This window comes from Planomicrobium sp. CPCC 101079 (assembly GCF_007859275.1).
Lineage (GTDB): Bacteria > Bacillota > Bacilli > Bacillales_A > Planococcaceae > Planococcus.
Genome location: NZ_VOHC01000030.1, coordinates 1 through 57,671 on the forward strand (window position 1 = coordinate 1; position 57,671 = coordinate 57,671).

59 protein-coding genes and 1 riboswitch are annotated in these 57,671 nt (G+C 43.8%); of the genes, 19 read left to right on the forward strand and 40 right to left on the reverse strand.

The genetic code is table 11. The annotated features are described in order from the left end of the window. Positions 1 to 268: 268 nt before the first annotated feature. Entirely contained in the window at positions 269 to 472 is a 204-nt protein-coding gene (locus FQV28_RS15180) for a helix-hairpin-helix domain-containing protein (protein ID WP_146497356.1), read from the forward strand. 21 nt (positions 473 to 493) lie between these two features. Here the strand turns inward: FQV28_RS15180 and FQV28_RS15185 are convergent, their stop codons facing one another. Continuing rightward, positions 494 to 1,219: a GDSL-type esterase/lipase family protein gene (locus FQV28_RS15185; protein WP_186763909.1), complete on the reverse strand. Its 726-nt coding sequence runs from the start codon at positions 1,217 to 1,219 to the stop codon at positions 494 to 496. 252 nt (positions 1,220 to 1,471) lie between these two features. On the opposite strand from FQV28_RS15185, the gene FQV28_RS15190 reads away from it, so the two are divergent. Next, a complete protein-coding gene (locus FQV28_RS15190) occupies positions 1,472 to 2,692 on the forward strand; it encodes an EAL domain-containing protein (protein WP_146497358.1) in 1,221 nt (406 codons plus the stop codon). Between the two features lie 47 nt (positions 2,693 to 2,739). Here the strand turns inward: FQV28_RS15190 and xylF are convergent, their stop codons facing one another. From xylF to FQV28_RS15260, 15 genes are all read right to left on the reverse strand, one after another. Beyond that, the gene (gene xylF / locus FQV28_RS15195) at positions 2,740 to 3,840 is read right to left on the reverse strand and encodes a D-xylose ABC transporter substrate-binding protein (RefSeq protein ID WP_146497359.1); all 1,101 of its coding nucleotides are present in this window, start codon (positions 3,838 to 3,840) and stop codon (positions 2,740 to 2,742) included. A gap of 19 nt (positions 3,841 to 3,859) precedes the next feature. Next, positions 3,860 to 5,419, reverse strand: a complete 1,560-nt coding sequence (locus FQV28_RS15200; RefSeq protein ID WP_146497360.1) for a response regulator — start codon at positions 5,417 to 5,419, stop codon at positions 3,860 to 3,862. After that, positions 5,412 to 6,860: a sensor histidine kinase gene (locus tag FQV28_RS15205; protein WP_146497361.1), complete on the reverse strand. Its 1,449-nt coding sequence runs from the start codon at positions 6,858 to 6,860 to the stop codon at positions 5,412 to 5,414. Before FQV28_RS15205 ends, FQV28_RS15200 begins: the two co-directional genes overlap by 8 nt. Then, positions 6,857 to 7,834: a sugar ABC transporter substrate-binding protein gene (locus FQV28_RS15210; RefSeq protein ID WP_146497362.1), complete on the reverse strand. Its 978-nt coding sequence runs from the start codon at positions 7,832 to 7,834 to the stop codon at positions 6,857 to 6,859. Before FQV28_RS15210 ends, FQV28_RS15205 begins: the two co-directional genes overlap by 4 nt. Before the next feature lie 172 nt (positions 7,835 to 8,006). Then, positions 8,007 to 9,182, reverse strand: coding sequence for a sugar ABC transporter permease (locus FQV28_RS15215; RefSeq protein ID WP_146497363.1), 1,176 nt, complete (start codon positions 9,180 to 9,182; stop codon positions 8,007 to 8,009). Between the two features lie 11 nt (positions 9,183 to 9,193). Next, entirely contained in the window at positions 9,194 to 10,714 is a 1,521-nt protein-coding gene (locus FQV28_RS15220) for a sugar ABC transporter ATP-binding protein (protein ID WP_146497364.1), read from the reverse strand. 90 nt (positions 10,715 to 10,804) lie between these two features. Then, positions 10,805 to 11,938, reverse strand: coding sequence for a sugar ABC transporter substrate-binding protein (locus tag FQV28_RS15225; protein WP_146497365.1), 1,134 nt, complete (start codon positions 11,936 to 11,938; stop codon positions 10,805 to 10,807). Positions 11,939 to 12,138: 200 nt separating this feature from the next. Continuing rightward, on the reverse strand, positions 12,139 to 13,002 hold the full coding sequence (locus FQV28_RS15230) for a PPK2 family polyphosphate kinase (protein ID WP_146497366.1): 864 nt from the start codon (positions 13,000 to 13,002) through the stop codon (positions 12,139 to 12,141). Positions 13,003 to 13,318: 316 nt separating this feature from the next. Continuing rightward, positions 13,319 to 13,825, reverse strand: coding sequence for an SRPBCC domain-containing protein (locus FQV28_RS15235; protein ID WP_146497367.1), 507 nt, complete (start codon positions 13,823 to 13,825; stop codon positions 13,319 to 13,321). Between the two features lie 47 nt (positions 13,826 to 13,872). Continuing rightward, on the reverse strand, positions 13,873 to 14,205 hold the full coding sequence (locus tag FQV28_RS15240; RefSeq protein WP_146497368.1) for an ArsR/SmtB family transcription factor: 333 nt from the start codon (positions 14,203 to 14,205) through the stop codon (positions 13,873 to 13,875). A 129-nt stretch (positions 14,206 to 14,334) separates the two neighbouring features. Further along, positions 14,335 to 14,667 (reverse strand): MEDS domain-containing protein, encoded by a 333-nt coding sequence (locus FQV28_RS15245; protein WP_255472982.1) that lies wholly within the window; start codon positions 14,665 to 14,667, stop codon positions 14,335 to 14,337. A gap of 30 nt (positions 14,668 to 14,697) precedes the next feature. Next, positions 14,698 to 14,892 (reverse strand): hypothetical protein, encoded by a 195-nt coding sequence (locus FQV28_RS19585; protein WP_255472975.1) that lies wholly within the window; start codon positions 14,890 to 14,892, stop codon positions 14,698 to 14,700. A gap of 187 nt (positions 14,893 to 15,079) precedes the next feature. Next, the gene (locus FQV28_RS15250; RefSeq protein ID WP_146497369.1) at positions 15,080 to 15,655 is read right to left on the reverse strand and encodes a hypothetical protein; all 576 of its coding nucleotides are present in this window, start codon (positions 15,653 to 15,655) and stop codon (positions 15,080 to 15,082) included. A 36-nt stretch (positions 15,656 to 15,691) separates the two neighbouring features. Continuing rightward, the gene (locus tag FQV28_RS15255) at positions 15,692 to 16,171 is read right to left on the reverse strand and encodes a quercetin 2,3-dioxygenase (RefSeq protein ID WP_146497370.1); all 480 of its coding nucleotides are present in this window, start codon (positions 16,169 to 16,171) and stop codon (positions 15,692 to 15,694) included. A gap of 163 nt (positions 16,172 to 16,334) precedes the next feature. Further along, the gene (locus FQV28_RS15260) at positions 16,335 to 16,775 is read right to left on the reverse strand and encodes an Ohr family peroxiredoxin (RefSeq protein ID WP_146497371.1); all 441 of its coding nucleotides are present in this window, start codon (positions 16,773 to 16,775) and stop codon (positions 16,335 to 16,337) included. Positions 16,776 to 16,984: 209 nt separating this feature from the next. Here FQV28_RS15260 and FQV28_RS15265 point away from each other — a divergent pair, with 209 nt between their 5' ends. From FQV28_RS15265 to FQV28_RS15280, 4 genes are all read left to right on the forward strand, one after another. Further along, the gene (locus FQV28_RS15265) at positions 16,985 to 17,686 is read left to right on the forward strand and encodes a hypothetical protein (protein ID WP_146497372.1); all 702 of its coding nucleotides are present in this window, start codon (positions 16,985 to 16,987) and stop codon (positions 17,684 to 17,686) included. A gap of 289 nt (positions 17,687 to 17,975) precedes the next feature. Next, positions 17,976 to 19,118 carry a CapA family protein gene (locus FQV28_RS15270; RefSeq protein WP_146497373.1) on the forward strand — a complete coding sequence of 381 codons (1,143 nt, stop codon included), beginning with the start codon at positions 17,976 to 17,978 and terminating at the stop codon, positions 19,116 to 19,118. Positions 19,119 to 19,186: 68 nt separating this feature from the next. After that, positions 19,187 to 20,014 carry a CPBP family intramembrane glutamic endopeptidase gene (locus FQV28_RS15275; RefSeq protein WP_146497374.1) on the forward strand — a complete coding sequence of 276 codons (828 nt, stop codon included), beginning with the start codon at positions 19,187 to 19,189 and terminating at the stop codon, positions 20,012 to 20,014. A gap of 388 nt (positions 20,015 to 20,402) precedes the next feature. Next, positions 20,403 to 21,026 (forward strand): cell wall hydrolase, encoded by a 624-nt coding sequence (locus FQV28_RS15280; protein ID WP_146497375.1) that lies wholly within the window; start codon positions 20,403 to 20,405, stop codon positions 21,024 to 21,026. Positions 21,027 to 21,066: 40 nt separating this feature from the next. Here FQV28_RS15280 and FQV28_RS15285 read toward each other — a convergent pair whose 3' ends face one another. Further along, positions 21,067 to 21,516, reverse strand: a complete 450-nt coding sequence (locus FQV28_RS15285) for a DUF6376 family protein (protein WP_255472976.1) — start codon at positions 21,514 to 21,516, stop codon at positions 21,067 to 21,069. A gap of 138 nt (positions 21,517 to 21,654) precedes the next feature. Between FQV28_RS15285 and FQV28_RS15290 the strand changes: the two genes are divergently transcribed. Continuing rightward, complete coding sequence (locus FQV28_RS15290; protein WP_146497376.1) at positions 21,655 to 22,800, forward strand: YeiH family protein; 1,146 nt, start codon at positions 21,655 to 21,657, stop codon at positions 22,798 to 22,800. 17 nt (positions 22,801 to 22,817) lie between these two features. Further along, on the forward strand, positions 22,818 to 23,222 hold the full coding sequence (locus FQV28_RS15295) for a GNAT family N-acetyltransferase (RefSeq protein WP_146497377.1): 405 nt from the start codon (positions 22,818 to 22,820) through the stop codon (positions 23,220 to 23,222). Between the two features lie 59 nt (positions 23,223 to 23,281). On the opposite strand, the gene FQV28_RS15300 is transcribed toward FQV28_RS15295, so the two are convergent. The 5 genes from FQV28_RS15300 to pgeF all read right to left on the reverse strand — a co-directional run bounded on the left by FQV28_RS15300 (position 23,282) and on the right by pgeF (position 28,426). Next, positions 23,282 to 23,905 (reverse strand): LysE family translocator, encoded by a 624-nt coding sequence (locus tag FQV28_RS15300; RefSeq protein ID WP_146497378.1) that lies wholly within the window; start codon positions 23,903 to 23,905, stop codon positions 23,282 to 23,284. A 73-nt stretch (positions 23,906 to 23,978) separates the two neighbouring features. Then, entirely contained in the window at positions 23,979 to 25,082 is a 1,104-nt protein-coding gene (locus FQV28_RS15305) for an NAD(P)/FAD-dependent oxidoreductase (protein ID WP_146497379.1), read from the reverse strand. A gap of 23 nt (positions 25,083 to 25,105) precedes the next feature. Continuing rightward, complete coding sequence (metC, locus tag FQV28_RS15310; protein WP_146497380.1) at positions 25,106 to 26,281, reverse strand: cystathionine beta-lyase; 1,176 nt, start codon at positions 26,279 to 26,281, stop codon at positions 25,106 to 25,108. Next, complete coding sequence (locus FQV28_RS15315; RefSeq protein WP_146497381.1) at positions 26,278 to 27,399, reverse strand: methionine biosynthesis PLP-dependent protein; 1,122 nt, start codon at positions 27,397 to 27,399, stop codon at positions 26,278 to 26,280. Before FQV28_RS15315 ends, metC begins: the two co-directional genes overlap by 4 nt. Before the next feature lie 77 nt (positions 27,400 to 27,476). Next, positions 27,477 to 27,582: riboswitch (SAM riboswitch) on the reverse strand. Positions 27,583 to 27,667: 85 nt separating this feature from the next. Beyond that, positions 27,668 to 28,426, reverse strand: a complete 759-nt coding sequence (pgeF, locus tag FQV28_RS15320) for a peptidoglycan editing factor PgeF (RefSeq protein ID WP_146497382.1) — start codon at positions 28,424 to 28,426, stop codon at positions 27,668 to 27,670. A gap of 72 nt (positions 28,427 to 28,498) precedes the next feature. Between pgeF and FQV28_RS15325 the strand changes: the two genes are divergently transcribed. Then, complete coding sequence (locus FQV28_RS15325; protein ID WP_146497383.1) at positions 28,499 to 29,038, forward strand: DinB family protein; 540 nt, start codon at positions 28,499 to 28,501, stop codon at positions 29,036 to 29,038. A 38-nt stretch (positions 29,039 to 29,076) separates the two neighbouring features. Here FQV28_RS15325 and FQV28_RS15330 read toward each other — a convergent pair whose 3' ends face one another. The 5 genes from FQV28_RS15330 to FQV28_RS15350 form a co-directional block, all read right to left on the reverse strand. Next, positions 29,077 to 30,135, reverse strand: coding sequence for a Gfo/Idh/MocA family protein (locus FQV28_RS15330; RefSeq protein WP_146497384.1), 1,059 nt, complete (start codon positions 30,133 to 30,135; stop codon positions 29,077 to 29,079). 11 nt (positions 30,136 to 30,146) lie between these two features. After that, on the reverse strand, positions 30,147 to 31,121 hold the full coding sequence (locus FQV28_RS15335) for an ABC transporter permease (RefSeq protein ID WP_146497385.1): 975 nt from the start codon (positions 31,119 to 31,121) through the stop codon (positions 30,147 to 30,149). Further along, positions 31,114 to 32,625, reverse strand: a complete 1,512-nt coding sequence (locus FQV28_RS15340) for a sugar ABC transporter ATP-binding protein (protein ID WP_146497386.1) — start codon at positions 32,623 to 32,625, stop codon at positions 31,114 to 31,116. Before FQV28_RS15340 ends, FQV28_RS15335 begins: the two co-directional genes overlap by 8 nt. Before the next feature lie 68 nt (positions 32,626 to 32,693). Continuing rightward, the gene (locus FQV28_RS15345; RefSeq protein ID WP_146497387.1) at positions 32,694 to 33,677 is read right to left on the reverse strand and encodes a substrate-binding domain-containing protein; all 984 of its coding nucleotides are present in this window, start codon (positions 33,675 to 33,677) and stop codon (positions 32,694 to 32,696) included. Positions 33,678 to 33,797: 120 nt separating this feature from the next. After that, complete coding sequence (locus tag FQV28_RS15350; RefSeq protein ID WP_146497388.1) at positions 33,798 to 34,787, reverse strand: LacI family DNA-binding transcriptional regulator; 990 nt, start codon at positions 34,785 to 34,787, stop codon at positions 33,798 to 33,800. Between the two features lie 200 nt (positions 34,788 to 34,987). On the opposite strand from FQV28_RS15350, the gene FQV28_RS15355 reads away from it, so the two are divergent. Further along, the gene (locus FQV28_RS15355; protein ID WP_146497389.1) at positions 34,988 to 35,956 is read left to right on the forward strand and encodes a sugar phosphate isomerase/epimerase family protein; all 969 of its coding nucleotides are present in this window, start codon (positions 34,988 to 34,990) and stop codon (positions 35,954 to 35,956) included. Positions 35,957 to 36,070: 114 nt separating this feature from the next. On the opposite strand, the gene FQV28_RS15360 is transcribed toward FQV28_RS15355, so the two are convergent. Continuing rightward, entirely contained in the window at positions 36,071 to 36,541 is a 471-nt protein-coding gene (locus FQV28_RS15360; RefSeq protein ID WP_146497390.1) for a DMP19 family protein, read from the reverse strand. A gap of 230 nt (positions 36,542 to 36,771) precedes the next feature. Between FQV28_RS15360 and FQV28_RS15365 the strand changes: the two genes are divergently transcribed. Further along, complete coding sequence (locus FQV28_RS15365; protein WP_146497391.1) at positions 36,772 to 37,689, forward strand: GNAT family N-acetyltransferase; 918 nt, start codon at positions 36,772 to 36,774, stop codon at positions 37,687 to 37,689. Between the two features lie 105 nt (positions 37,690 to 37,794). On the opposite strand, the gene FQV28_RS15370 is transcribed toward FQV28_RS15365, so the two are convergent. From FQV28_RS15370 to nhaC, 7 genes are all read right to left on the reverse strand, one after another. Continuing rightward, positions 37,795 to 38,997, reverse strand: a complete 1,203-nt coding sequence (locus FQV28_RS15370; protein ID WP_146497392.1) for a M14 family zinc carboxypeptidase — start codon at positions 38,995 to 38,997, stop codon at positions 37,795 to 37,797. A 319-nt stretch (positions 38,998 to 39,316) separates the two neighbouring features. Next, complete coding sequence (locus FQV28_RS15375; RefSeq protein WP_146497393.1) at positions 39,317 to 40,117, reverse strand: SDR family NAD(P)-dependent oxidoreductase; 801 nt, start codon at positions 40,115 to 40,117, stop codon at positions 39,317 to 39,319. A 99-nt stretch (positions 40,118 to 40,216) separates the two neighbouring features. Next, entirely contained in the window at positions 40,217 to 40,780 is a 564-nt protein-coding gene (locus tag FQV28_RS15380; protein ID WP_146497394.1) for a DUF6155 family protein, read from the reverse strand. A gap of 114 nt (positions 40,781 to 40,894) precedes the next feature. Continuing rightward, entirely contained in the window at positions 40,895 to 42,100 is a 1,206-nt protein-coding gene (locus FQV28_RS15385; protein WP_146497395.1) for a MalY/PatB family protein, read from the reverse strand. 246 nt (positions 42,101 to 42,346) lie between these two features. Further along, complete coding sequence (locus FQV28_RS15390; RefSeq protein ID WP_186763911.1) at positions 42,347 to 42,814, reverse strand: cupin domain-containing protein; 468 nt, start codon at positions 42,812 to 42,814, stop codon at positions 42,347 to 42,349. 110 nt (positions 42,815 to 42,924) lie between these two features. Beyond that, positions 42,925 to 43,404: an NUDIX hydrolase gene (locus FQV28_RS15395; protein ID WP_146497397.1), complete on the reverse strand. Its 480-nt coding sequence runs from the start codon at positions 43,402 to 43,404 to the stop codon at positions 42,925 to 42,927. A 126-nt stretch (positions 43,405 to 43,530) separates the two neighbouring features. Beyond that, entirely contained in the window at positions 43,531 to 44,958 is a 1,428-nt protein-coding gene (gene nhaC, locus FQV28_RS15400; RefSeq protein ID WP_146497398.1) for a Na+/H+ antiporter NhaC, read from the reverse strand. 226 nt (positions 44,959 to 45,184) lie between these two features. Between nhaC and FQV28_RS15405 the strand changes: the two genes are divergently transcribed. After that, positions 45,185 to 46,954 (forward strand): choice-of-anchor I family protein, encoded by a 1,770-nt coding sequence (locus tag FQV28_RS15405; RefSeq protein WP_186763920.1) that lies wholly within the window; start codon positions 45,185 to 45,187, stop codon positions 46,952 to 46,954. Positions 46,955 to 47,016: 62 nt separating this feature from the next. Here the strand turns inward: FQV28_RS15405 and FQV28_RS15410 are convergent, their stop codons facing one another. Together FQV28_RS15410 and FQV28_RS15415 are read right to left on the reverse strand one after the other, a co-directional pair. Further along, entirely contained in the window at positions 47,017 to 47,649 is a 633-nt protein-coding gene (locus FQV28_RS15410; protein WP_146497399.1) for a CPBP family intramembrane glutamic endopeptidase, read from the reverse strand. Further along, a complete protein-coding gene (locus tag FQV28_RS15415) occupies positions 47,646 to 48,458 on the reverse strand; it encodes an alpha/beta fold hydrolase (RefSeq protein ID WP_146497400.1) in 813 nt (270 codons plus the stop codon). The genes FQV28_RS15410 and FQV28_RS15415 overlap by 4 nt, the downstream gene beginning before the upstream one ends. Before the next feature lie 345 nt (positions 48,459 to 48,803). Here FQV28_RS15415 and FQV28_RS15420 point away from each other — a divergent pair, with 345 nt between their 5' ends. The 3 genes from FQV28_RS15420 to msrB all read left to right on the forward strand — a co-directional run bounded on the left by FQV28_RS15420 (position 48,804) and on the right by msrB (position 51,356). Beyond that, positions 48,804 to 49,439, forward strand: coding sequence for a hypothetical protein (locus FQV28_RS15420; RefSeq protein WP_146497401.1), 636 nt, complete (start codon positions 48,804 to 48,806; stop codon positions 49,437 to 49,439). Between the two features lie 226 nt (positions 49,440 to 49,665). Further along, positions 49,666 to 50,196, forward strand: coding sequence for a TlpA family protein disulfide reductase (locus FQV28_RS15425; protein ID WP_146497402.1), 531 nt, complete (start codon positions 49,666 to 49,668; stop codon positions 50,194 to 50,196). Positions 50,197 to 50,237: 41 nt separating this feature from the next. Then, the gene (gene msrB / locus FQV28_RS15430) at positions 50,238 to 51,356 is read left to right on the forward strand and encodes a peptide-methionine (R)-S-oxide reductase MsrB (protein ID WP_146497403.1); all 1,119 of its coding nucleotides are present in this window, start codon (positions 50,238 to 50,240) and stop codon (positions 51,354 to 51,356) included. 103 nt (positions 51,357 to 51,459) lie between these two features. On the opposite strand, the gene FQV28_RS15435 is transcribed toward msrB, so the two are convergent. Together FQV28_RS15435 and FQV28_RS15440 are read right to left on the reverse strand one after the other, a co-directional pair. Beyond that, the gene (locus FQV28_RS15435; protein WP_146497404.1) at positions 51,460 to 51,891 is read right to left on the reverse strand and encodes a VOC family protein; all 432 of its coding nucleotides are present in this window, start codon (positions 51,889 to 51,891) and stop codon (positions 51,460 to 51,462) included. A 258-nt stretch (positions 51,892 to 52,149) separates the two neighbouring features. Further along, entirely contained in the window at positions 52,150 to 52,935 is a 786-nt protein-coding gene (locus FQV28_RS15440; protein ID WP_146497405.1) for a hypothetical protein, read from the reverse strand. 392 nt (positions 52,936 to 53,327) lie between these two features. Between FQV28_RS15440 and FQV28_RS15445 the strand changes: the two genes are divergently transcribed. Continuing rightward, positions 53,328 to 53,726, forward strand: coding sequence for a hypothetical protein (locus FQV28_RS15445; protein WP_146497406.1), 399 nt, complete (start codon positions 53,328 to 53,330; stop codon positions 53,724 to 53,726). A gap of 63 nt (positions 53,727 to 53,789) precedes the next feature. Here the strand turns inward: FQV28_RS15445 and FQV28_RS15450 are convergent, their stop codons facing one another. After that, positions 53,790 to 54,689, reverse strand: a complete 900-nt coding sequence (locus FQV28_RS15450; RefSeq protein ID WP_146497407.1) for a 3-hydroxyacyl-CoA dehydrogenase — start codon at positions 54,687 to 54,689, stop codon at positions 53,790 to 53,792. A gap of 249 nt (positions 54,690 to 54,938) precedes the next feature. Here FQV28_RS15450 and FQV28_RS15455 point away from each other — a divergent pair, with 249 nt between their 5' ends. The 3 genes from FQV28_RS15455 to FQV28_RS15465 all read left to right on the forward strand — a co-directional run bounded on the left by FQV28_RS15455 (position 54,939) and on the right by FQV28_RS15465 (position 57,536). Next, positions 54,939 to 55,949: an STAS domain-containing protein gene (locus FQV28_RS15455; RefSeq protein ID WP_146497408.1), complete on the forward strand. Its 1,011-nt coding sequence runs from the start codon at positions 54,939 to 54,941 to the stop codon at positions 55,947 to 55,949. A 221-nt stretch (positions 55,950 to 56,170) separates the two neighbouring features. Then, the gene (locus tag FQV28_RS15460; RefSeq protein ID WP_146497409.1) at positions 56,171 to 57,070 is read left to right on the forward strand and encodes an oxidoreductase; all 900 of its coding nucleotides are present in this window, start codon (positions 56,171 to 56,173) and stop codon (positions 57,068 to 57,070) included. 112 nt (positions 57,071 to 57,182) lie between these two features. Beyond that, on the forward strand, positions 57,183 to 57,536 hold the full coding sequence (locus tag FQV28_RS15465; protein ID WP_146497410.1) for a hypothetical protein: 354 nt from the start codon (positions 57,183 to 57,185) through the stop codon (positions 57,534 to 57,536). Positions 57,537 to 57,671 lie beyond the last annotated feature (135 nt).

Sequence of the window (57,671 nt, forward strand, 5' to 3'; positions counted from 1 at the left end):
GCTCGCCCGCGGCATTTAAAACATATGCTCCTGCGCAAGCTCGTCGCAAAGCTATTGGCCAAAATAACTTCGGCCAATAGCTTCGCAGCTGGTTGGCGAACTATCGGTTAAGGAATGCTCGCTCATATTACCGTTAACTCTCTCAACAAGCTGGAAAAAGCAGCAGGCTCCCCCTGCTGCTTTTTTCGCTTTTAATAAAGTGAACATAAAAAGGGTTGTGCAGGATATGCCGAAACTTCTTTATTTCTAAAGAGAGGAAGGGGAAATTATGACAGAAATCGATAAAACAGATTTGCCAAAAGGAATAGGCAAACCGGCTGAGCAGGCATTTTCTGCCGCTGGTTATTTTCAGCTCGAACAATTTACTCAAGTTAGTGAGAAGGACATTTTAAAGTTGCATGGAGTCGGCCCTAAAGCCGTCAAAGTCATACAGCAAGCGCTCAGAGAAAAAGGCTGGACTTTCAAAGAATAACCATGAATAAAAAAGTGCCGTTTATCGGTTCTGATACCTATTCCAAAAAGCGTCAGCCATTGCTTCATATCCTTCCCGGTTCGGATGAATATCGGCAGCATTCGGCAACTTGTCTAGGGCATTTTCTCCGAACGCTTCATCTACTGGAACAAAATCGGCTTCTTGCCCCTCAGCAGCGTCCTTCAATATTCCATTGAGCTGGTCAAGCCGGTTTGCAAGTTCATCTTTTTGATTCTCCTGTAAATGAGGAAATGGAAAATAATAGCCCATTACATATATACTGGCGTCTGGTGCTTCATCGTTCAATTTGGTTATCACGGTTTCCATGTTGCCACGGATATTATTCAGCTCTTTTTCCATCTGTGCTTCATCAAACTCCACTTCACCGCTAGTTGGATTGATGCGCACCAGGCGCAGGAGGTCATTCGCCCCGGCAGAAATCGTTATAAGGTCCGCGGCTTGCACGGTTTCTATTGCGTCTTCAGATGCCAGCTGCTTTAATATATCGTCAGTTGTATAGCCCGAAACTGCCAACTCTTTCGTATACTCCGCCAATTGCTCTTGTCTTTCAAGTTCTTCGGCGATCATGTCCGCATAGCCATCGCCGATTTCTGAATAAGGGGTTTGTCCGGCCGCTAGTGAATCACCAAGTGCTACATAGTCAACAGCAGTATCGACTTCTCCCTTTCCGCATGCCGCTGTCCCAAACAAGAGGATTGCCGCTAATACTGCGTTTTTCTTTATCACGCTTTCACCTCTTTGCATTTCTGATTTGCATAACCGTTATTAACCAGACTCTTTTAGCCAAATAACTTTGAATAATTCAGTTAATTTCGATACAATTAACTATACATACCCTAAATTCTAAGAAAATAAGCAGAAATGTTATATCACAATAGACAGTAGATTTATCTTTATTTCCATTACAGAAGTAGATATTGCTTATTCCTTTTTTTATACGGTACTCATTTGAAAAATTGCTGCGAAGGGGGATGCCTATTGGATCCATTAGAAATTCTTGAAAACTTACATAAAGTCCGCCCGGCCTTCCAACCCATCATTAGTGCAGTCAAGCATGACATTAGCGGCTATGAAGTGCTTGGCCGTTTCCAATGCGAAAATGGCCAATGGGTCAGTTTAGGTGATTTTTTTAATGATAGTGATGTTCCGGATGAATATAAAGTTGAAGTTGACCAGCATATCTTGCATTTGGCGATCACCAAAATGCTTGAGGAGAAAAACGAATGTTCGCTTTTCATCAACCGCAATGCAAAACAATTATTGATAAACAGCGGTGAAGACTTTTTACAGACCTTAAAAGTATATGAGAAAAAAGGCTTCGCGATGAACCGAATTGTGCTGGAGATTACTGAACACGATTTTGATGAAGATTTCGGCGTGTTGGAGCATTTGCTGATTTATTACAAAACTTATGGAATCCAAATTGCGGTGGATCATGTCGGCGCAAAAAGCTCCAACATTGACCGCATCCGGCAGCTTAAGCCCCATATACTAAAAATCGATACGAGTATTATCCGCCAGCACAACCAGGAAGTTTTCCAGGACATTATTTATTCTTTGTCTGTTTTAGCCCGGCGAATCGGCGCGAAATTGTCTTATGAAAATATTGAAGACAATCACCAGCTCTATTTTGCGTGGAAGCATGGCGGCCATTATTACCAAGGATTTTATTTGGCAAATCCTGATTTCGACTTTTTATCCACCAAATCGTTGGCAGTCGATGTCGGTGAAAAAGTAAAGGCATTTGTGCAACTTGAAAAATCCCGCGTTGAAGGGCGTTTGGCATTTACCTTGGCTTGTGAGGAGAAGATTAAAAAATTGCTGAATCAATGGCAAGGTCCGGAAACGGCTGACCCTTTCATAGAAGCCGTGAAAAATTCCTTCAATGAAGAAAGCTTTCGTATTTATATCTGCGACAGCAATGGCCAACAAATCTCTTCAAATTTCAGAAAACGTCTGCAATCGTGGGAAGCCGAAAAGGATCAGTACGGTTCCCATTGGGCATTCCGCCCTTATTTTTTAGAAAACACGATGCATATGAAAACATGGCATAAAGGAATTTTGTCCGATACATACTCGGATATCGAGACAGGTGAAATGGTTCGTACATTCAGTTACCCATTATCTGACCAGTATTTTTTGTTTGTTGATATCAGCTATTCCTTGCTCTTGGAAAACGATTATTTGTATTTCCAGTAAAAAGTCAAAAAGGCACAGAGGAACCAACCGGTTTCCACTGTGCCTTTTCACTTTTCTGTCATCCCATAGATGTCTTCCCGTGAGTGAAAGCCATCCGCAATGATGGTATCTTCAATATTGGCTTGGTCTACTGCAAGTGGAGCCAGTAACACTGCCGGCACTTCCACTTTTCCATTGTTGATCTTTTGTTCGGCGTCTACACTGCCGCCTTTGGCCAATTGGACAACAAGCTTAGCCGATTCTTTAGTCAGTAATTTGATCGGTTTATACACTGTCATAGTTTGGGTGCCTTGAACGATGCGCTGTATTCCGGCCAATTCTGCATCTTGCCCAGCAACCGGAATTTTTCCCGCCAGCCCTTTTGCTTCAAGTGCCTTGATAATGCCTCCAGCTGTGGCATCATTCGCCGCAATGATGGCATCAATCCGGTTGTTATTCGCTTCAAGCGCAGCTGCCATGTTGGCTTCCGCATTTGCAGGAGACCAGTCTTTTGTCCATTGGTCATACGTAACGGTAATCTTTCCGCTGTCAATCAAAGGCTGCAGCACGTTGAAAACGCCTTTTTTCAACAAATGGGCATTGTTGTCCGTGTCAGCGCCGCCAATATAGACATAGTTCCCTTCCGGAACCAGCTTAGTCAGTGCTTTCGCTTGCAATTCCCCTACTTTTTCATTGTCGAAAGAAACATACAAATCGACATCGGCATTTTTGATCAAGCGGTCATATGCGATGACTTTGATGCCCGCTTTATGGGCTTTATGGACAATGGCTGCAGTAGCTTCCGCATTATGCGGCACTACTACCAGGAGATCCACTCCTTCCCTGATCAAGGCTTCTGCTTGGGAAATTTGCAAAGCGTCGTCTCCACTCGCCGCCATTATCTCGATTTCCGCCCCTAACGCTTCCACTTCTTTCTTAAACAAATCTCTATCCTTTAACCAGCGTTCCTCCAACAATGTATCCATGGAAAAGCCAATTTTAATCTTTTCCTCTTTAACTTCAGCTTTTTCCACTTCATTAGACGGTTTAGGGGAAACTTTTTGCTGGACTACTCTTTCATCGAGCCCGTCTTTTTGGCACGCTGACACACAAAAAATCAACGCCAACAAGACCAGCGCAACCTTGAAACTGATATAAAACCGTCCCATCGGGCTCTCCCCTTTTTTGTCAGCTCTCTCCAACGGGCAAACTTTTTTTGCCTAAAAGTGTTTTACGGTACTCTTTAGGTGAAACCGCCGCTATTTTCTTGAAAACCTTGCTAAAGTAATTTGGTTCATGATAGCCGACTTCAAATGTGATTTCCTTGATGCTTTTTTCTGGATCTCCGAGCAGCTTTTTCGCTTTTTCAATCCGGCATTCTGTCAGAAAATCAATATAATTGACACCAAGTTTTTCCTTAAACATTTTGCTGATGTAAATCGGACTCAGTTTTACCCTCTGGGCTAATGCTTCCAGTGAGATGTCTTTATGGGAATGTTCCATAATGTACTGCTTGATTTGATATATGGTATCTGCTTCAAGCTCGCCATAATGGGCAAAATAATGCTGTTTCATGCGTTCCAGCAAACGGCTGGTTTCCTGCCGAAGCTGCCAATAATTTTGCGCTTGTAGAGAAAACAACGGCTTCTCAACCTCGATGCCGATTTCGTCCATGACCCTGGAAACTATCCAAAGCAGTTCCAAAACGCGCTGTTGCGTTTGCAGAAGATCCGCTCTTTCGTTTTCGTAGCATTGAATCAACTCAAGCGCATGAAGGTCAATCTGCTCCCATTCCCCAAGCCGAATCTGGTCAAACAGCTCTTTTTCACCGAGTTTCGCCAAGTGGCCGCACCGTTCAATTCCCACTGTCGGAACATCCGAATAAAAACGATATTTAACCGGAAGGCTCAGATCCATCGTAGCAATCAATGACTCCTGGTAAGATTGGCGAATTTGACCGAGTGAACCACAGACATTTCCAATGCCGATAAACCAGCCGGTCTTGCCTTCCATTTTCGCGACCGATAAAATTTCGTTTGCCAAAGAAACAGCTTGCGACCGAAACGACTTTCCTGGTTCCCTGAACACAATAATGGGAAGTTGGCGCCCATATAGGGCGCCGACCCATCCGCTTTTTGTTTGGCGCACTTTTTCTTTGATCGCCGAATAATAATTTCCGGACCCATCCGCCAACAATACACTCATAACAAACTTTTCGTTTGTCGACTGGATGTCGAGCATTTCAACCAACATGTCCAAATGCACTTCGTGAACATGGTCAAATAGCAATTGGGTGACGACATCGGTCTCAACGAGCGTCAGGGCTTTTTGCAATGCTTCCTTCTGGGATTTGCTGGCAGCCCAAACCTTCTGTTCTTCTTCGTTTTGGTTTAATACTTTACCGACAGTTGCGATGATTTCACTGGCCTTGCTCGGCTTCAATAAGTAATCTTTCACACCGAGTTTAATCGCCTGCCGCGCATAGTCAAACGTATCAAAAGCCGTCACCATGACAAACTTGATGGCTGGATGCTCGGCACTGATCTTTTCAACCGCTTCCAATCCATTCATGCCGGGCATCTTAATATCCATCAAAATCAAGTCCGGCTTGAATTTTCCAGCCTGCTCCACCGCAAGTTTACCGTTTTTAGATTGTTCAATGACGAGATTCGGGTAAGCTTTCTGCAAAATCATTTGCAGCCCTTCACGCTCGATTTGTTCGTCATCCACAATTAGGAGTTTAGTCATTTTCGTCATTTCTCCTCTTTTTCGGTATTTTCAGCATCACATTTGTGCCCTGTCCTATTGCACTTTGAATCTCAATCACATCTTCCTGGCCGTAGAAAAGACGGAGCCGCTTAACGACGTTGCTAAAACCGATTCCTGTTGATTGGCCCTCGGTTTGCTCGGAATTCCCTCTAAGAATTTGTTTGACCTTTTCTTCTGTCATCCCCTGGCCGTCATCTTCGATTTCAATTATCACTATGTTCTCGCTGTGTGAAATGCGAAACCAGATATTCCCGCCTTCCTCTGATGGTTCAATCGTGTGGATAACGGCATTTTCGATAACAGGTTGGAGCGTCAATCCCGGCATTTGCACTCCTAAAGAAGATTCGTCAATTTCCATATGCAAATGCAAGCGCTCAGTAAATCTAGCTTTTTGAATTTCCATATATTGTTTCAATACAATCACTTCTTCATGAAGTGTCACGGGTTTATCCAAACGTTTTAAGTTGTAGCGAAGCAACCCAGCCACACTCACAAGCAGATCACTTGTTTCTTCAGCACCTTCTAAATATGCTTTTTTGGACATGATGTTCAATGTGTTGAAGAGGAAATGCGGATTGATCTGATTTTGCAAGCTTTGCAACTGGCTTTCCTTTAGCAGCAGCTTGTTTTGTTGGAGTTCATGTTCAAGTTGCGCCTTTTCCTGAATTTCCATAAACAAGTTGTTAATGTTTATGCGCATTCGGTCAAATGTTTCAGCAAGAAATGAAATTTCGTCATTGGATTCAACTTTGATCGGCAAATCAAATCTTCCTTTGGCTAACTCATTGGCAGATTGCGTCAATTTTTGAACTGGTTTTGTAATGCTTTTTGAAAACCAATACGTCATTAACAGCAATAGAAACGTTATAAGCAACAACAGCCAAATGCCCAGTTTTTTTAGTTCGTTTGATCGCTCGATGATTTCCCGGTAAAGGCGTTCATATGTTTTCAATTCGGTATCAATCAAAGTCAGCGTAGTTTCAGAAATGTAATTGGAGATGCGCGTCGCTTCAGAAAACTCATTTGTCGAGGCCTCAGTTTCCTGTTGTTTCTGATACATAAGCGAGCGGTCTGTTGTTTCCATCAAACTATCGATTAAGTTCATATAATTTGCCATGGCAAATTCATTATCCTCGTTTTTTAAGATGAGAATCTCACTTTTTGCTTCCTGGATATTCGCTTTGCTGGCTCCCAGCTGGTTTAAATTTGCTTCTGAAGGCTGAAGCAAGTAATCATTCAAATCGGTAATGAGGTCTTGGCTCGCGGCCGTTACTTCGTTCAAACTCAAATAACGCTGCAAAATGGCGTTATATTGGTCTTGGGTTTTTTGATTGTAATATGTCAGCGCCGCCCAAATAATCACCATGATGAACAACACGACTAAGGTAAGCGACCATATTTTCTTCTGGATTCTATTCATCGCGCTTCCTTCGCTTTCAGCATCCGGATATCGGTGAGGTACCCTTTTTTATCAAGGGGAACCACTTCGTCGTTCAGCCATTTAATGATCAGTCCCACACTGACATTCCCCATTGTTTTCGGGGATTGTCCAATAACTCCGTCCAGTTTTTGTTGTTCCAGCAACGGCAAAGAGTCAGATCCATCATCAAACGAATAAATAAAATAGGGTTCAATTTGAAAGCGCTTTCCAATTTCTTGTACCATGACTCCTGTAAAGTCGGCATTGACAGCGATAAAAGCATCAGCACCGGGTACTTTATTCAATATATCCTGTGTTGTCGATATAATTTGTTCTCTGGAATCGGGGGTTTCGGCATTGACCGTTTGAATATTTGGATAATCTTTTAATACATCTGCTATACCTTGAAGCCGCTGCTTTTGATAATATTCCTGGTGACTGTCGCTCATTAGAACGACCTCTCCTTCAGTTCCCATATCAAAAAGCAATTGTTCGGCAATCATCTGTCCCGCCAAATATTGATCCGAACCCACATAAGTTCTTCTTAAGCTTTCTTCTATAGGCACATCGTTGGCAACTGTGATAATGGGGATATTATAAAAAGAAGCTTTGATTTTTGTCAGCTCGTTGAATTCATCAGAATTTATGCCTTGGACAATGATGCCATCTACTTTCGAGTAAATTGCAATTTCAATCTTTTCCAAAAAATCTTCTCGGTTATTGCCATAACTGCCCCATATCTCCAACCCGACACCTTCTTTTTGTGCTTGTTCCCGGGCGCCTTGTGCTACTTGATCCCAAAACGGTGTATCCAAGTTTTTAGTAATAAGGACGACGCGATGCTGATTTACAGGTTCAATGGCATGTTCTGGCATTTCCCAATTTGAGCGAAAGACTTTTTCCGCTGACTGAAATGTGAAATAAAAAAGAACGACGCATAAGAAACACAGTAAAACTATGCCTATTTTTCGCAAGTTGAGCGTCCCCTTTTGTGAATAGTTAATTATTTTCATCTTACCACAAGCTTTAATATGCACAAGACCTTCTTAGCTGTTTAGTCCTATTAATGAACCGTTAAAAGTTGGAGTTCGTTTCAACAAAAAAACAGAAAGACCAGTTAAGCCTTCCTGTTTCTTTCCTGTTGGGTTATCCTCTTTTCCGACGTGTCATTACATCAAAAATTACCGCTGCAGCCAATACGCCGCCACGAATAATGTATTGATAGGAAATTCCGACTCCCATCAAGTTCATCCCGCTCGTCAAAGATGCCATAACAATTGCACCGATAATTGCCCCCGTCACTTTCCCGACCCCACCAGCTGAAGAGACTCCGCCGACATAGGCCGCCGCAATGGCATCAAGCTCAAATAACGTACCGGCTGTCGTCGTCGCTGATTGAAGACGGGAGGTAAACAAAATTCCTGATAGGGCCGCTAGCATCCCCATTGACCCGAAAACAATATAGGTGATTTTTTTGACGTTGATTCCACTCAAGTGAGCAGCTTCCGGATTGCTTCCTACTGCGTAAATGTGCCGGCCAAGCACGGTTTTTGTCGACAGGAAATGATAGATGACAACTACAACCAGCATGATGACAACTGTCCAAGAAAAACCATTATAGCCAGCCAAGATCCACGTGATATAAGCAATGACCGCTGAAACCAAAATCAGCTTCATCGTGAAGATGCCTTTAGAAACCACGTCAAACTGATATTTTATTTTGTTTCGGCGATTGGAAAATTCGCTGTAGATGTAAAGTAAAATACCGATCAATCCAATGATGAGAGACAGCAAATGCAAGCCATTCACTTCTGCAAGTGATGGGATAAATCCATTGCCGAGTGCATTGAATTTCTCATCATTGACGATAATCGTTCCGGTTCTTTCTGTCACCCGCAAAAGCGCCCCTCTAAAAATGAGCATGGCTGCCAATGTGGCAACAAAAGCGGGAATGCCGATTTGAGCGATCAAAAATCCGTTGAATAATCCTGCAATGACCCCAAAAACTAAAATGACAGGAATCGTGATGTAGACGGATACCCCCATTTGGGTGAGAAAGATTGCTGCGATTGCCCCGAGAAAACCCGCTGCAAAACCAACGGACAAATCGATGTGGCGAATGACAATGACAAGCGTCATGCCGACAGCGAGTACCGCGATATAACCTGCTGAATCGAGCAAGTTGCTGATATTCCGAGAAGACATGAACAAACCGTCTGTCAAAATCGAAAACGTCAGCAGAATAACAAACAATGCAATATACATCCCATAATCCCGTATATTTTCTTTAATTAAAAACTTGGCTTCATTGAAAAACGTCACCGAAATCCCTCCTATTGCGTCGCAAGCTCCATAATTTTTTCCTGGCTGGCTTCTTCAATCGCTAATTCGCCTTTGATCGCACCCTCACCCATGACATAGATGCGATCGCTCATGCCAAGCACTTCGCCGAGTTCGGATGAAATCATGATAATGCTCAAGCCTTCACTGATTAATTGATTCATGATTGAATAAATTTCAAATTTCGCCCCTACGTCTATGCCGCGCGTCGGTTCATCCAGAATCAGCAATTCCGGCCCTACAAAGAGCCATTTGCCGATGGACACTTTCTGCTGATTGCCCCCGCTCAAATTACCGACGTTCTGTTCCAGCGAAGACGCTTTGATATTGATGGACTTTCTATATTCGCCTGCTACTTTGATTTCTTCGTTATCGTTGATAATCCCATTTGATGAGATAGCTTTCAAATTCGCAGCGGTCACATTATTTTTTATGTCCTGAAGCAAGAACAGGCCGTTGCCTTTCCTGTCTTCCGTAACATAAGCAATCCCCGCTTTAATGGCATCTCTTGTGTGCGGCAGCTTTCTTTGTTTGCCATGCAGTAAAAGCTCCCCTTGGAGTTTATAAGCGTTCGGATTTCCAAAAATGCTTAAAGCAAGTTCTGTCCGCCCTGAACCCATCAACCCGGCGATGCCAACAATTTCCCCTTTTTTAATGTGGAGGTTAACGTTTTTAACAACATTGCGGCCCAGCTCCACGTCGTAAGCAGACCAATTAAATAATTGAAGGATCTCGCCTCCAATTTTTTTATTTGTGCGTTTTGGGTAAATATCTTCAATTTCACGGCCAACCATATTTTTAATGATGACACTTTCAGAAATAGGTTCGTTTGATGCATCCAAAGTACAGATGGTTTTTCCGTCCCGAAGCACTGTCGCTTTGTCCGCAATCGAAATGACTTCCTTTAATTTATGTGAAATCATTATGCATGTAATGCCTTGTTGCTTTAAATCTTTTAATAAGTTCAATAAGTTTTCGCTGTCGTCTTCATTAAGGGCTGCAGTCGGTTCATCCAAAATAAGCAGCTTTACGTCTTTGCTTAGTGCTTTAGCGATCTCAACCAGCTGCTGTTTCCCGACACTCAAATCTTTGACCAGTGTTTCCGGATTAACCTTCAATTTCACCTTTTGCAGTAATTTCTTAGCTTGGACAATGGTTTCATTCCAATCGACGAATGCTCCCCGTTTCACTTCATTGCCGGCAAAAATATTTTCATAGACGGTCAGATCCGGAAATAATGCCAATTCCTGATGAATGATGGCAATGCCCGCTTTGACGCTATCGCTAATATTATTGAACTGTTGTACAGTGCCTTCGTAAATGATGTCGCCTTGGTAGGCGCCATAAGGGTAGACACCGCTTAAAACTTTCATTAAAGTAGATTTCCCAGCACCATTCTCACCAATCAAACAATGGATTTCGCCTTTTTTCACCTTGAAATTCACATCGCTTAATGCTTTGACGCCAGTAAATTCCTTAGAAATCTCTTTCATTTCCAAAATATATTCGCTCATTTTTTCCCCTCCTTCAACCAACCCGTTGAAACAATAAGGAAATAGTGATAGACGTATCTATCACTATTCCAGGCACTGCTATGGTCTTTTCTATTTCAGTCCTGTGAATTCGCCTGCTTCGTAATAGCCGGAATCCACCAGTTCCGCTTTTACGTTCTCTTCATCAACCGTGATAACGTCTGTTTGTTTTGCTTTTACTTCAACAGCCCCGTTATCGTAAGATCCTGTTGTTTCCGGCTCATTGCCTTCAAGAACAGTTACAGCCATATCCATTGCATCTTTAACAAGTGTACGAACATCTTTGAACACAGTCATTGACTGCTTCTTGTCAATAATGTATTGGACTGAGGCTTTCTCAGCATCCTGGCCAGTAATCACATAATTTGTCACTTCTCCATCGGAAGCAAACACGTCTGCAATTGCACGGGCAGTTCCGTCATTCGGGGCCAGTACCGCTACATCGCCTTTCATGTCAGCTCCAACGCCAGTCAGATGGGTCTGAGCTTTGTTTTTCGCTTCATTTGGATCCCAGTTGGTAGTTACTTGGCCCAAAACTTTGCTGAGCTGGTCTCGTGAAAGTTCTGCTGTATCTTTCAAAGCTTCCGCTTCGCTTGAGTTGGCGATTTTGAATGTGCCATCAGCGATTTTCGGCTGCAGCACGCTCCATGCTCCTTGGAAGAACAAGAACGCGTTGTTGTCAGAAGAAGCCCCTGCGTACAAGTACAACGGCACGCCAGATCCTTCAGCATTGTCGATCAAGTACTGCGCTTGAGCCGCTCCAACAGCAAGGCTGTCAAACGTCACATAATAATCCACTGCCTCTGTATCGGTAATCAAACGGTCGTAAGCAATAACAGTAACATCATCTTGTTTGGCTGATTCTACTGCAGCTGCTGCTGCTGCGCCGTCATGAGGAGCGATGATTAGCACTTTGATGCCTTTGTTCAACAGGATATCAACATTTTCTTTTTCTTTAGCAGAAGATCCTTGGCTGAACAAAATTTCAGTGGAATAGTCGGTTTCGGCTAATGCATCTTTGAATCGCTGTTCATCTTGAACCCATCTAGGCTCATCTTTAGTCGGCAAAACGATTCCGACGTCGACTTGGCCACCGCCGCCTTCGCTGGCACTTCCGCCTTCACTGCCCCCGCCGCACGCTGCTATAACGAGTGTAACTGCCATAAGCACTAGCAGAAGAGAAAATTTCCTCCAAGTTTTAATCATTTCCATTCCCCTTTCAACCTGTAGTTTGTTTTGCTACATGTTTATTATATCTGGAGCACCAGCTTATGTAAGCGCTATCACTAGCAATCTTTTAGCATCTCCTATACTTTCTTAACATTGTGAGTCACAACGCAAACAACCGGTTTTTCTGCATGAAAAACCCGCAGCGGAAATCTTTTTCCGTTGCGGGTTGCTGGCACTTATTCTTCCTCTTCCAATAGCTTGATCGCTTCATCAAGTTTTTCTTTTTCTTCGCCGGATATTGTGGGATATTTAGGGTTGATTTTTTCGAGCAGCTCCACCATTACTTCCGCGACGATGTATCGCGAATACCATTCATCATCGGCAGGCAACACATACCAAGGTGCATACTCAGTTGAAGTGTGGTTGAGCATATCTTCGAATATGTGCTGATAACCATCCCAATGCTGCCGCTCCTTAACATCATTGAATGAAAACTCCCAGTTTTTATCCGGGTTCTTCATCCGTTCAAGCAAACGTTTTTTCTGCTCTTCTTTCGACATATTAAAGAAGAACTTAACAACAGGAAAGCCGTTTTCCACAAGATATTTTTCGAAATTATTGATTTGGCGATAACGGATCGCCCAGATGTTTTCATCAATGAGTTCATCGGGAAGAGGTGTCGATTCAAGCAAATCGTGAATACGCGGTGCAATCACTTCTTCATAGTAAGAACGGTTGAAAACACCAATTTCTCCCCGGGCCGGCAGCCCTTTATGGAAACGCCATAAATAATCATGCGCCAACTCTTCATCTGTCGGTTTCTTGAATGAAGTGACCTTCAGCCCTTGGGCAGTCAGATTGGAGAAAATATAACTGATGGCTTCATCTTTTCCAGCGGCGTCCATTGCTTGCAGCACGACGATAATTCCTTTTTCTTCTTCCGCTTGAAGTTTCAAATGTAATTCTTTCAGCTTTTCAACGGTTTCTGGAATCAGTTTTTCTTTTAGCTCTTTTTCTGTCATTCCATTCTCTTCTGAACTTGCATACATCTTTAAATCTATTTTCTGGTCTTGCTTTGCTAAATATTTGCTTGTGTCCATTGAAACCCTCCTCGCTCTTTTCAAACATCTGTCAATCATGTTATTGCCGCTACGATAAGAATGAAACATTTTGATAATTGTTTGACTAAACTTTCTCTCTGGCAATTCAATCGCATATACAAATATGAATATGAATAGTTAAAAAAGCCGATAATACCCTATTTTGCGAAGACAGGCCATATCTTATTGAACGGATAAAAACATGGCAGGGATATACACTTCGCTATCGAGGAGGACATATGTTTCTTCTATAATATAGAATACAAAACGAACTGGACACTCAAGGTTGAGGGTCCAGTCCGGTTGGGTTTTCATTTCAAAATTCGTTTAAATATGTTTCAAGGCGATCGAATGTTTCACTCATTCCTTCAACCACTCCCATTTCGACCACTTTTTGCAGTTCTTCTTCGGAAGCGAACAGTGTACGGCTGATGATTTTTGTGCCATTTCCTTCTTCTATAAAATCAGTTGTAATTTTCATGACCGGCATGTCTTCTAATACAGCGCCGTTCTCATCCGAAAAAGCGTCTGTGAAAACAAGCCGTTCCGGTTTTGCCACTTCTTCGTATACACTCTTGCCCCACGCCTCCTGCCCGTCATTATCTGACCGCATGCAGTAATGCCATACACCTCCAGGACGGACATCCATTTGATAGACTGTGGTTGTCCAGCCAACTGGCCCCCACCAATTCACAATATGATCTCTTTCCGTATACATGGAAAATACAAGTTCTCTCGATGCCATGAAAAAGCGTTCCATGATCATTTCACGGCCTTCAACTCTCGTAACTGTAGCGTTATTCGATTCATTGTTGGCTGTCATTAAGTATTCCTCCTAAATAATTATTGGGTTCCAGTGGCAGGCGGTAATTAGGAGCGCTCATCTTTCCCTCCTTGTTTCTGGACTTTTTTTAAATAGCTATCCAATTGGTCAAATCGATTTTCCCAAAGATGCCGATAAGTTTCCGTCCATTCTTGTAATTCGTGGAAAGGCTCAGGATTCAATTGATAGACCCGACGATTTGCAATTGGATGGACCACCACGATTCCAGCTTCGCTTAGTACTCGGAGATGTTTCGACACTTGCGGTTGCCGCAAATTGAGACGTGCTGCAATTTCCCCAACTGTGAGCGGACCTTGTTTTAATAATTCAACGATATTCCAGCGATTGGGTTCAGCTAGTGAAGTCAATAATGTTTTCATGCCTGTAATATACCTTAATAGGAATATTCCTGTCAAGTAATATTCTGATTGTTTAGATAAAAAGAATTTCTTCTTATAAAAAGCCGCTCCTAAGGATGTATTCTCAGGAGCGGCTAAAAGTAGATGAAGTTACTTGGTTATCGTGGATATTTTATCATCTGTCATTAAGAAATTATGGCAGTTAATCAGCATTGTTCTAAGCAATTCGCTCAGTCTGCCATCATCGTAGGCACAAACCGAAATCGCTTTTGTTTCAGGCATCTTTTGTTCAATGCCTTTTTCAAATTCTATTAGATCGTGAATGATTTCTTGTTCGTCTCCCCACTCGATATGCCCCCATGTCCGGAAAGAGACTCCTGTTTCGAGGAAGGGAGTTACGATATCAGAAAAGTAAGCTAAAATCGTAGGCGGATGAAAATTGCCGTTTTGCCAATAAAAAGCAAAGTTATTTAAGAAATGTATGTTTTCTAACTGCTCTTTCGTTAATAACTTTTACACTTTTTTCAGGATCATTGGATAAAGGCGGTCATTTTCAAAAAAGAAAATCTGATCTCCTTGCTCTATGCCTGAAACGATATAAGAAACCGCATTTTCAATGTACCGAGTCACATCTTTTGTGGCATAAAATACATGAACACCCAGTGGCTGTGGTTTAATGCTAGTTACATGTGCAACTTCTTTTTCCAAATTTTAATGGCTCCTTCGTAAATCCGTTATGTTGTTTGATATCCCTATGAATCATTTCATATATGTAGTATAAACTTTAAAAAACAATTTGAGAAATTCAAAGCTCCATTAGAACAATATCCTCCTTTATTTAAAGAAGCTGGTCATGAATAACCATGGCCAGCTTCTTTAATTAGAGCTTCAGCAATTATCGAAATGACGCTGTATCAGGCGTTTCAGCAGTCTTGACTTTCGCCAGAAGAATATTCGCTAAAACGAAACCAGCGGCAACGGCAACGAGCATGGTGATCAATGAACCAAGCAGCGGCAGCTTGACTGCCATCAGGAAAAGGATGCCCACAGTGACCATAGTCATGATGGAAACTGAAGTCCAAAGCACCCGATCTCTCACTTTACTAAGCAATTCAGCGGAAGGAGCTTCATTCATTTCAGCATTAGCTGCGCTCAAAATGCCTTTTAGCCGACGCAAATTGATGACTGGCCCCAAGAAGCTATTGGCGAGAAGCGCTGCCAATGACACATTGATCCACGCCATTCCCCAGCCCCACGCCGAAAATACCAAATATAAAGCTGGCGCCAAAATGATTAATGTGCTCAATGGAAACAAGGCATCAATTTTCACACCCAGATTAGACCATAAACGGATTTTTTCCGTTTCTTTTGCATGCAGCATAGATAACATTGCCGTTGCCAATATGGATATCGCCATAAACATGATCACCGCTCCTAAAATGTGAAGAAATAAAACGACATTATAGAGCATTTTGCTCTTCTCCTTTAGACTCTTTATCCAGCATTTTCAATTGCCCTGTATTTCAATACCATAAGTTTGGGCAGCCGCCATTAGCTTGTCCATATCCGGAACAATGGAATCGGGAGGCAATTTGTACTCATCTGCCGGCACACTTGCTTCAACAAAAAATTGTTCCAATCCAGCTGGCGTTACCATGATCAAAATTCTTGAAGGAACTGTCCCTTCACTCTTATACATATGGGCGATTCCTCGCGGCGCGTATAGAAAAGTCCCTGGTTTAGCCATGATGGTTTTCTCGCCGACAGTAAATGTCAATTCTCCTTCTAAAACATAAAAGATTTCATCTTCGTTTTGGTGGACATGCAACGGTGTTGCGTAGCCAGGTGGATGCAGGGATTCAATCAAACCACATGCGCCGTTCGTGTCTTTGGCAGTCGCCTTCATTTCCAGTAAGGTGCCGAGAAACCAATACGCTTCGCCTTCGCCGTGGGCAAATGCAAAAGCGTTATTCAATTGTTGTTCCATTCTTCTTCCCTCCCAAGATTTCAGCTGGATAGATGGTATGGCGATTCGCATTTCCTGCTCGTTGTAAAAGCTTTTTGGAAATCCTCCGAACCTTTCTAAGCGACTCTTTACAATACGTTTCTTCTGCATTTTCTATGAAGCGCTTTACCAGAACTTTATAAGCTTAGGCGAGAGACTCATAAACAACAGCGGCAATTGTAACATTAATATTGTTTTTCATCGCTTTTGAATAGGGACATAGTGCATGCGTTCTTTCCGCCAGCTCCTGCACCTCCTCCTTCTCCATTCCTTTGATTGCGACTTCCAGCCGCACCGCCAGTTGGAAGCCATTGTCTGATGGATCTGGTTGAAGTTCAACGGTTGTGGTGGTCATCGGTTCGCCAGTAATTTCTTCCGCTTTCATGATTCTGGCTAAGGTGAAATTAAAACTGGTGCTGTAACCAAGGGCCAAAAAGTTTCCGGGATTAAGCCCTTCTCCCGAACCTCCCAATTCCGGTGGATGGGTCACTTTGGTGGAAAATGAACCATCTCCTAAGTAACTGACTCCTTCCGGTCCGCCGACATTGGTCGCTGCTGTCTGAAATACAAAGCCAGAACCAACCATTTTGAACATCTCCTCAAACGTTTTAAATTCGATTTTATTATACGCCTTTTATCATTTAATCTCTATAACAATCTAAATATTCAAAATTTATTTCATCGAATAAATTTACATAGAAAAATTTTTAATTATTTATTCTAATCAGACTTTTTTGTGATAAGATAACCTCATTCATTACACAACTATCAATCCGAGGCTAAGGAGGCCATCATATGACACAAAAATTGGAGTCACTTAAAAAACTGGTAGACAGACTGCTCGAAGTTTCAGAAAAGAATGGCCACTATATCGTTGCTGAGCCGTACAATATTTATTTGCGTGACCTGCAGTATTCGTTTATTTACAAAAATTATTCGGTTGAACAAATCCAAGAAATGATCCAAATGAATTCAACTCCATTCTCTTTCGCGGAAAATACTGAAGCTAATGAAGCTGTGCGCTTTGATGCCGAAGCCACCAACCCGCTTCTCGAAGAAGTTACAGAAAAATATAAAGTGATTTACAAAATCATGGCTGTAGTTGATGCAAAAAACATTAATTTTCTCGGACAAAACTACAATATCTTTTTTAAAGTAGATACAGATGAAGACTTGATTGAGAACTTTTCTGTAAACCAGCTTCATAATATTTTAGAACTTGTAGAAAAACATGATGATGTTGTCTTTTCCAAAGAAAGCACTCAGCAAAAAGGCAATGAAATGAATGTTTGGTGGCGGAAAAATAGCCCTTCCCGCGCCTTAAAGATCCTGCCTACCGATAGCATGGAAACAGTGTATGGTAAAGCGAAAGCCGTGCTTGAAAAAACACCTAGCAGTTCTCCGGCATATTCGAAAATCTTTGATTATATGAATGATCTTTACGAAATGATAGAAGCCAGCGAAGAACAGGAAAATCGCGATGAAACTTTAACTTAAAAAGTCTTGGAAATGAAAATTTCCAAGACTTTTTTTTGTCTATGGAAGCTAACTCCTTGTAAGGATTTGAACTTAGCTAGTTGTCAAAGGCGATGCCTGTATATTAGTAGTATAAATTACCCTCTTTCCAAAAGGGAATTTTATTCATGCAAAACAAAAACATCTAGTCTTTTCAACTCACATGAAGTAAGATATGTTTGAAGTTTTTTTGGAAACAAGAAAAAAGATGCAAAAAAATCAAGGACTTCTTAAATCTTTTTGATATTAGTTGTAATATTTCATTTTAGGAGTGAGACCGTTGAAATTGATCCATCCACTGTCCTTATTGCTGTTGTTTCTTTCTTTGCTTTTAGGAGCTTGTGCGCCTGCCAATGAAAATGCCGGAAGCGAAAGCACGGACATCGACAGCCGCAAAAATCCTGTTGCAATCACGCCAGAAGAAATTTCGGCCACAACAACCGCTTCTTTGTCTGCTATTGGCGATGTTTTGATTCATGATTCGGTTTATTTGGATGCTGAAACAGAAAATGGCTACGATTTCAACCCGATATTCGAGAAAGTAAAACCTTATTTGGAAAAATCTGATATCACCGTCGCCAATTCTGAAAGCATCATTGGCGGGAGTGAAATCGGCGTTTCCACTTACCCTTCCTTCAATAGCCCGTACGAGGTAGCAGATGCCTTGAAAACCGTTGGAGTAGACGTGGTGACAATGGCTAATAACCATACACTCGACCGGGGCGAAAAAGCGATTGTTAACGCCATCAAGTACTGGGATAAGATAGGAATTGCCCATACCGGTTCGGCTTTGTCTGAAAAAGAGGGCACACGCATTACAACACGGACCGCGAACGGCATCATTTTTTCATTTCTTTCCTATACATATGGCACAAATGGAATTCCGACACCAAATGGAAAAGACTACTTGGTCAATCGCATCGACCAAGCAAAGATTAAAAAAGACATCGAACGGGCTAAAGAGCAGTCGGATGTTGTGGTTTTGAGCCTGCATTTCGGCCAAGAGTACGAACGCATGCCAAACGATGAACAAAAACAATTAGCGCAGTTTTCAGCTGAGCAAGGTGCGGACATCATTCTTGGCTCCCACCCGCATGTGCTGCAGCCAGCGGAATGGCTTGAGACGTCAGACGGCCGGAAAAGTTTTGTCATTTACTCTCTCGGTAATTTCATTTCCCATCAAGAAGATCTTTTCCGGAGAATCGGCGGGATTCTACACATTAGTGTCGAGAAGACAGTCGATGCTGATGGAACGGCAATCCGTTTAAAAGACCCAGCGTTTTCCACTACTTATGTAAAAAATACTGGCCTTCGAAACTTCGAAATCGATTTACTGGCAAACGTAGACCCTGAAATGAACAAAGAAATTCAAACGCATCTTTCGACTTGGACAAACGACATTAAATTCGAATAAGTTTTCTGGAAAAATGAAACCATTTGTTGCGGCTTCCGTAAAAATTAACAAGAAAGAAGGTGTGGCCTTTGTTTGAAAAAATGAAACTCCGTTATTTTACCCCCTTCATGCTTGTTGCAGTTATTGGTGCAATAATTGCCATGGTTGCCGTAGAAGCGAGTGAAGAAACCTTCGATGTTGTTTTTCAATTGGTTATGTATGTAGTTGTGCCAGCCGTATTTTTCGGCTATTATTTCCGCAAGCAACAGGCATCCTTATCTGATGTCGTCTTTTTTAAAGGTGTAAAGCCATGGCTTCCAAAGATTGCGGGTTTGGTATTACTATCAATCGCCTTTTCACTTGGCATCTTCTGGCTCCAACTTTATATGCTGCTTCCCATTGCGCCGGGCCTTGTAGACTTTTTCATGGAAGTTCCTCCTATACCAGACACACCTTTGTATCTCGGCTTCATGGTTTTTACTATCGCCATATTGGCTCCGATTGCCGAGGAATTCATGTTTCGTGGGTTGCTATTAAAAAGGTTGGCTAAAAAGACTTCGATATGGGGCGGAATCATCATCTCAAGTTTTCTATTCGGCATTTTGCATGCCGATATCATTGGCGCTTTTTTGTTTGGTGTTCTAGCATCCTTATTGTATTTACAGACTGGAAATTTATTGGTGCCAATTTTAATGCATATGCTAAACAACTCACTTGCTGTTGCCTTAATGTTTTTAGCACCGGCCACTTGGCCAGAACCGATTTCCATCATGGAAATTACAGATATCACTGCTAAAGCAGTGCCAAATGCCATTTTACTTGGTATCAGCCTGATCCCAATGCTAGCTGCAATTATCTGGCTCTCACGCGGATTAAGAGCTGAAAAAAGGGAAAAAGCCACCCATAGTTTAGTTTAAAATACCATTTAGTATAGTGTTTCATAAATGACGCAACGGACTATTCCCGCTGCGTCATTTATTTGGCCCGCTTTTATCTGTGAATAAGGATATGCCATAATTGCTGTTCCGAGAAAACGCACACTTGAGGCAGAATGAAACAGCTTCCGCCACCCTAATTTGATAACGAAAAGTTATCAGAATATATCTGTTCTCCAAATACATATTAGTTCTTTTTACTTAATACTTATCTTTCTTTTTAAATAATAGTTTGAGAAAAAAGGTTAAACCTGTCTTTTGTACTTTTATTTAGGCTAAATCAAGTAAGTCTGTTGGATATAAATTTGACTTTTAGAACTTTATACTAAAACTAGTCTCCATTGATATATGGATGGAAGGGAGAGAAAGAATGAAAAAAATAAAGGCAATTGTTTTTGGATTATTATTGGTCGGATTTTTTGGTTTTTCTCAACTTGAGGCTTCGGCTCATGCTTCTGACATGCATAACGGGTCTACTGGACAAAAAGTAAGCGAATTGCAATCGACATTGAAGAAAATGGGGTATTTTAATACCGGCGTTACGGGATATTACGGTCCCATCACTGAAACTGCAGTCACGAAATTCCAGCGGGATTTCGGAGTTCCTGCCACTGGCTATACCGGGCCGCTAACCCGCGGCATGCTTGATAAAGTACATATGATGGCGCGCATTGTTCACGGTGAAGCGCGCGGCGAGAGTTATACAGGCCAAGTTGCAGTAGCCGCGGTCATTTTGAACCGTGCAGATTCCTCCCGTTTCCCAAATTCAATCAGCGGTGTCATTTTCCAGCGCAATGCCTTCACTGCTGTGAATGATGGCCAGTACTGGTTATCGCCAAACACTTCTGCCTACCAGGCAGTAAAAGACGCAATGCTTGGATGGGATCCCTCTTCCGGGGCGACATATTATTATAATCCCGCGCAGGTTTCCGATAAGTGGATCTTCACACGGAACTTCATCAAACAAATCGGCAAGCACCACTTTGCCAATTAAAAAAGCTGCCCTAATTCGGGACAGCTTTTTGCTTTTGTTCTTATTGTCCGACCAGTTCTCTGATCTGATCGACGATGTTTTTGATTTCGCCAAGGGATTTGAACGCCTCATTATTCTCAAGCACAGCCGGATCCAATGTTCCGTCTTTGATGTTATTCAAGTACAAATCGATTCCTTCAAGCGCTTTGTTGTTCTGGTTCACCACTTGCTGGTGAAGGTCCGCTGCCATTTCCGGCGGTTCCAGTTCATTGAATTCTTCTATATTGGTTTTCATCACTTGCAGACTTGCTTCCAATTCTGCAGCCGCTTCTTTATCGCTGACCGCTTGCTTCGCCAATGCCGGTGTATCTTTCGCAAAAATTGTAGCCTCATTCGCAAATTCCGTTACTTCCGTTGCATATGTCAGTGTATTACTTGCTCCTTCAAGGGCTGAGCAGCCGCCAAGAAATGAAGCAATAAGCATCAAAAAAGCGATAGCTGTTCTTTTCAATATAAACCCTCCCATTTCTATGGCTATTCGTGCTAATTATAGCACGAAGGCTTCTTACAACGAAAAGTACGGCTTTCTATTTTGAAAACGGCTATAATGAAATTTATAAAACCTTTGTATGTTTATAAGGAGAAGAAAATGACTGTTAAAAAAAATTATTGGCCAATCGGTCTTATTCCAGGTCTGTTTGCTTGTCTTATCGTCATGCTGACAGGAATCTATGGAGCTGACTTGATTGGAGTTCTGCTATTAACAACCGGCGTTTTGCCGGAAGGCAGCGCAAGCCCTGTTTCGGGGATATTTGTAGCGATCCTGCTGGGCATCCTCATCCGCAACATTATCGGAATGCCAGACCTCTTTAAAACCGGCATCGGCTTTTCCGTCAAATACGCATTGCGCGCCGGGATCATTTTGCTCGGCTTGCGTTTGAGTCTAACCGAAGCGTTGAAACTTGGTGCTTGGGGACTGCCGCTTATTGTTGCTTGTATCTCAGCTGGATTGTTTGTCACATTGTATTTCACAGATAAACTCAATCAGTCGAACCGGCTTGGCACTTTGATTGCGAACGGGACCGGCATCTGCGGTGTCACCGCTATTATGGCAACGGCTCCAGTCATTAATGCAAAAGAAAACGAAGTTTCTTATGCGGTTGCGAACATCACGATTTTCGGCTTGATTGGCATGTTGTTTTATCCATATTTGGCGCATTTCTTCTTTGCCGACGAACCGATCAAAGCGGGTTTGTTCTTGGGAACTGCCATTCATGATACAGCGCAAGTGACCGGCGCAGCCCTCATCTACGGCCAAGTATACGATTCGCCGGTTGTTGTCGATGTAGCGACCATTACTAAATTGACGCGCAACGTCTTTATAATTGCCGTCGTGCCATACATATCGTTCTTATTTTTCCGCAGCACCGCGAAAAATGGCCAAGACAAAGCTGGAACGCTTCCGAAATGGTATAAGCTATTTCCCTTGTTCATTTTAGGTTTTTTGTTCCTGTCGCTCCTGCGGACAGTTGGCGATGCAACCTCTTTATCAAGCGGCAGTGCCTTCGGCTTGTTTTCGCCTGCAGCTTGGGAAAGTTTTCACAGCTTCTGGAGTTCGTTCGGATCGACCTATATGCTTGGCCTTGCAATGGCAGGTGTCGGTTTGTCGACCAATTTGAAGATTTTCAAAGGACTGGGCATCAAGCCGTTTTACATCGGCTTTATCGCAGCATTATCCGTCGGGGCAGTAAGTTTACTGTTGATTACGCTGTTCGGGGATTTGATCACGATTTAAAAGGGGCGTATCCAAATATGATTTACAAGAAATCTCTTGAAGGTGTTTCATCTGATATGTTGGAAGGTTTTTTTGTTGACTGGCCTAACCCGCCAAATCCCCATACTCATTTAAGACTACTAGAAAACAGCAGTAAAGCTATCGTTGCACTAGATGACAAGGCATCCCGGGTAATCGGGTTTATCACTGCTATTAGCGACGGTGTTTTGTCGGCCTATATCCCTTTCCTTGAAGTCTTGCCTGAATATAAAAATCTTGGAATAGGCAAGGAACTGGTAGATCGGATGCTGGAAGAACTTCATGATATCTACATGGTCGATTTATGTTGTGATGACGACTTGGTTCCTTATTACGAGAAATTTGGAATGACAAAAACAAATGGAATGATTGTAAGAAATTATAAAGTGCAGTCTGGAAATTAAAAAAGCCAACAACATTTGGGAATTCCCTAAATGTTGTTGGCTTTTTTAGCACAATCTTACTATTTCTTGCTAAAAGCAATATTAAAGGCAATAAGCGCAAATAGCGATCCCTGCAGCTGGTTGATCCGTCTAGACATGGAGGGGCTTTTTTGCAGGAAAGCTCCGACACTTCCAGCAAATATGCTGATCAAGGAAAAAATCACAAGCGCTTGAAGCAGAAACACCAGTCCATAAACAAGCATCTGTCCTGGGATATTGCCTACGGAATAATTGATGAATTGCGGGAACAGCGCGAGAAAAAACAGCGAAACTTTCGGGTTCAAGAGGTTCATGATGACTCCCCTTTTATACAGCGCTGTGTGGTTCAAAGAGCTTTCCTCGTCCAAAGAAAACCCGGAACTTCTATCGCGAAAAGATTTATAAGCCAAATACAGCAAATAAGCTGCACCCGCGTATTTCACGAGCGCAAAAGCCAAAGACGATTGATAGACCAATGCGGATAAGCCCACTGTCGCGGCTGCAATATGAAAGAGCAGCCCTGTACACAAGCCAAACGAAGTGGCTAGTCCTGCTTTTTTCCCTTTTGCTATGCTCTGGGCCAAAACAAATAAATTGTCCGGGCCAGGCATCAATGTCAATAATACTGCCGCCCCTAAAAAAGCAGCAATCGCTAGAAAATCCATACGCGCCCTTTCCTTTCCCCAATAACAGAATTTATGCCATTATAGCAGACATTCTTGACACAGTGGACAGATTTCAGCGCAAAGGATTATAAAGTTCAAGATCGATATCTACCGGTTTGCCTGTTGCGATATCGGCTGCCAGTTTTCCGATATATGGGCCCATCGCTAAACCTGAAGGCCCGAGTCCTGTTGCCAGCACCAACCCCTTATAAGGTTCCACTTCCCCAAGCAGCGGCAAAGCATCCGGGCCCATCGGACGAAAACCGATCCGGATATCTTCCAACACTCCTGCAGAAAGGCCTGGTGCCACTTTCAGCGCTTCTGACAAGACCTCATGAATTCCTCCAGCCGTTTTACGGTAATCAAAACCTGATCCGGTTTCCCGGGTAGCTCCGGCAACAACTCGCGAATCATCAAATGCCAGCATATAGTGGCTGCTTTCAGGGATGATGACCGGCCAATCGGCTGTGTCTTCTCCAGTCAGCTTGATATGGACAATCTGTCCACGCTGCGGTTCCACGTTTAACCGGATGCCAAGCGGTTCAAGAAGAGCAGGTGCCCAGGCCCCAGCTGCCACCAATACGGCATCCGCCAGTATCGCTTCCCCGTTTACGCTGCCGCCTGTTATCCGATTGCCTTCCCTCAATAACACCGCTTCTCCGGAAATCAGTTTAGCGCCGTGCTTTTGTGCTGCACGCAGCAGCGCCTTCTGAAGCAAGCGTCCGTCTACGCGCGCGCCTCCCGAAACAAATACCGCCTCAACAGTGTCATTCAATGGAGGAAACTGTTTTCTCGCTTCTTGGTTATTCAGCCTTGAAATCTCTCCCACTTCCGGAGCTTCTTTCTTGTTTGACTCCAACTCGTTTTGGACCCTGTCCAATTCCTCACGTATGGAACTGACGTATAGGGCACCCGTTTTCTTATAGCCGAACTCCATTTCCCCTTCTTTTTGCAAATCGGCAATTAATGACGGATAAAAAGCTGCGCCTCGTTTGGCCAGTTCGTACCAATCTTTGCCTCTTTCACTCGGTCCCCATGGACAGACGATCCCTGCACCAGCGGAGGTTGCTTTTCCGGGGTGCTCCTTATCGGCAATCACTACTTCTATGTTCTGCTTTGCTAAATAATAGGCGGCGCTTGCACCGGCAATGCCGCTTCCTACTATAAGTACTTTCACGTAAGCACCTCTCTATCTGATGATTAATTGATAAAATTCACCTCTCCTGTCCGTTGACGGACTTTATGCAATGCCTGTTTGATGTCCGCCAATAAATCATCCATATGCTCCAACCCGACCGATAACCGCAGCAAACCGTCTGTTATCCCGCGCTTTTCGCGCTCCTCTTTTGGCATAGCCGCATGGGACATAGTCGCCGGATAAGATAGGATCGACTCCACAGCACCTAGACTGACAGCAAAAACAGGAATTCGTAAGCTTTCTTTGAAAATTTTTGCCGCTTCCTTCGATGGCAAGCGGAACGACAAAACGGCTCCAAACCCTTTTGTTTGCCGGACGTGGATAGGGTGTCCCGGATGAAACGAAAAACCGGGATAATACACTTCTTCTACCAATGGATTATTATGAAGATAATTAGCGATCGCCTGCGCTGATTCAGACGACTGGTTCAGGCGTGCCCCCAATGTCTTGATGCCTTGGAGCAATAAATAAGAATCTTGGGCACCTAATACCGCACCAAATGAATTTTGGATAAAAGCGAGGCGGTTGCCCAGTTCTTCATCTTTTGTAACGGCGAGGCCTGCAACGATGTCGCTATGGCCAGATAGAAATTTCGTCGCACTGTGCAAAACAATGTCGGCCCCAAGTTCCAGCGGATTTTGATAGAGCGGCGTCATGAACGTGTTGTCGACAAACGTCAAGCAATCATTCGCTTTTGCCAGTTTCGCCGCAATTTCAATATCGGTAATATTCATCGTCGGATTTGAAGGCGTCTCAATGTAGATGACTTTCGTATTCGGGCGGATCGCTTCGGCCATCTCCCCAAGATCGGTCATGTTGACAAATGTATATTCCACGCCGAATTTATTCAGCACTTCAGTAATAAAGCGGTATGTGCCCCCGTAAACATCTTCCGATACCAGCACATGGTCGCCGGCAGACAACAGCATGAAAGCGGAAGAAATCGCAGCCATTCCTGAAGCAAATGCGAAACCGCGTGTGCCTCCTTCAAGCTTTGCAATCGTTTCTTCTAAGGCAAGGCGCGTCGGATTGCCCGATCGGCTGTAGTCGAAAGGTCCGAATTTATCAAAGTTCTCTTGATGGAAAGTTGAAGACAAATAAATTGGAACATTGACCGCCCCTGTTTTTTTGTCTACTCCGGCTGAGTGTATGAATTTTGTTTCCAAATGATCGGTCATAATTGAAGAGCCCCCTTTTCTAAAGTCACAAAAGCTTGCTTTAAATCAGCGATCAAATCTTCCACTTCTTCAATCCCTACAGAGAATCGCAGCAATCGGTCACAGACTCCTCTTTCCACCCGTTCTTCGTAAGGAATTTCGGCGTGAGTCTGAGTAGCGGGATAAGTAATAAAACTTTCTACCCCGCCAAGGCTTTCAGCAAAAGTAATGAGATTGATAGTTGTCAGAAAAGCATCCACCCATTCCGCTTTCTTCAGACGAAACGAAACCATTCCGCCTTTTCCCGGGTAAAACACATCCGTGACAGCGGATTCTTCTTCCAAATAGGCAGCGATTTTTTTTGCGTTTTCCTCATGCTGCCGCATTCTTAACGGCAAGGTTTTTAAACCGCGTACCAACAACCAGGAATCAAAAGGAGAAAGCACCGCACCAGCCGCGTTATGCATTACATTCAATTTGGCACATATCTCTTCGCCTTTTGCAACGACGAGTCCAGCTAACACATCATTGTGACCGCCAATGTATTTGGTGGCGCTATGTATGACAATATCGGCTCCGAGACGGAGAGGCTGCTGTAAATAAGGCGTTAAAAATGTATTATCCACTATGAAAAGCAGACCGTGTTTCTTGGCCAGCCCGGCATACGCTGCAATGTCGATTTCCTGCATAAGCGGATTGGTCGGAGTTTCGATGAACAATGCCCGGGTATTTTCATTGATCTCCTGCTCAGTAGCAGCCGCATCCTTGAATTCAGCGTAAGTTGTGCGGATATTATATGCTTCTGAAAAATGGCCGAGCAGGCGGTAAGTTCCTCCGTAGACATCTTTGGGCACCAATAATTCATCCCCTGGACGGAACAGCGACAAAATTAACTGGATCGCCGCCATTCCGGAACCACAGGCAAATCCGGCATCTCCACCTTCAAGTTGAGCAATGCCCTCTTCCAGAATTGTCCGTGTCGGATTTTTCGTTCGCGTGTAATCATAGCCGGTCGACTTTCCCAGCCCTTGATGCTCATATGCGGTTGATAAATAAATGGGTGGGTTCACTGCACCAGTAGCCGCGTCGCTCCGATTGCCCAACTGAACCAATTGTGTCTCTATGCTGCGTTCTGTCATTTCCATCATCCTTTCAAAATTAAAAGCGGGGGGCTTTCTTCTAAAAGAAGAAAGCCCCCCGCTAAGGAAATACCGTCTTCTCATCTTTTAGGCATGTGCCTATTGGAGTTAGCACCGTGTCCTTCGTCAGGCCGGTTGCTGAGACTTCACAGGGCCAAATCCCTCCGTCTCTCTTGATAAGAAATGAATATGAAATTAGATAATACTGAATGTTTTATACATTACCCCATCTTCCAGTAAATTGCAAGCGGACCTGGAAATTATTGTCCTATTTTTTCATAATAAAACTCAAGTGCCGGCCGCTTTTGCGGTCTTGCCGATAAGAAAAACCATCCGGGCTCTTGTATGTGCACTTCCGGTCGATTTCGATTTGCTCGGCCGGTATGCCGGCCCGTTCGCATTGTCTTTTCACGGCCAATTGATTGTCGATATGATACTTCCCAGTCTGATCGTTAAAGTACATGAACTCTTCCATATAGCCAAGATTTTTGAATTTCAAATATACGTCTTCGTCGACTTCAAATTTTTCCTGGCTAAGCGCGGCACCGATTTGGACATGAAAATTTTCAGGGCTGCACCTTTCCTCTTGCTTAAGATGTTCGAACAGCTTCAACGTGATTTCTTTGACTGTCCCTTGCCAGCCGGAATGGATGGCGCCTATCAGCCCAGATTCTTCATGAGAAAAAAGGACCGGCACGCAGTCAGCGGAAAAACTGGTCAACAAAACGTTGGATTCATACGTGTAAAGCGCGTCGGTTCCCTCTACCGCTGTCTCCAATTGCTCAGCGCCTTTTCCTGTATTTTCAAGCGTCACCTTATAGAAATTCGCGCTATGCGTCTGGTTGGCACAGACAAAATCTTTCACATCAATATTCAGATTGGCCGCCAATTTCCGGCGGTTTTGCAGCACTTCTTCCGGGTCTATGCAGACATGGAGCGCCATGTTGTTAAGTTCCGGTTCCGTATGGTCTTTCATCGTCATGCCAGCTATGAATTTTTCATTGTTTATGTACATGGTTGTTTTCATCTTTATCACCTTGTTTTACTATAATATAGAGCAGGCTTGATGTATAGAAAAGCACCGGAAAGGAGCCAACGCATGAACTTTAAACTAGAAGAAGCGATTGAAATCCTGGAACGTACGCCCGCATCTTTGGAGGCGCTATTGTCGGGTTTATCCCCCGGCTGGCTGCGCAGCAACGAAGGCCAAGGAACATGGAATCCTTCGCAAGTAATCGGACACCTTATCGAAGGAGAGAAAAACGACTGGGTCCCGCGGCTGGAGATGATTCTCCAAGAAGGCGAAACCAACCCTTTTCCTCCGTTTGACCGATTTGCCCATCTAAACGAAAACCCGGAAAAGCCGGTGGAAGAAAAACTCAGCGAATTCAAGAAACTCCGGCAAGAAAGCATCGACAAATTGAAGCATCTAGTTTCTTCAGAATCTCAATTTGAGCTGACAGGCCTGCACCCTGAGTTTGGTCCGGTAAAACTGCGGGAACTCCTATCGACCTGGGTCGTCCATGACCTTACCCACTCCAGCCAAATCGCCCGGGCCATGGCGGAACGATACCGGGAAGATGTCGGCCCATGGAAAGCTTACTTGGGGATTTTAAACAGAAATACAAAAATCAATTAGCTTTATCTCAAAGAACGATAAAGAAGAAGAGCCTCTCCTTATAAAGTTTGGAGAGACTCTTCTTCTATTGTAACCACGCGATTTGTTTCCGCTGCTTCAATAATACCTAAAATGACTTTAAGCGAGGCCAGGGCGTCTTCGCCGGTGACAATCGGCGTTTCGTCCAAGCGCACTGCATCGACAAAGGCATCAATTACGCCGCTTGGCGTCTGGTTATCGTTTGTCTGAATCGCTTCCAATTCATAGTGGACCTTTTCCCCCGTTTTTGTCAGCACTTCAATCTGGTATTTGTCATCGTGATAGATTTTTAAAATGCCTTTTTGGCAATATATGATTGTGCTATTGTCTTCTTCCCCGTAATACGTCCACGAAAAAGAGCCGGTCCCAAGCCGCCCTTTTTTTGTTTTCAGGCTGCATACAATGTTGTCGCACACTTCGATCGGCTTGCCGTTTTCATCCACTTTGTCGAGTGCCCCTTGAAAAGCGCTGACTTGTTCGATTTCATCATCCAACAGATAATGCAGCAAATCCACTTTATGGACACCAAGGTCACCAGCGACGCCGTGGCCTGAACGCTCTTTTTTAAAGAACCAAGTGGAATTTGTTTTATTGAAGCCCCAGTCTTCCGGACCCGAATGCCCAAATGTCGTCTGAAACGTCAGCACTTTCCCAAGTTCTCCGCTTTGAAGGATTTCCCGTGCTTTTTGGTGGGCTCGCGTAAAACGCTGGTTATGGTCCACCATCAATTTTTTGCCCGACTTTTTCTGAGCTTCGATAATTTCACGCGCATGCTCCACCGTCAGCGCAATCGGCTTTTCGCACAATACGTGCTTGCCGCTAAGCAATGCTTGGGAAGAAAACAGGTGATGGTGTTCATTTGACGAACAATCGCTGATTGCCTGGATTTCCGGATTTCCATATAATTCATCCACGGTCTCGGCGACCTTGCCGCCGAACATAACCGCCAATGCTTCAGCGCGTTCCGGATTGCGGTCGTAAAAAACGATTTCATCCACATAAGGATTGGCTTTGTATTCCGGCGCATGGCGCGCTTTTGTTATCGAACCGCATCCGATGATTCCTACTTTGATTCCCATATATTCGCCTCCTACTCCCGTTTTTGGAACACTACTGCAATGATGATAATCAAGCCTTTCACAAATCCTTGAAGGTGGGGTGAGACATTCATCAAATTCATCATGTTGTTTAATATCCCCAAAATCAATACACCGAATAGCGTGCCAATAATCTTGCCCCGGCCTCCAGTCATTCGGGTGCCCCCGATAATAACAGCCGCAATGGCATCAAGTTCATATTGTGATCCTGAACTTGATGAGGAAATCGAATTCAAGCGGGATGTTTCAATGACAGCCGCCACTCCCACCAATGTGCCGATCAAGGTATAGACGCCGATTTTCATCCGGTCCACCCGGATCGCTGATAGCAAAGCCGCCTTTTCATTGCTTCCAAGCGCATAGACATATCGGCCAAAGCGAGTCTTATGCATCAGCACATAAACCAACGCAGTCATCACAAAAAAGATGAGAACCGGAACATCAAAAATCCAAAAGTCACTGTTCGCAATAGCTGTAAATCCAGTGACTTCTCCGGAAACACTTCCTCCGTCCGCAATGTATAGCGCAATTGAACGGGCTCCTGCCATCATCCCGAGCGTCGCAATAAACGAAGCAATTCTGCCTTTAGCGACCATAAGCCCATTTAAAAAACCGGCAAACGAACCGACGAGCAATGCAGTCAGCACGCCTACCAGAATGCTGCCTGAAGCGTTCAATGCCAGAACTGAAATGACGCCCGCAAGCGCAAGAACAGAGCCGACCGACAAATCGATTCCACCCGATAACATGACAACGGTCATGCCCATCGCGACAATACCGATGATGGATACTTGCATCAGTATATTCAACTGGTTGTTGATATCAAGAAAGCGTGGATTCAAAATTGATGAGCCGATGAATAAGATGATAAAAGCAATAATGACACTATATTCTGCCCAAAGCCAGGACAGCCGGTTTTTTGTCGTCCGGGCTTCCGGCTGATATTCTTTTACATTGATATTAGCCAATTTTTGCAACCTCCCTTTTCGAACCCGTTGCGTAATTCATGATTTCTTCTTCATTGGCCTCATCTGCACTAAAACGGGCTGTGATTTCGCCTTGGAACATGACATTGATCGTATGACAAATGCGCATCACTTCCGGTGCCTCGGATGAAAGAATAATCACCGCTTTGCCGAGTTTGGCGAGCTCGACAATTTGCTGGTAGATTTCCTGCTTAGCACCGATATCGATTCCTTGAGTCGGATTATCAAAAATCAACAGCTCAGTTTCCGCTTCGAGCCATTTTGCGATGATGACTTTTTGCTGGTTGCCCCCGCTCAACTTGTCAATTGTAATGCGGGGATTGTGCACTTTAATGTTCAAGGCTTCTTTATAAAACTGAAATTTCTTCCGCTCTTCCTTATCCTTGATAAAGCCACCTTTTTCAAAGTTGCCCATGGAACTCAAGCTCATATTATGGAGCACACTCAAGTCCTTAATGATGGCGTTTTCCTTTCGGTCTCTCGGCACTAAGCCAAGCCCAGCTTTTAATGCTTTTCGTGGATGATCTATTTTCACCACTTGGCCGTTAATCTTGACCTCGCCCGTGTATTTTTTTCGAAATCCGAATAAGCTCTCAAAAAGTTCTGTTCTGCCGTCCCCCGCAAGGCCCGTGAATCCTGCAATCTCGCCTTTTCGGACTGCAAAATTAATGTTTTTGAACGCATCGCTCGTTAAATCATTCACTTCCAATACGACAGGCCCAAACGGGTGCTCATGCAAAAAGCGCTCTTGGGATATAGCCTTCCCGACCATCGTCTTGGTGATTGTTTCGATATTTTCTTGTTCCATGCTTCCTGTGCGCACGAGTTCGCCATCCCGCAAGACTGTATAGCGGTCGCACACTTCCTTGATTTCCTTTAATTTATGGGAAATATAAATGATTGATACACCAGACTTCTTTAAATTTTTCATCAGCCCAAACAGCCGGTTCACTTCGTGTTCCGCCAACGACGTCGTCGGTTCGTCCATAATGATCAACCGGGAATTGTGGAGCAGTGCTTTGGAGATTTCAATCAATTGCTTATAGGAGGTCGCTAAATTCCGGACATATTCTTTCGGATTGACATCAACACCAAGCTTTGCTAAAACTTCGTGCGTTTGCCTGCACATCTCCTCCACTTTCAAAAACCCCACTTTGTTGCGCAACTCAGACCCCAAAAATACGTTTTCGTATACACGAAGATCTGAAACCATGTTTAGCTCCTGATGGATAAAGCTGATGCCATGCTCTTGTGAAACTCGGGAATTCAGCATTTTCACTTCTTCGCCGTCAATGTAAATGCTTCCGCTATCCGGCTGATGGACGCCGCCCAGAATATTCATCAGTGTAGATTTGCCGGCTCCGTTCTCACCCAGCAATGCATGAATTTCACCTTTTTGAACTTCCAGCGTCACCCCTTTTAAAACAGGTACGCCGTTAAATGATTTTTTGATTGTTTGCATTTGGATAAAAGGATTTTCAGTCATTGCCTTGATCCCCCTCATAATAGGAAAACAGGAAATGCAATGGGTCCATTGCATTTCCCGGCATTCAATTAAAATTTAGATTCTGGATCGTAAAATTCATCAACATTTTCTTTTGTTACTTGTGTCGCTTCTTTTACAACCATCGTCTCAGCCGGTTCTTCGCCTTTTGCGAGGTCAGCCGCAATTTCCACCGCGTCTTCTACCATTGTCGGCGAATACAGGAATGTCGCTTTCATCAAGCCATCGTTTTTGATGTCCTCAAACACTTGTTTTGCGCCGCCTGCACCTGTCACAAATTGAATATCCGTGCGCCCAGCTTCTTCAATCGCCTGCAAAACGCCTAACGCCATTCCGTCATCTTGCGTGAAAACAGCGTCGATCTGTGGGTTTGCCTGTAAAATGTTCTGCATAACTTCCAGTGATTTCTCAGTCGAAAAATCGCCGCTTTGGGAAGCGATGATTTCCATGCCTTCAGCGCCTTCAACCGCTTCTTTAAAACCGGATCCACGCTGCTCGGTTACGGAGCTTGGCGGCCCTGAAATCTCTACCACTTTCCCTTGTCCGCCCAGCTGTTCAACAAAGAACTTGCCGGCATTGACGCCGATTCCTTCATTGTCCCCTTTTACTACAACAGTTGCCGCATCGTTTTCAAGTTCCCGGTCTACAATAACCAATGGAATACCTGCATCTTTCACCTTTTGCCCGACAGGAGTCAAAGCCGCCGATTCAATTGGAAGCATGACGATAGCGTCCACATCTTGAGCAATTAAATCGTCCACATCGTTTGCTTGCTTGTTCGGGTCTGCCGCATTGGTCATGACATATTCAATGCCTTCGCTTTCCTGAAGCGCTTTCGCTTGCTTTTCCGCGCTGTCAATCAGTGCGCCCATCCATCCATGCGTTGCAGAGGGAAGTGAGATGCCGATTTTCACTGTATCGTCTGCCTCTCCGCCGCCGGAACTTGAGCCTCCGCTTTCCTCACTGCTGCTTCCGCATGCAGCCAAGCCAAACACTGTGACTAATGCCATAAAAATAATCCATAATTTTTTCACTCTATTCACCCCTTTGTTTTTTTGAAAAGCTCCCCTTCAATGTAAACGTTTATATTTACAACTAAGGCCAGCGCTCCATCATTAATCCCACTTAATAACAGAGCGCTGGTCTTAGCTGTTTCATCCCGATGTCGACTCCCGGATAATAAGCTCGTGTTCTAAAACGACACTATCGACTTGTTCACCCCGAAGCAAATCGATTAACATCTGTGCCGCAATGGTTCCCATCTTATACATTGGCTGGGCAATGGTCGTCAATGTCGGGTTGGTCATATTCGAAAAATCGATTTTGTCAAAACCGACCACCGCCATATCATTCGGTACATGGATACCCGCTGCATTAAGCTCCTTTAACGCGCCGATCGCCAACAAATCCGATACTGCAAACACCGCTGTCGGCCGGTCCGGCAACGCCAGGATCTTTTTCATCGCTTGCTGGCCATATTCGAATCCAAGCTGCTGTGTGTACAAGATATAGTCATCGATCACCGGGATCCCATATTCCGCTAGTGCGCGCACATAACCCGCTTTCCGTTCCCTGGCATACGAAAATTTTTCGTCCGAGTTCATCAACGCGATTTTCCGGTGCCCGATTTGAATCAGGTGTTTTACCGCCCGGTAAGATGCTTCCTCGCTGTCGATTGTCACGTATGGAATGCCGATCCCCCCTCCGTATTCACTGCACTGGATGATTGCATACTTTTCTGCCAGTTCTCTCAATGTTTCGATGTTCACTGCCGGGTCCATTGAAATAATGCCATCCGCCATCTTCTTGCGCACAAGATCAAAATAGATATCTTCTTTTTCCGGTTTGGAATCCGTTTCACATAGCAGAATGCTGTAGTTCTGGCTCAGCGCCATATTTTCAATCCCCTTGATGATTTCAAAGTAGAACGGATTGGAAATCGTCGGAATTAAAATCAGCATGATCCGGCTTTCCGAATTCCGCAAATTCCTTCCAAGCATGCTCGGTTCGTAATTCAGTTCCTTGATCGCCTCTTCCACTTTCTGCTTTGTTTTTGATGCCACTTTGTTCTGGCCATTCAGGACCCGTGATACGGTGGCGACAGAGACGCCTGCTTGCTTTGCTACCTGCTGGATATTTGCCATCTTCTTTTTCCTACTTTCCAAGATTCCATTAATGAAAAATGAAATCGATTACATTTTCATAGTATTATCTTCAGAATTATCTGTCAATAGCAATTTTTATTTAAATAAAACGGTTGATTTACTTGTGTGTTTTCTATATGTTAAGAATGTAATGGTTTACATTTCAGTATATTCCGACATTTGAATATGGGGGGATTTCTTTGAAACTAGGGGTTTTTACTGTCTTATTCTCCGATAAAAACTTTGATGACATGTTAAATTATGTTGCGGCTAAAGGAGTGGAAGCGATCGAACTGGGCACGGGCGGTTATGCGAATGCTGTCCATTGCAAAGTCGATGAGCTGCTGGCGGACAATGGCAAGCTGGCCCGCTTTAAACAGCGAGTCGCTGATGCCGGCTTGACGATCAGCGCGCTCAGCTGCCATTCCAACCCACTTCATCCGCAAAAAGGGATTGCCGGGCCAGCAGATGAATTGCTGGTGAAAACGATGCATTTGGCTTCAAAGCTTGGCGTTCCTGTCGTTAACACGTTTTCCGGATGTCCCGGAGACCACGAGAACGCGCTTTACCCAAATTGGCCTGTAGCGCCTTGGCCGCATGATTTCCAAGAAGTGCTGAAATGGCAATGGGAAGAAAAACTGATTCCATATTGGAAAGAGAAAAACGATTTGGCGGAATCACTCAATGTAAAAATCGGCTTGGAGCTTCACGGCGGCTTTTCGGTCCACACGCCATCAACCATGCTTCGGCTACGCAACGCATGCGGCCCGGCAATCGGCGCAAACTTGGATCCAAGCCATATGTGGTGGCAAGGCATCGACCCAGTTGAAGCCATCAAAATCTTGGGCCGCGAAGGCGCTATCCACCATTTCCATGCAAAGGACACCATTATCGACCAACAGAACATGAACCGCAACGGCCTGACCGATATGACCGACTACGGGAACATGCAAGACCGTGCGTGGTATTTCCGCACCGTCGGCTTTGGGCACGATTTGAAGACCTGGGCAGACATCATCAGTACCCTTCGGCTTTATGGATATGATTATGTCGTCAGCATCGAGCACGAGGACGGCTTGATGTCCATAAATGAAGGCTTCACGAAAGCGGTCGAAAATTTGAAGCCGCTCATCGTCAAAGAATCCGTCGGCGAGATGTGGTGGGCTTGAACGAATAAAAATGAAACCCCACTCAATTTTTTGAGTGGGGTATTCGTGCTTTGGAAAGTATTTCATTAAAACAGAAAGTTATCTTCTGAATTCAAAGAATTTATCCGGAAAATTTTAATCTTGGATAACATCGATCAATTCCATATGCACATCAACAAAATAAGTTTCAAGCAACTCGCCGATGCGGCCATCAAGCTGATCGTACTCCTTGTCTGCCTGCTCAATGACCGCATAGAAGCCTTCTTCTTCAATCTCGCCGTTTTCCAGCTCCTTAAACTTCTGCCACATATCACGGCCGTATTTTCTCTCGATAGCAGCATAATCATATGCTCCAATCGCCTCAAGAGAGCCCACCAAAGCATCTAAAAAACTTGTGACGCCTACTTCTTCAACATGCCCGGAAAACCAGTTCATTAAAATTTCGTGGCCACCGCTTTCAATCTCTGAATAGTAATAAAAAGCTAAAAATGTTTCATCAGCAGTCTGATTTCTTGTGGGATAATCGTATTCACTGATGGTCGCTATCACCGCATTCCAAATATCATCCTTGGTCACCAAGTCTCTTCGGTACATTTTCGGCTTCATTCCATTCCCTCCAGTTGAGTAACATATGTCTATATTACCCATTATATCAATATTCGTTAGTTTGAGTTGCCCCCAAAAAAGGGTAATGGTCATTATTACAAAAAAGGGTGGGATTTTTATGCGCATGGGTTGCATGAGCAGCATCATCATTTCTATTGTTATTTCAGTTCTTCTTACGATCCTGATCAACTTGATCTTATAAATAACAGATAGGCAAGGAGTGTCAGCGGATGGAGCAGTCAATCCGGAGGTTAACATTTGAGGATTTTCCCTACCTTGAAGCAATGGAAACCGGTATTGAAGATGATTATGTTAAACGGATTTTCAAACGTCTCGTTACCACCGAAAACAACCGTCTATACGGCTTGTTCTTGGATGAACAGCTTGCGAGCGTTTGTGGGTATACAATTTTCACAAAGCACTATGCCATGCTTGGGCGTATACGGAGCGATATCCGTTTCAGAGGCAGGGACTTGGCCACGCAATTGACTGTCCATGTCAGGAATGAAGCATTCAGGTTGCCCCATATCCACTGGGTCGGAGCGAATACCCAGGAAGAAAACCTGGCCGCTCGGCGTGTGCTTGAAAAAACAGGCTTTATCGATTATTCGCCCCTCTACGGTGCCACCACTAAAGCCGTCCCGAATTTTGGCCTGCCTGGTCTTCCGTGGGAGGAGATTTTCGGCCTTAAACAAAAAAAAGCTTGGATCGACAAGCTGTATATTCAAACAGGTGCCATCTTTCCTTATGAATGCTATTACCCGTTCCCTGCTTCCGAGGAATTGTTTTGCGATGCCAAGCTTGCGGAATGGTCGTTTTATGAGAATCCATCTGGAACCCGGGTGCTAATTACAAAAAAGGACTTCAAAAAATACCATTATCTTCACGCCATTTACCCCTGGGATGACCTTATGGAGCAAGAAGGACTATGGCAAAGGATTTCTGGTGACTATGAAAAAGTAGCCAGTCTGACCAAAGAAGAAACTTACGTCTGGATGGATTTGACGAAACACCAGGCACAATCGCTTCCGGAAGGACATCCCTTTAAGCTGCCTTCTCCTTGGATGCTCCACGGTGTCTGGAGAAAGAATGGCGAGAAGGATGCTGAATTCGCCGCTCTAGCCAGTCAATTAAAAGACTCTGATTAATCAGCTCAAAATTTTCAACTTTAAAACGCCTGCATCGCTTAACAAGATGCAGGCGTTTTCGTATAGCGCTGATTATAGTGTTTTGACAAAGAATCCTTCTTAAGGTCAGTCAGCCGGGCTGTAAGATGTAAGTGGAATTTTTTCGTACTCCTCAGGATCCAATGTTTCGACCGATCCATCGGCTACACTTTCAACTATAGCAGAAAGCCCTCTTTCAACTGATTTCACCAACTGCCCTTTTTCCTTTTGCCCCAACGATTGCGTCTGCCCTCTTACTTCAAACAGCACCGTGCCGCTGCCGTTCAATGCGTAAGAGCCAAGAGCCGTACCCGGAAGGTCCAGGCCTTGGGAATAAAGAGAAATATTTGTGAATTTCGAGTTGCCGTATGACTGCAGCTCATTATAAGCCGCCACATTCAGCTGTCTAGAGAAGTCGTAATTATAGTTGTCCGCATACTCCGCATATTTCGCGCCTTCAGGAGTCGATGGATCTGGAACAAACTGAGCGGATAATGAAAGCGTTACGGGATCGTTTGTGCCGCCTACATAATACATCCCTTGGTGATGCAGGTCAACAAAGACATCCACTTTGCCAAATTCAGCTTGCAATGATTTATAAACGTCCCGTGACGTTTGAGATTCAGGCGTGAGGAACCATCCCGGCAAGTTCGAAGCTCCTGGAAAATCCGCCGCTTCCGGAACATAGTCAAGATCGGGATTGAAATCGCGGTTGACGTCGAATCCAGGATTGGCGCCGTAGTCGTAGCTTTGGCTAATTCCCCGGTCTAAATAGTTCCATGAAGGAGTTGCACCAGCAAGCTGTGGGTAGGCCTCTACCGTATCAGCCCACGTCATGCTGTTCCGCCGCTTATCCGCTTCAGACGCGTCCGGGTTCATCATCGGCATGAATACCAGAGTCACTTCTTCACGAATCTGTTTGGCTTGAGACGAATTTCCTGACAAAGTTTTCAACAAATTCAGCAAAGCGACTGTCCCTGTTTTTTCATTGCCATGAATTTCACTTTGGACAAGGATCACTTTATCTCCTGTCCCTACTCGTGCCGTGTAGATGTCCCGGCCTTCAAAAGATTGTCCGGCTACATCCACTTGGACTGCACCTTTGCTCGAAGCTTCCATTTGTTTCAAACTTTTTTGAAGTTCAGCGTAATCAACAAATCCGGAAATGCTAAAGTCATGATGATGCGTTGCAGGCCTAGTTTCTGTTTCTGCTGCATAAACTGGCATTGCCAATGCTGCACATAATCCCGCTATTCCAACCGTACTCGCCCATTTCTTCCTCAACTTCATCCGCTCCTTTTAGTTTTTTCCTATAATTTACTTATTAATTTTTATTTTTCCTCCTTATACCAATTTTGTATATGTTAAAATTAACAAAATAAAATTTATTAGTAAATATATTTTGAATATTTAATCATTAAGTAATGGTTAGCAATGCTTCTTTTGAATTTCTTTATTTCAATGGTAATGCTGTGGCTTAGTCGTTTATGCTTAGTAAGTTTAACTCGTTTTGTTTTGCCTATCCTTATCAAAACCACCCAACGCAAAAATAAGCCTTTCCAATGCACCGCATTGAAAAGGCCATATATAGAACTTATTGCTTTACCAATTACCTCATAACGCTCCCGCCTGAAATCTTCAACGACTCCCCAACAATATTTCCAGCCGCATCTGTCAATAAAAACGCGATCGTATTCGCCACTTCTTCCGGTGTCGACAAACGGCCGGATGGAATTTCGCTTGCTGCGTTTTTCATTCCTTCTTCAAATGAAATCCCGTTCTTTTCCGCTCGCCGCCTAATGCCGTTCCATGCCATTTCGGTATCGACATAGCCCGGACACACTGCATTGACACGAATGCCATGTTCAATCGCTTCAAGAGCCATCGACTGTGTCCAGCCGACAACCGCAAATTTGCTGGCGGCGTAGGCAGTGCCGCCGTGGGTGCCTCTAAGCCCTGAGAGTGAAGCCAAGTTAACGATTGCCCCTTCTTTTTGCTCCAGCATTTTCCGGTAAACCGCTTGCGTCAGCAAGAGTGTATATTTGAAATTCAAACCCATGACGCGGTCAAGCGTTTCTTCATCCAGTTCTTCGACCACGCTGCCTCCTCCGATGCCTGCCGAATTGACCAAGCCATTGATGAAACCGAATTTATTCTCAGCTTGTGTGACCAAGTTTTCGCGGTCTTCCGGCTTTGCTAGATCTGCCTGTTGAACAAAAACTTGGTCTTGCCCTGCCACCTCAAGCAATTCAGCTTTCAAATGCTCCAGCTTTTCTTTATTTCGCCCTGTAACTGTGACCCTTGCCCCCATTTTGACCAGGACTTTTGCCGTTTCATAACCGATTCCACCTGTTGCTCCGGTAATCAGCACGTGTTTATCTTTTAATGCTTCGTTCGAAAAAATACTCATTTGCATATCTCCCTTCCATGATAATTGTTCATCTTTTCCCTTTCACCTAATATGGTTAAACAAAAACCAGCCTATAATACAGGCTGGTTTTATCATGCACTATTGAATTGTTATTCCTTGATCCTGGTTTTCCACCCAACTGATGGAATGATACCTATCTGTCAAAATAGCTGGATAGTCGTTTTCGATAGGCGCCGCTGTTTCAAGGATTTTGTGTAAGCGTTCGTTGAACTGATGGAATAAAAGCTCGTCGTTTTCACATTCCTCTACGGCGTTCGAATACATGGTAACCATTCTGGAATAAAATTTTTCTTCCAAATCCTTGTGGGCAGCGGCGAAATTCGTTCCCTCTTCAACAAAATGCACCATCAAATCGACGGTCAATGCTTTGTTGCCGGTCGATTTCCGGAACTCATCAATTGTCCTCTTGGCCTTAGATAACCGAGGCTTAGAGCCTTCCGCATCCGGACTTACATAATCCGTTATCGTTTGCTTTGACTCTTCATACAGAGAATGGGCTACTTCTTCCGCTTTTATTTCAGCGGACAAATGTTTTCTGGCTTTCTTGCTTACTTGCGCTAGATCCGTAATGATTTTAATAAGTTCGTCCCGCTCATACGTCTCCAAATGTTTCTTTAAGTCATCAGTAGTCAGTTTTGCCATAAATTTTCGCCTCCATTTTTCTGCACTTAATAGATTCGTTGCAGCCAGGCCCAAACCCTTTTTAAATTTTAAAAAAGCCATCTTCGATTGAAGATGGCTCCATTGGAACTCGCTTTATCCTTGTTTTTTTCCGGATATGTCTTCGAACTCCCGGGCGATCCGTTCTACCGCTTCTTTGATCAGCGGACGCGGCGATGGAATGCAAATGCGCTGGTACTGTGCGCCTTCCTGCCCAAACATGCTGCCATCTTCCAAGACGACATTCGCTTTATTGTAAATGCGGTCATGGATTTCTTCAGGCGGAAGATTATAGCCGCTGAAATCGAGCCACATCACATAGGTGCCTTCTGGAATCCGGACTTTCACTTCCGGCATGTGTTCAGCAAAAAAGTTTTTCACATAGTCCATTGTGCCGTCTATATACTCCAAAAGCTGGTCTAGCCACTCCTCGCCCTCGGTATATACCGCAATCAAAGCGGCAATCGTGAATGGAGAACCGAGCTGCATACCCATTTCAGTCGCGAAAGTCGCCATTCGATCCGGATCCGTCACAATGACGTTCGTGCAGTGAAGCCCTGCTGTATTGAAGGTTTTATTGATTGCGGTCAATGTCAGGATATGGTCGGTCTGTTCTGCCACAGTCGCCATGGGAACGAATGTCTGGTCTTTCCGGATCAGATCTCCGTGGATTTCATCCGCGACAATCAGTACGTTATGCCGATAGCAGATGTCTGCCAATCTTTTCAGTTCCTCTTCCTTGAAGATGCGGCCTGTCGGATTATGAGGGTTGCAAAGAATGAACATCTTCGTGTGCTCTTCTTTCGCCTTCTCTTCGAAATCCTCAAAATCAATGGAGTAATAGCCGGTGTCATCCACCTTTAAAGCGTTATTGACTACGACGCGTCCGTTCCCTTCAATCGCTCCAGTAAATGGCGGATAAACCGGCCGCTGGATAATGACGCCATCACCTGGCTGAGTGAAGGCTTTAACCGCTACATTCAAAGCATGGACCGTTCCCGGGCTGTAGACGATCTCTTCTTTTTTAATGTCCCAGCCATAGCGCTTCTTGAACCAATACTGAATTGCTTGGTAATATTCTTCCGGGAAGACAGAATAACCGAAAATTCGGTGGTCCACCGTTTTATGTAAAGCTTCAACTAGCGGTTGCGGAACCGGCAAATCCATGTCCGCTGTAAACAACGGAATCGTTTCCTCATCAAAGCGCTCGGTTATGCCGAACGCCTTAATCATATCGGCCCCGTCCCATTTTAATGAATAAGTTCCTCTTCGATTGACGATTTCATCAAAATTATAGTTCATCTAAACCCTTCCCTTCTAACTGATAAGCTCTTCTTTTATGTAAACATAGTTGATTGGTTTATACCCGTATTTTGATTTGTAAAGCTTGCCCAAAGTGAATTTCCAACGCTCTTGGACAAGTTGGACTTGTTTTTTACGACAGTTCGGATGAATAAAAAGAACAAACAATAAATTGTGCTTCTCTTTAAATATTTATGATAAAAAGGCAACACTTAAACCTTCTCAGTTTTAGCGTTGCCTTCAATCTCATCCTGCATGTTCTGGAGGTGGAATCGTTAAGCCATACTTGTTGCCGAGTTCGAGCAGTTTGCTGAGCTGTTCTTTGGTCGGCGGTTCGGTTGGTATTTCCTCAGCCGATTGAGCTGGCACTGCAATTTCACTCACGATGTTCTCGAAATCGGTGGCCGTCAAGGACAAAATGGCTGTCATCGTTTTTGTTTTCAACCGGAATGTGTGCAGTTTTCCTTTGGGAACAAATACTGTGTCTCCTGGCCCGGCATCCATCCTTTTATTTTCTAAATGAAACGTTGCTTCTCCTTCAACCACACGCCAAATTTCATCTTCGTTCTCGTGAATATGAAATGGCGGTTCAAGCCCTTGCACTTCCGTAAACTCGAATACAGAAAAATTTCCGCCTGTTTCTTCGCTCAATAACAGTGGCTTGATGCGGGCTCCCATGAAAAGATAATTTTCCTGTTTTCTCAATTGTCCCATTTCTAACATCCTTTCTAGTAATTTTTCCAAGTCAGCCTGTGAAAGATGGCAGTTGAGTCACAATTAGTGTATTTCATTCAATGGATCGCCGAAAGGCTTAAGCAAAAAATCTACCGCTTTGGCGGCAGTTCAAACCGGTAATACTTCGCCAAAAAATCGTCGATGACCAGCCTATGGCTGCCTACCATGTTGTCCGGCAGTTCATCCGGATAAAAAAACTGAAAGCTGAGCGACTCTGCCTTATCAACCGCTAAATCCCCTTCGTAATCATCTGTATAATAAGCAGCCGTGACCGTATAAAATTCATCGCCATTTTCAGCCACTGCAAAATGATTCGGCCCGGAATAGACGTTAATAAGCTGCAGCCGGTTAACGGTCAACCCGGTTTCTTCATAAACTTCTCTTTTCGCCGCGTCTTCCGTTGATTCCCCAAGTTCCATCAATCCTCCAGCAAGCCCCCATTTATCTTTCGGGTATTTTCTTTCCTCAAGCAACAATCGGCCCAAGTTGTCGACAATGACCGTAACTGCACCGACAAGGATCAATGGACGGCGGCCGACAAGCGCCCGCAATTCTTCTACGTATCCCATATTCAAATACTCCTTTAGCTTCTTTGCTTTTTTTATAGTTTAGCTCACTCTGCAAGCATAAAGAAACCGACAGCTCTCTGCCTGCATTAGGACAGGGAGCTGCCGGTTTCTTGAATCTTGGAAACGCTAAGCTTGCGGTTGTGCAGGCATGGCCTTTTCTTTTTCGACTTCTGCAATTTCTTCATCCGTCATTTTGGTTATTGTAAAGCCGGTCAATGCGTAAATGATCGAAAGAATCGGCACTGTAAAATTGAAAACGGCATAAGGTGCGTATTCGAAGGCACTGACGCCCAGCGTTCCGAAGATAAAAACACCGCATGTATTCCAGGCAAAAAATACTGAGGTTAATGTTCCGCCATCTTCAAGTGCACGTGACAGATTCTTAGATTGAAGAAATTTATCCTTGTAAGATTGCGCATACATCCGGGAAGGTACGACGATGGAAACGTATTGCTCTGCACACGCTGCATTTGTTCCGATAGCAGATAAGACAGTGGCCGCCACCAAACGGCCGCCGGTTTTGGCGAATTTCAAGATTTTGTCCATCATGGCTTGCAGCATTCCTGTATGTTCCAAAATGCCCCCGAAAGACATGGCAGCCAAAACCATCGATACGGTATACATCATGTTATCCAAGCCGCCTCGGTTGAATAGTTCATCAACGAGAACATTGCCCGTTTCTATGACATAACCGCTTTGAAGCGCACTTACCGCATCTGAAACTGAACTGCCCTGAACCAACACTTGCGCTAAAAACCCAAGCAGAACCCCAACTACGAGAGCCGGAATAGCTGGCACTTTTTTAGCAACTAAGACAAAAACAACCACAGGGATAATCAAAAGAAATGGAGAAATTACAAAACTTTCCCTTAAGACAGCAGCCGTTTCGGCAATGTCGGCGGTATCTGTTCCCCCAGCTGAAAAATTGCGGCCCAAATACCAAAAAACTGCCAAAGCGATCAGCAGCCCCGGAATGGTCGTATACCACATATGCTTAATATGGACGAATAAATCAGTGCTCGTCAAACCCGCAGCCAAATTGGTCGTATCGGACAAGGGAGACATTTTATCCCCAAAATAGGAGCCCGATATGATCGCCCCGGCAACCATTGGTGCAGGGATACCCATACTTAGGCCAATTCCCATCCCCGCTACTCCGACAGTTCCCATCGTTGACCAAGAACTTCCGATGGCTAGTGATACAATAGAGCAGATCAATGTGATCGAAATGAGAAAAAATGCAGGCGTCAAAATTTCCAATCCGTATAAAATGAGCGTAGCTACAATTCCTCCCCCAATCCAAGAACCGATAATTAGCCCGATTAAGATAATAATAATAATTGCCGGCAAAGCGAGGCGTATTCCTTTATACATGCCTTCTTCGATATCCTTCCATTTATAGCCTGAACGCCACGCCACCAAAGCGGCAACTGTTGCCCCCACTATCAAAGGAATATGCGGGCCTTGTTCCAGCACGACAATCGTAATAAGCATAACGGCAATCATGACAACAAGCGGCAGAATTGCCCATCCAAAAGACATTTTCTTCTCCATGCATTTCCCTCCCTTGTCTGTTTTTTTAATAAAATTGTTTAAAAGATATTCTTGATTAGCAAGCCATTTCCCTTCTTATCCTCTTTTTTTCTTTGAGTTATTTAAAAAAGCGGGTTCACCCGGCGTTTACAAAATCCATACATACATTTCACAATAGCTTCAAGTTGCTCTGTTATGGTTTGGGTAACAACAAAACCCGATCGGAGCTGAAGAAAACGTGAAAAAAATGCAAAAGTTTATTCCAACAGCAGCAGTTTGTGCACTTTCTTTATCCATACTGGCTGTACCTTCACCAACCGCCGCATCTGAAAACCTCACTCATTTTGAAAAAGGCAAACAAGGCTTGGATGTCGAATTGGTCGGCCGATATAAGAGCGGTGCCAAAATCGACGAAGGCGGAACTGAAATTGTTGTCTACGACCCTAACACTTTTCGCGCTTTTTCAGTAAATGGTGCTGAAAAAGCACTTGATATCCTCGATATGACTGTTTTGAAAACCGATAACACAACAGACATCCCATTAATGACCCGAATTCCACTGAGCGAGCTCGGCGTGGAAGCATCCGATGTCACGAGTGTGGCCATCCATCCTGATGGTGGATATATCGCCGTAGCAGCTCCCGCAGTCAATAAAGAAGAACCGGGATACGTTGTCTTTTTGACAGTCGACGGTGAACCGATCGCCAATGTCCAGGTTGGCGCTTTGCCTGACATGCTGACATTTACACCGGATGGCAGCAAATTGCTGGTTGCGAACGAAGGTGAACCTGCGGAAGATTATTCGGTAAATCCCGAAGGCACAGTCAGTGTCATTGATGTTAGTTCAGATATCGGGACTATCAGCGACAAGGCTGTATCTACCGTCTCTTTTGATGAAAAAATCATCGAGGACGATGTCCGGAAAGTCCATCCCGGCAGCACATACGCCGAAGACTTGGAACCTGAGTACATTACCGTAGACAAAGATGGGCGCTACGCTTACGTGGCGTTACAGGAAAACAACGCCTTAGCCAAACTTGACATCAAGAAAGAACAGTTTGTTGCAGTGAAAAGTCTGGGATATAAAGACTCTTCCATTTCACAAAACAAACTCGATGCGTCGAATAAAGACGATGCAATAAACATCCGCAACTGGCCGGTATTGTCGATGTATCAGCCAGATGGCATCACCAGTTTCGAAGCTGACGGTAAAACTTTCATCCTCTCTGCCAACGAAGGCGATCTCCAGGATTGGGAAGGATTTTCCGAAGAAACGCGCGTAGCCGATATTAAAGATGAGTATCAATTGAATGCCGATTTGTATAAAGGCTATAACCAAAACCGCTTGGATAAACTTGTGGAAAACGGCCTTTTTGAGGAAGAGGAACTGGGCCGGCTGACAACGTCAATTTCGCAGCCGAAAAACGAAGACGGCAAGTATGAGGCAATTTATGGCCATGGCGGCCGCTCCTTCTCTGTCTGGGAAGCCGGCTCCATGGAACTCGCTTATGACAGCGGCGATGATTTTGAACAGATTTCAGCTAAAGTTTATCCGGACTTTTTCAACAGCAGCAACGATGAAGACAGCTTCGACAACAGAAGCGATGATAAGGGCCCAGAACCCGAAAGTGTCATTACTGGGAATATCCAAGGCACAAACTATGCATTTATCGGTCTTGAACGGCAAGGCGGTATTATGGTATATGATTTGTCAAAACCGGCTGCCCCTAAATTCGATACGTATTTCTCGAGCCGCATCTTTAACGGCGAAGAATCCCCAATTACCGAGCAAAGCGGCGACGTGGCTCCTGAAGGATTGACTTTTGTGCCTTCTGATCAAAGTCCGACTGGCCAAGATCTTCTCCTGGCTGCCCATGAAGTTTCCGGAACCATTGCGGTTTACTCTCTAGAAGAAAAAGCGAATGGAAATAAAAATGCTTCAAGCAAGTCGCTATCGGATATAGCAAATTCAATCTTGGTTGCCCCTAAAAGATTGGTTAGTTTTCTTTCCAAGTAAATTACAAAAAGCCGGATGGCGAGACTGTATGAGTCTCGCCATCCGGCTTTTCAGATGAATCGCTACCTTACAACAAACCAATACACGCACATGATTGCGAAGTCTGCGATAGAATGGCCAATAATCGTTGCCGTAATAGAACCGGTCCTCTCACGTATATACGCCCAGAACAAACCGACGATCAACACTGGCAAAACAGCTACCAGCGTATAGCCCGATTGGAATAAATGCAACACTGTCAGAACATGATAAAGCGTATAAAAGATGGAAGTCATTATAATTGCATAGGCTGCTGTTCCATTCACACGCAGCTTTTCGTACATATAACCTCTCCAGTATACTTCTTCCAAAACCGGATTAACAAAAATAAACAGCAAAATGAAAGCAAACTCCAAAGGACCTGCAAAGCCCCAATCCAAAAGCAGTACGCGAAGCTTATTAATATCCAGCAAGTAGACATGCAACCAGCTTACCCCGCCATAGACAAAAAGAAAAAAAACCAACCCGCTGCCGACACCCATTAACAATGATTGCTTGTTTAGTTTCATCCGTTCTTTTGGAAAAGCCTTATCAATGAGCGGCACAAGACAAAGCCAGCCAAAGAACAGCAAGAACGTTATGACGACGTTCTCGAAAAATTGCAGCCCGACAAAAATCATGAGCGATGGACCAATCAAGCGCAAGGCATTTTTCATGGCGTTCCTCCATTCCGGCTTTCCACCATCAGAAAGCGTTCATTGATCGGCTTTAAGTATTGATGCACCGCCCCGTTAAATTCCGCGTAAGATCCAATAGGCACTTGATGGGTCCCTTTATCGATATAGGCCACCTCGGTTTGGGGAGCCGCTTTTAAAAAGGGAATCTGGTAATGATGCATTGGTTTTTCGAGAGTTCCATAGATGAGCAAGATCGGCATCTTCAGCCGATGCAGCGAGTACGTGGATTTGTAGTCGAGACCGTTTTTGCAGTATTCGTATGCGCTCTGCGGATCCGTTTTTCGCGCCAGTTCATAAACCTTTTCTTCGTCTTCCGGATAATATTTGTTCAACTTAGCCTGCAACTTTGCAGCAAGCGGGATTTGGCGGGATTTCGCCATGTACATGACCGATTTGATAAAGAAAATTGGCGAAAAATTATTCAGTTCGGAGTATCCGCCCGATAAAATAATGGCAATCGTCCGCTCCGGATACCTCAAAGCAAATTCCTGCGCAATCAGCCCACCATGAGAATATGCACAGAGCACCACTTTTTCGATCCCCAGCTGGTCGAGCAGACTTTTCAAGTGCTCAGCAAGCAAAGCGATTGTAACCGGACGGTTGCCCTTTGGACTATTACCATGCCCGGCCAAATCATAAAAAATGGTTTTATAATGTTTAGCAAGCGCCTCCTGATGCATAAAGACATTATGGCCCATAACAAACGGATGGACAAAAACAACCGGCATCCCTTCACCTTTTATATGATAATAAATCGAGAGGTCGTCATTGATTGTGGCATATGGCATAAATAGGTTCCACTCCTAACAAAAAAATTTCCATGCTATTCATCGGATACCCGTGTTTTGGCCCAATCAAAACAAAACAGCAAACCTTGCAGTGGTCAGAATCAAAAATGGAGATAAATCAAAAAATATTATTAAAATTTTCAGAAATATATAGTAATTATTTGTTTTTTATAATATAATCGATGCAGAGACATTGAACTACTTTTCTTTTGCGGCCGCATAGAAAGTAGGATTTTCTTGGTTCATTTGTATTAGTTTCTGGTTGGTGTCAGTTAGGAGCCTGTGCTTGTTTTAAATGTTGCTGGGGGACACACAAATCTAATTTATACAAAGGAGAAAAAAACCATGAAAAAACTGGCCATGATTTTAATAGCAATTATGTTGTCGTTCGGCTTCACTTCTGGTGCAATTGCAAGCAGCACCGCTACTGCCTATAACAGCGATAACGACGACAAAGTCACTTATAAAGATGGCATCACGACCGTCGTGACCACGAAGAAAGAAGTAACCCATGACAAGATTGTCAAAGTGAAGAAATCCACAGACTATTCAACTGAAAAGAAATTCGACAAGTCGACTTATGAAGACTTGGAAGTAGATGTAAAAAAAGAAAAGCATCCTAAACACGACTGGTATAGAGACATAAAAACAGAAACCACTTATAAAATCACAAAAACAACCACTTGGGATGAAGTAACAAAGACCGATACAATCAGAAAAACAACTACGCCTGTAAAGATCACAAAAACCACGATCACTACAAAGAAATACAAAGGCAAGCCTAATAAAGGCAATCTGATCAGCACAAAGTCTAAAGTGAAAGTCGACAAAAAGTATGGGGAAGCAAAAGTAAAAGTGACCAAACACAAAAGCACTTACAAAGAAAATGAAAAAACACATTTTGATAAAAAGGTCATTGATGTGAAAGTAACTAAAGGCAAATGGGATAAAAAAGACAAAGATGAAGATGACAAGCATTAACTAGAAGAAACAGGCGCCCGCTTTAGACACGGGTGCCTGTTTTCTTTTTCCGCTTCACCTTACCGACACATTTTGAGCAGGTCTAGAACCTGCTTAAGCTGATTTGATATCTATTACAGGTTCTTCGCTATATGATAGACCTATAATTAGTATTTCCTTTTTTGCATACTATCTTGTCCAGCCCACTGCACGCCCGCTTCGCCATTTTAGCGAAAGGATGGTTTTAATGAAAGCGTTATCAAAAATATTGTTGGTCTTACTTATTGCCTTTGGACTCGGCTCTTGTTCAGCGGGCCAACCCGCCGCTACGGCAAATTCAGGGCAGATGAATGACGGGAAGCCGGCCCCTTCTTTTGAAGTGATCGATTTGCAAGGAAACACCCACCAACTTTCGGATTACGCTGGCCAAAAAGTGTACGTGAAATTTTGGGCTTCTTGGTGCTCCATTTGCCTCGCTGGAATGGAAGAACTGAATACACTCGCCGGTGAAGAAACGGAATTTGCAGTATTGTCCATCGTTTCACCAAGTTCAAATGCAGAAAAAGACAGCGAGTCGTTCGCCAAATGGTTTAAGGGTGTTGAAAACACTTCGAATATTCAAGTGCTCTTGGATGAAGGCGGTCCAGTCTTCGAGCAATACGGGATTATCGGCTATCCGACTTCTGTCTATATCGGCTCAGACGGTGTATTGGCAAAACGCCAGCAGGGCCACGTCAGCAATGAGCAAATCAAGGCAACATTTGAATCGATTCAGTAAGACAAGCGCTTGGACCCAATAAAGGAAAGGACCGATTTAAAATGAAAATTAAATGGCTAGTTGCCCTATTGTTCCTACTGCTGCTATTAACTGGCTGTTCATCGCTGCAATCGCTCACGGCTAATTCAACAGGAAGCGATACCGCAGCAGCCGGCGCTTCAAATTTTCCAGAAAATCCGAATGAGCAGCTGGCGTTTGATACCGCAAAGCTTGAAGACATTTGGCTTGCCGGCGGGTGTTTCTGGGGAGTCGAAGCCTATATGTCCCGCGTTTATGGAGTTTACGATGTGACATCCGGATACGCCAACGGCAGCACAGAAAATCCCACATATGAAGAAGTCACCCGGAAAAATACTGGACATGCCGAAACAGTACATGTCCGCTACGATCCGGAACGAGTAGATTTGGAAAAACTCGTGAGCCAGTATTTTATCATCATTGATCCGACGCTCCTGAACCAGCAAGGCAATGACCGCGGCGAACAATACCGGACCGGCGTTTATTATGAAAATGAAGCTGACCGGGCCATTATCGATAAAGTTGTCGAAAACGAAGAAGCCAAATATGACGAACCCATTGTCACCGAAGTGGAACCGCTAGAACATTATTACCTTGCCGAAGAATATCACCAGGATTACCTCGAGAAAAATCCGGACGGCTATTGCCATATCGAGTTTGATTCATTGGAAGACCAGGACGTTCCAGTCCTGATTGATCCTGCGGACTATCCGAAGCCGAGCGACGAAGTCTTAAAAGAAAAACTGACCGAAGCGCAGTACAACGTTACTCAGAAAAACGATACTGAAACTGCTTATTCCAATGAGTATTGGGACAATTACCAGCCTGGAATTTACGTCGACGTGGCGACCGGCGAACCGCTCTTCTCATCCGCTGATAAATACGATTCAAAATGCGGATGGCCAAGCTTCACCAAACCGATTGAGCCTGCTGTCATCACTGAAAATGAAGATTCCAGCTTCAATATGGTACGGGTTGAAGTAAGAAGCCGCTCGGGCGACAGCCACCTTGGCCATGTGTTTGAAGACGGTCCAAAAGACAAAGGCGGCTTGCGCTATTGTATCAACAGCGCCTCTATCCTTTTCATCCCGCAAGCAGAAATGGAAGAGGCTGGATATGGTTATTTAGAAGAAATCCTTTAATCGTTCAAATCGAATGAGCCTTCTTTTCCTTTAAGAAGGTTTTTTTATGAAAACCAAAAAGAAAAAGCGCCGGATATAACGCTCACTTATATCCGGCGCTTTGTTAACTTCCTGTATAGGATCCATCATCGCAGCTAAATTGCCAAGCAACTCCGAACTTATCTGTTAATGCTCCGTAAGCCGGACTCCAAAAAGTTTTCTGCAGTTCCATCTCAACTTTTCCATCCTGCGCCAACCGGTTGAATTCCGCTGTCATTTTGTCCAAGTCATCTGAAACCACCGTTAGATTGATATTTTTGCCAAAAGTGACGGATGAACCAGGCATTGCATCTGAAAACATGACTTCATCGCCGTAGACGTTAATCGCCGTATGCATAACCAAGTCTTTTGCAGCCTCTGGCAGTTCGTATCCTTCTTCAGGAGGCATATCTCCGTATTTCATGATTTCCTGCATCTCTGCCCCATAAACATCAGCATAATATTCCACAGCTTCTCGGCAATTTCCGTTAAATATCATATACGCAACTATCGGCATTGTAAACTCTTCCTTTCTTTTGCCTTTATGTTTTATAGTACGAGCGAATTATCCAGAGGTGAGCGGCCTCTAAGAACGCACGGTTTAACAAAATGGATAAAGGATATACAAAAGGAACGTATGTTCTTATTTAAATCAATTATATACGATAGCCTTTAAAAAGGAAAGAAACTTTTAATTATTCTGAATAAAAATCACTTAAAACCTCCATTCTGTATTTTGTACATCCTGCCTAAATAGACTAGGAACTTTTCAAGCTTATTTTGGATAGCGCACATATTTCTGCTGGCTGTCAATAATTCGTTTGTTTTTCCATGCACTGTAGTTATAATTCAATTTCTCCATTTTCTCCAGGTCTTCATCCACAATCATATTTAGTTTTGCCAAGCTAAGCTCCATCACATCTTTGTTTTCTGTAATGCCTTTAACAAAATCCAATTGATGCCTCTCCAATTGTTTTTCAGTTTTTGCAGACTCCAAGAAATCTGCAAAAGCACGAATTTCATCGTTGTTGCTAAGAAGCGTCGTTAAAGTCAAGTACTGATACATATTGACCCGGTTTGCCGTTTCCTGGACTTTCGCCAAGTCCGTTTCTATGATATGTTCACGGGCTAGAACATCATGTTCATAATAATGCTTAAAGTCTTTCACTAGCCGGTTGAATTTTTGCTGAATGTCCCAAAGCCCCGCAAATGCGTCCCTTCCCTGCCTTACTTTCCCTTCTTCTTTAGCTATCGCAGTATTCAATGGATTTATATAATAGGCACTTTCCACTTTCAGCCGTGCTTCACCAATTTGAAAAATACTTGAACTGAGATCTGCAAACAATGCCAATTTCTGCTGCGCTTCAAATGCTTCTTCTCTATTGTCTTCACCGATTGTTACGTAAGCCGTCCCAGCTGGTTTATCGTTTTTCAAAAAACCCGCCATAAAGTAAGGTTTGCCGTTCACTTTCCAGTAAACCGGATTAATAAAAACACTTTCAGCCCATTTCCGGTACTTTTTCACTTTCTTCATCAGCAGTTTAGTTGTTTGGTCATCCATCACATCACCTGCTTTCTTTCGGGCTTGGTATCCGTAGAATTCCTTTTATAGGTAGGTACGAAACGTCTGGTGGAAAAGTTCCGTGGGCAGCCCTTGATCCCTTTGATTAACGGAATGTTTTCTAATAGGCTTCTTTGGGAGGCAATGAAATAAATAAATTTAATTTTCAAAATACTATAGTATTTTTTTGCTTTTTGTTATAGAATGAGGTTGCGAATATCAAATAACTATTATTTATTAATAATTACAGAAATATTCTATTTCTGTTTTTAATACCCAATTTAAAAGGGGGTTTTATTCTCTCAAAGTGCATAATGATGAAAGTTTCAAGCTCTATGCCCCTTCAGCCTAGAGAACGAACACAATCTAATTATGAAATGGAGAGAAAGAGAATGAAAAAATACTTAATGATATTGATGGCGTTATTCTTGATATTCGGAGTCTCAACTACTACAGTACTAGCTTCTGGTGATGATTCTGACCAAGCTACTACTTATAGTAAAAAGAAACATAACGATGACGATGATGACGATGATGATGACAAAAATGACAATGATAAAAAAGGCAAAGATAAAGACGAAAAGAAAAAGTATAAAAATACCAAGTATTATTATTTCAAAAAGCATTATTACTACAAAAACGGCAAAAAACATTACTATTACAAAAAATACTACTACAAAAAACACAAAAAACATCATGGTGACGATGACGATGATGACGACGACGATGACGATGATGATGATGACGACAAAAAACATGGCAAGAAGAAACGCGGCAATGGTAAACATTAATGAATAAAAAAGGAACAAGCGCCTTGCTATAGCAAGGGCTTGTTCCTTTTTCTGTAAAGCCGATTAATTTTCCAAAAAGTCCGGTTCAAGAAATGCAGGGTTTGGATAGCTGTAAAAGCCTTCTCCTGTTGCTTTACCGAGTTTGCCTTTATCGATATACTCGGTTTTCAACAGATCCGCAAGCTTTCTGTACGCAGGATTGCCAGTAGCAGCAGCTTTCGCCTGGACAATATTGTAGGCGGTATTGATACCGACCACATCTAAAATAGCGAATGGTCCGAGTGGTGCACCTGTTGCGATTCTCCATGTCTTATCAATGGTATGGACATCCGATACTTCTTTGACCAACAGCAATTCAGCTGCCTCCAGAAATGGCACTAGCAATGAATTCAAAATATAGCCAGGCTGTTCTTTATAAAGCGGAAGCGCCACCATGCCAATCGCTTTCGCGAACGCTACCAAGTCGTTGAACACGTTCAAGTCCGTTTCCGGGTGCATCATGATTTCAGCTGTGTTGTTAATCCAAATCGTATTAGCGAAGTGCAGCGCCAAGAATTGCCCTGGGCGGCCTGTCGCTTCTGCAAATTGGCTCGGCAAAAGCGTAGATGAATTTGTCGCAAAGACCGTATGGGCTGGCGCCACTGCCCCTAATTCTTTATAGAAGCGCATTTTTATATCTTCCACTTCAGGAATCGCTTCAATTACAAGGTCCGCGTTTGCTGCGGCTTTGGCTAAATCCGTTTGGAACGAAATTCGATTCTCGGCCGCGTCGACCTCTTCTTGCGTCGCCCCCAAATCTTTCTTGTAATTTCCTTTCAGCTTTGCAATGCGTTCTTGCGAGCGTGCAATCGCTTCGTCGTTGATGTCGTATACTGTCACTTCAAAACCTTTAAAAGCTGTCTGGTATGCAATTTGGCTTCCTAAAACGCCGCTTCCGGCAACTGTGATCCTCTTGTAATCCATGGATAGCACTGCTCCTTTGACTGTTTATTAAACCACTTATCCAGTATGCGCTTATAGGAGGAAATTGTAAAAAAATTGGCTTTCATCAAAACGCCCGTTACTTATAATTACTTATTCTGCCCACACCTGTTTAGACCAACCCGAATAATGGGAATACGATACTAACTTAATAAGTGCCCGCAAAAGAAGCGAGCATATAAAAGGTCTGCATGATAAGCTTGAATTTAAGCAAAGTGAGGAGCAAAAATCATGAAAAATGAATTTACAGTTGGTGGAATTGAACTGAAATGGGATTCGGAATCGGGAGAGGTGTTATTCGAAGGCGGAGATGTCGTCTTTTTTTGGATCTCAGCGATGAAGACCTTTTTTGATTCCATCCGCGAAATATCTGGCGTCGAAGCGACAAACCTAGTGTTAGAAACTACAGGTTTCCGCCAAGGCGTCATTGTCGGCGAAGGATTCCGGGATATGAAAAACATCAATGCCACCAATGTAGTGGGATGGATTTCAAATACTTATGCGTCAGCCGGCTGGGGGAAAGTCAAGATTGTCAAGATGGATGAAGAAACAAAACATTTCACTTTACATATACAAAATGACTGGGAATACAAATTGAATCAATCGGACAACAAACAAAACCAGGGGATTTTTGTGCCTTCGCACTACGCTGGGGTGTTTACCGGCCTTTTCGGGCATGATTTTTGGTATGAAATCCGCCAATATCAAAATGAAGAAAATACATACAGCATCGTGGAATATTTTCCTTCTGAAATAACCGTCCAGCAAAATATCCACGAACTGTCCAGGCGACAGGAAGCGGAACAAATCAGACAGTTAGAGCAGCTTGTTGACCAAAACACAAAAGTACTGCAAAACTTAGTAAAAGAACTTTCTTCTCCGATTATCCCGGTGCTTGAAGGCATTATCGTGGTGCCGATGATCGGCAGCTATGACGAAGAACGGGCCGAAAATCTGATTTTCAAGACACTTGAGCATTTGCCGAAACACCAAGCGCGTTACCTGCTTTTGGATCTTACCGGGCTGACCAAGCAGATTTCTGAGCATACAGCTGAAATGATCGACAAATTAAGTGCTTCTGCCCGCCTGCTTGGGACAGAAGTTATCTTGGTCGGCGTTTCTCCGGAACTGGCGCTGCTTATCTCACAGACCTTTACCAACTTAAAGAAATTTGAATGCTTACAGTCTCTTCAGCATGGAATCTATTACGCGCTTGGGAAAAGCGGCCGCCGAATTGTATAGGCCAATAGAAAAATTTTATAAACCTTCTTCATTAGTTGGAGACGGTTTTTATGCATTTGCTGCAATCAGGAGTGCTCTGAATATTTTACCGAACAATCACGGGAAATAAGTGAACAGGATTTGATGGTTCCTGCTGTATGAGAACGGTATGGACAATTGAGCAGGCGATCGCCTGCGTAGCAAAAGCTTTACAACAAGATTCGAAACAGGGAGCTGACAAAATGGCACAAGAACTTTTAACTGGAAAAACGGCAATTGTAACAGGTGGAAATAGCGGAATTGGCTTGGAAGCGGTGAAAGTGTTCGCTGAACGCGGTGCGCGGGTCATTCTAGCAGTTCGAAATGAAGAAAAAGGAAGGGCTGCCCGTGAAGATATACTGCACGATTCTCCCCAAGCCTATATTGACGTGATGAAATTAGATCTTGCCGATCTTTCAACTGTACGGGCATTTGCCGCTCAATTTAAAAGCCGTTTTGATTCACTCGATTTGTTGGTCAATAACGCCGGGGTGATGACTCCCCCGCTATCAAAAACGAAAGACGGATTCGAGCTGCAGTTCGGCAGCAATCACCTCGGCCATTTCGCGCTTACTGGCCTGCTTTTGCCGCTGCTCACGAAAACGCCGGATTCTCGTATAGTCACGGTCAGCAGCCTGGCTCATAAAGGAGCAGCCATGGACTTTGAGAACTTAGATGGTTCAAAAGGCTATAAAGCGATGAAGTTTTATGGCCAAAGCAAGCTGGCAAATTTATTATTCGCGATGGAACTGGACAAACGATTGAAAGCCCATGGTTTCTCCACCAAAAGCTTTGCTTGCCATCCTGGGATTTCTGCGACAAATCTCTTTAAATTCGGCAAACGGGACGCACCCGAGATTTTAAAAAAAGTCGCCAACCGGCTTCTTCAGCCTCCTGCTATGGGGGCGCTGCCCACCATCTACGCTGCGACTGAATCCTCGCTGAATGGCGGCGAATACATCGGACCTGACGGCAAAGGCCAACGAAAAGGCTTTCCGGCAATCGACACTCCCCATTCATCCGCAAACAATGAGGCTGCATCGAAAAAACTATGGGAAATCTCCGAAGAACTGACAGGTGTGAAGTTCGATTTTACAAATTAGGACCAGATCTATTCCCAAAACAGCATAAGATTTCCTCCCAGCAAGGCTTACTTTTGGGGAATCGGGTATAAGAATAAGGCAAGGTTGCTTTTCATAAAAAGGAGGTAATGTCTTGGAATATCAACTTACAATTCGATTGACGAGTGAAAAGAAAGGCTATTTTTGGCTTTTCGAAAGTGAAGAAGACACAATATCCATTTTTAATGAAGTTGTTAAAACGTTTGAGCAATACGAGCCCAATGACATGGACGTATTCATGCAAGAAAAAAGAAGAGAAATTGAGGAAACTGGAGAAACGCATGCAGTTCAAATTGACGTGACCAAAAATGAAAAGCATGTCGTCGTCCGTTCTGCCGCTTATAACGAAATGTGGTATGAAGGACAGCATTTTGAAGATATCTTCAATATCCTTACTGAACGGCTAGGAAGGGCACAAGAATTAGAGTTTGATTCTACTGCCACATAACCAAACTTTTATCTTCCCCCTTTGGCTCTTACATCTGCCAAAGGGGATTTTTGCATGAGAAAGGCTGCTCGGCCAAGTAAAGCAATCCATTAACATTTCTGCCATTAAAGCATATAATAAACTTTGTGTGTTTTA

Coding starts and splice junctions, on each gene's coding strand:
- FQV28_RS15180 (WP_146497356.1), top strand. CDS start 269: ATGACAGAAATCGATAAAACAGATTTGCCAAAAGGAATAGGCAAACCG.
- xylF (WP_146497359.1), bottom strand. CDS start 3,840: ATGGGACGGTTTTATATCAGTTTCAAGGTTGCGCTGGTCTTGTTGGCG.
- FQV28_RS15200 (WP_146497360.1), bottom strand. CDS start 5,419: ATGACTAAACTCCTAATTGTGGATGACGAACAAATCGAGCGTGAAGGG.
- FQV28_RS15205 (WP_146497361.1), bottom strand. CDS start 6,860: ATGAATAGAATCCAGAAGAAAATATGGTCGCTTACCTTAGTCGTGTTG.
- FQV28_RS15220 (WP_146497364.1), bottom strand. CDS start 10,714: ATGAGCGAATATATTTTGGAAATGAAAGAGATTTCTAAGGAATTTACT.
- FQV28_RS15225 (WP_146497365.1), bottom strand. CDS start 11,938: ATGATTAAAACTTGGAGGAAATTTTCTCTTCTGCTAGTGCTTATGGCA.
- FQV28_RS15230 (WP_146497366.1), bottom strand. CDS start 13,002: ATGGACACAAGCAAATATTTAGCAAAGCAAGACCAGAAAATAGATTTA.
- FQV28_RS15235 (WP_146497367.1), bottom strand. CDS start 13,825: ATGACAGCCAACAATGAATCGAATAACGCTACAGTTACGAGAGTTGAA.
- FQV28_RS15240 (WP_146497368.1), bottom strand. CDS start 14,205: ATGAAAACATTATTGACTTCACTAGCTGAACCCAATCGCTGGAATATC.
- FQV28_RS15250 (WP_146497369.1), bottom strand. CDS start 15,655: ATGCTCTATAATGTCGTTTTATTTCTTCACATTTTAGGAGCGGTGATC.
- FQV28_RS15255 (WP_146497370.1), bottom strand. CDS start 16,171: ATGGAACAACAATTGAATAACGCTTTTGCATTTGCCCACGGCGAAGGC.
- FQV28_RS15260 (WP_146497371.1), bottom strand. CDS start 16,775: ATGGTTGGTTCTGGCTTTGTATTTCAGACAGCAGCGACCAATGTCGGC.
- FQV28_RS15265 (WP_146497372.1), top strand. CDS start 16,985: ATGACACAAAAATTGGAGTCACTTAAAAAACTGGTAGACAGACTGCTC.
- FQV28_RS15280 (WP_146497375.1), top strand. CDS start 20,403: ATGAAAAAAATAAAGGCAATTGTTTTTGGATTATTATTGGTCGGATTT.
- FQV28_RS15290 (WP_146497376.1), top strand. CDS start 21,655: ATGACTGTTAAAAAAAATTATTGGCCAATCGGTCTTATTCCAGGTCTG.
- FQV28_RS15295 (WP_146497377.1), top strand. CDS start 22,818: ATGATTTACAAGAAATCTCTTGAAGGTGTTTCATCTGATATGTTGGAA.
- FQV28_RS15300 (WP_146497378.1), bottom strand. CDS start 23,905: ATGGATTTTCTAGCGATTGCTGCTTTTTTAGGGGCGGCAGTATTATTG.
- metC (WP_146497380.1), bottom strand. CDS start 26,281: ATGACCGATCATTTGGAAACAAAATTCATACACTCAGCCGGAGTAGAC.
- FQV28_RS15315 (WP_146497381.1), bottom strand. CDS start 27,399: ATGACAGAACGCAGCATAGAGACACAATTGGTTCAGTTGGGCAATCGG.
- pgeF (WP_146497382.1), bottom strand. CDS start 28,426: ATGAAAACAACCATGTACATAAACAATGAAAAATTCATAGCTGGCATG.
- FQV28_RS15325 (WP_146497383.1), top strand. CDS start 28,499: ATGAACTTTAAACTAGAAGAAGCGATTGAAATCCTGGAACGTACGCCC.
- FQV28_RS15330 (WP_146497384.1), bottom strand. CDS start 30,135: ATGGGAATCAAAGTAGGAATCATCGGATGCGGTTCGATAACAAAAGCG.
- FQV28_RS15340 (WP_146497386.1), bottom strand. CDS start 32,625: ATGACTGAAAATCCTTTTATCCAAATGCAAACAATCAAAAAATCATTT.
- FQV28_RS15350 (WP_146497388.1), bottom strand. CDS start 34,787: ATGGCAAATATCCAGCAGGTAGCAAAGCAAGCAGGCGTCTCTGTCGCC.
- FQV28_RS15360 (WP_146497390.1), bottom strand. CDS start 36,541: ATGAAGCCGAAAATGTACCGAAGAGACTTGGTGACCAAGGATGATATT.
- FQV28_RS15365 (WP_146497391.1), top strand. CDS start 36,772: ATGGAGCAGTCAATCCGGAGGTTAACATTTGAGGATTTTCCCTACCTT.
- FQV28_RS15370 (WP_146497392.1), bottom strand. CDS start 38,997: ATGAAGTTGAGGAAGAAATGGGCGAGTACGGTTGGAATAGCGGGATTA.
- FQV28_RS15375 (WP_146497393.1), bottom strand. CDS start 40,117: ATGAGTATTTTTTCGAACGAAGCATTAAAAGATAAACACGTGCTGATT.
- FQV28_RS15380 (WP_146497394.1), bottom strand. CDS start 40,780: ATGGCAAAACTGACTACTGATGACTTAAAGAAACATTTGGAGACGTAT.
- FQV28_RS15385 (WP_146497395.1), bottom strand. CDS start 42,100: ATGAACTATAATTTTGATGAAATCGTCAATCGAAGAGGAACTTATTCA.
- FQV28_RS15390 (WP_186763911.1), bottom strand. CDS start 42,814: ATGGGACAATTGAGAAAACAGGAAAATTATCTTTTCATGGGAGCCCGC.
- FQV28_RS15395 (WP_146497397.1), bottom strand. CDS start 43,404: ATGGGATACGTAGAAGAATTGCGGGCGCTTGTCGGCCGCCGTCCATTG.
- nhaC (WP_146497398.1), bottom strand. CDS start 44,958: ATGGAGAAGAAAATGTCTTTTGGATGGGCAATTCTGCCGCTTGTTGTC.
- FQV28_RS15405 (WP_186763920.1), top strand. CDS start 45,185: ATGCAAAAGTTTATTCCAACAGCAGCAGTTTGTGCACTTTCTTTATCC.
- FQV28_RS15410 (WP_146497399.1), bottom strand. CDS start 47,649: ATGAAAAATGCCTTGCGCTTGATTGGTCCATCGCTCATGATTTTTGTC.
- FQV28_RS15415 (WP_146497400.1), bottom strand. CDS start 48,458: ATGCCATATGCCACAATCAATGACGACCTCTCGATTTATTATCATATA.
- FQV28_RS15420 (WP_146497401.1), top strand. CDS start 48,804: ATGAAAAAACTGGCCATGATTTTAATAGCAATTATGTTGTCGTTCGGC.
- FQV28_RS15425 (WP_146497402.1), top strand. CDS start 49,666: ATGAAAGCGTTATCAAAAATATTGTTGGTCTTACTTATTGCCTTTGGA.
- msrB (WP_146497403.1), top strand. CDS start 50,238: ATGAAAATTAAATGGCTAGTTGCCCTATTGTTCCTACTGCTGCTATTA.
- FQV28_RS15435 (WP_146497404.1), bottom strand. CDS start 51,891: ATGCCGATAGTTGCGTATATGATATTTAACGGAAATTGCCGAGAAGCT.
- FQV28_RS15440 (WP_146497405.1), bottom strand. CDS start 52,935: ATGGATGACCAAACAACTAAACTGCTGATGAAGAAAGTGAAAAAGTAC.
- FQV28_RS15445 (WP_146497406.1), top strand. CDS start 53,328: ATGAAAAAATACTTAATGATATTGATGGCGTTATTCTTGATATTCGGA.
- FQV28_RS15450 (WP_146497407.1), bottom strand. CDS start 54,689: ATGGATTACAAGAGGATCACAGTTGCCGGAAGCGGCGTTTTAGGAAGC.
- FQV28_RS15455 (WP_146497408.1), top strand. CDS start 54,939: ATGAAAAATGAATTTACAGTTGGTGGAATTGAACTGAAATGGGATTCG.
- FQV28_RS15460 (WP_146497409.1), top strand. CDS start 56,171: ATGGCACAAGAACTTTTAACTGGAAAAACGGCAATTGTAACAGGTGGA.